We start from the raw sequence: 57,671 nt of genomic DNA on the forward strand, positions 1-57,671 counted from the left end.
GTCATGGTGAACTACCTCTATCGCCTCGACGACATCGAGAAGAACCACGAGGCCTACGCCAATGACGGCGAGGTCGTCGCCTCCAGCGCAGTGAAGAAGCTCTTGCGCGGCGAAGGCCGGCGGCTGTTGGACATGCGGTTGTCGTCGTAGGCGGTACGCGCGACACCGAGCTTGAGGCCGGCCATCGGTCCACACCGATGGCGTCAGGCCGTAAGAGCCTGCAGGCTCGAAGGCAGCAGCAACTTTGATCAGCTACCAGTGAGCTGCGCTTGTGGCCAGCTCTCTCCCCGTCATGGCCGGGCTCCGTCCCGGCCATCCACGTCGGCCAGCATCCCAGGAACGACGTGGATGCCCGGGACAAGCCCGGGCATGACAAGCAACAAATTGCCAGACTGCCCGTGCCAGTTGTAAAGCGACAGGGCCATGACCGTTTCACATCTCAAACAGCTCGGGGATGTGCGACCGCGGCCTCGCGGCGCCTGACGCCCGAGTGCTGCGAAACACGTCACCCTCATCAACTACAGAGGGCGCAGGGAAGACCGGGTGCTGGCCGCAACCCATGGCCCCCGTGCGAGAGAAAGTGCACGGGGCAGGAACCACAGGTACGACCGGTGCATTCCGGCCTTCCCTGCGCGATGGTTTTACGGTGTCCTTCGTGCTCTCCCTGGGGATCGGCGTTCTTGCCCCCATCGCCCGCGTTTGCCGTCAAGCAACGACCGCGGACTTGACCTCAGCGTCGAGAGGCCAGGACCACACGACTTCAGGCGCCGGTCGTCCACCGTCGCCTCCACGTCCACCGCATCCCTGCCCCGACGTTCGTGACGACGCGTACGCCCCTCTGCGATGAGGCAGGATGCGTACATAATTGCTGATTTTCAGAATTTGTCAAGCGGAAAGATTTCGGGCGCCGCTTGCGGTGCCCGACGGGACCTCGCCCCGCGCCCTCACGACGCCTTCTTCGCCTCCACGTGCCGCGCGAAGCTGTCGAGGATGGCCTGCCAGCCGCCCTGCTGCTGCTCGACTGAATGCGTCGATTCGGCGTCGAAGACGACGCGAACGACGACGCCCTTTGGACCGGGCTGGAACGTGACTTCGGCCCTCCGGTCGCCGAACGCATATTCGATCCGCTCGTGCTCGGCGATCTTCGTGTAGGTGCCGGCAAAGTCAAAACCCATGCTGCCGTCCTTGGCCTCCATGCGCGACGAGAAGGCGCCGCCCTCTCTCAGGTCGACCGTCGCCTTGGTCGTATGCCAGTCGTCCGACGCGGCGTTCCACCTCACGATGTCGGCCGGCGTCGTATAGGCACGCCAGACCTGATCGACGGGGGCCGCAACGATGGTCTCGACGGTGATCCGCATGAACATTGCTCCTGGTTCGATTGGACGGCTCCTCAGCGCCCGTGCAGGGACCCGTGTCGGTCCAAGGACGATCCAGCCTGGCCCCTCCCGACCACTGGCGGGAGAAATATCGCACTGGGATGGTCGATGGCGGAGGACTTTCGATGGGGAGCGCCCGCCGCCGCGGATCTGCTTGATGCATCGATGCCGGTCGGCAGATCCATAGGCTGAAGGGATGGTGAGGTCCCGTGGATCAAAAGCGCCCCACGAAGGCGATGACGTCCGGACGAACGCGACGCCTCGGCGACGACGCGCGGGGGACGTTCGAAGGAGAGCTGTGGGAGGAACACTCACCCGTTCAATCGGTGTGATGCGCAGCACGTTGAGCCGTCGCTGCGACGGCTCAACGGAGCGCGCTGCCTTGCAGTCGGCCGGACTGCTACCCGCGCCTGCGGCGCGTTGATCGCTCCGACACGCGCGGTGGCTCGACAACGACGATCAACTCGGCGGGGACCTTGCCTTCGCGGTTGTCGAAACCATGCGGCACGTCTGCAAAGCATGAGCACGTGTCGCCTACCCGGAGATCGGCGCCGTCCTCTCCAAGCGTGATCCGAACAGCGCCCGACGCGACGTAGACGTGCTCGATAGTACCCGGCGCATGCGCAGCGAACGGCCCCGCCGAGGCGTGCGGCGGCACCACGTAACGCAAGAACTCGACCTCGCTGCCGGTGACGGCTGGACCAAAACGATCGCGCTTGGAGCCCGTGCCTGCTTCGACGAGCCACTGACGCTCGGACGCTTTCACAACGCGCATCCGGGCCGGCGCCGGGCTCTCGACCAGGGTCGAGAGCGGCATCTCCAGCGCCTCGGCAAGAGCGGCGAGCGTCGAGATCGTCGGGGATTTCAAGCCGCGCTCAACGTCCGAGATCATCGACGCGGAAACCCCGCTCCTGGTCGCGAGCCCACGCACGGTCAATCCCAGCTCCTCCCGCCGCCTCCGGACCACTTGAGAAATTCGGTCGAGCACCCTGTTCTCTTTAGAGGTCATTCTTTCATTCTGTTCATTATAGTGGACATTTCTGCGTGGCCTTGTAGAGTACATCCATTCGCTTTGGTGGACAAAGCAGGACATGACGGAGCTGATCATGCATGGCAGGGACTGGCGCAACCGCGGAGTGAAAGTGGTGCGCGCCGCCACTCAACAACGGGCAAGTGCGTCAGGCCGGGGCCGCGCCACGGCTTTTGATTTTGAAGGGACTGGCGGCTCGAAAATCTGGATCGGGACGGTGACACTACAGCCGAATGAACGAACCGGCGCCCACCACCACGGCCCGCACGAAGTTGCAATCTATGTGAGCAAAGGCCGGAGCCAGATCCGGTGGGGCGAGCACCTGGAGTATGTGTCGGACGTCGGCCCCGGGGATTTCGTCTACTTCCCGCCCGAAGTCCCTCATCAAGAGCTCAACCCGGATCCCGACGAGGCCGTCGATTTCGTCGTCGTACGCAGCGACAACTCAGGCATTCGGGTCGATCTTGACGTCGAGCCGGTCGGGCATCCGGAGACGATCTGCTGAGTTGCCCCGCATGCAGCGTGCAAGCGCATCAACATCGCGCCCTCGGCGTACGAGGCCCCTCTATTCGAGGCGGGAATAATTTAATGTGCTGGACCGAAATTAGACGGGACCTCGCCCCCGCGCCGTCACGACGCCTTCTTCGGGAGAGGTCTTGTGGATCAAAAGCGCCGCCCGAAGGCGATGAGTCCGGGCGAACGCGACGCCTCGGTGACAACGCGCCCGACGCTCGCATAGTTTCATGCACTGTCACCGAAATGAGTTGCGGCGTCAGCGCCCCGCTGGCGGCCGGATGTAGACGCTGGTGTGGGGCCCGGTGTGATCCTCGCGCCAGCCTCGCCTGCCCACGAGGAACTGTCGCAGTTCGTCATGGCTCTTCATCCACAGCACGGCGTCGATGTGATATTTTTCGAGCACCTCGTCCCAATTGCCGTCGTCGATCTCCCAGTGCACGAGCTTGAAGTAGTCCCGCAGCAGGTCGTCCGGATAGGCGGTCGCGGCGCGTCCGTCGACGAACAGGGGGACCGATCCGTGGGTCCGGAAGATCAGGTACCCTCCGACGTTCCAGTGATTGAGCACGCGCGCATGCGCGAGACGTGTCTGCAGATAGTCGGCGTCCCGTTCCGACAGCATGTCGGGCATACCCAGAGCCGGCTGGATCCGAAAGAACGTCAGCGGCAGGACGCATGCGCCGACGATCGCGGCAGTCAAGAGGGCCCGCTGAATGTCCAGCAGCGGGAGCCGCCTGGGGAGAAGCCGATCGAGATGCACGGCCATCGGGATCGCCGAGAAGATGAAGAAGAATGCGATGTATCGAAACTGGTAGAGCCCGAGCCCGAGAAAGAGCCAGGACAGAAGGCGCGGCTCCAGGCGGATTTTCGTCGAAACGCCATGGCGCAGTTCGAGCGCAATGAACGCGACGATATAGACCAGTCCGGGAATGCTGCCCGGGAGTTCGATGTTCTGCGAGTAAGGCAGCCACTCGCCGATGTTGCGTTGGACGAAGTGCCCCAAGGTCGCCGTCACGCCCTGGTAGATCTGCCACCCCAACGGATTGACGAAGGTTGCAACCAGGCAGCCGACCCCTGCCAGCGCAATGGCCCTGAACCCGGTCCAGTCGCGCCGCAGCAGGGCGCCGCCGCCGAAGACGGCGAGGATCAGGAAGCCGAGCACGAAGCCGCCGTGGAGGTTGACCCAGAGCACCATCAGCACGGGCAACAGCAGTAATTTCGCCGGCCGCAGACATTCCCTGTAGAAGACGACGCTGAACAGCATCGTCGCGACGTTGGGAGACGCGGTCAGATAGCTGTTGGGAGCGGCCTCATAGGCCGGATACAACAGGCACGCCGCGAAGGTCGCGATGCAGGCGGCGAGCGCGGACGCCCCACTCCCGAGGCAGGCGGACGCGAGACATCCGACAATCAATGCGCCGCAGGCCACGACCAGGACGACGAGGCCGCCATAGCCGGCAGACTTGAAGACCATGCTGGCTGCGACGTCCCAGAGCCATGACAGGTTGAACCACTGCTTGGTCCCCAGCGTGAACGACCAAGGGTCCTGGAACGGAACGTGCCCTTCGTTGCGGATCAACTCCCCGGCGGCAAGGTGCCAGCCGAGATCATAATGGCTGAGAAGGAGCGACGCGTTGGAAACGTAGAAGACGCTCAGCAGCGAGATCAGGAAGGCGTAGGTTCCGAACGCCTGGGTTCCGAATGTCTGCGATGCCTGCAGCCCTGCCGCAGGCGACTCGGCAAGCACCTCCCGCACCGACAACGTCCGCTCGCTCATGCTGCACGTCTGCTTCCCGGGCAGCGCGCGCTCGATTGCCGCGCGTCCCCACCGGAGAACTACGGGAACGCATCTAAAGCAGAGTAAAAAACTACCGTGCAACTTGCCCCGGCGACGCAAACATCGAGACTGGTTAACAAGGGGTTTATGAAGTCGACGCGGCGTTTCGATGGCCTCGCGAGCAGCGTCGCATCACGTCGCCACGCTCGACGAGCAACCTCGTGCTCGATCGCCGAATCGCGCGTGGCGGCGGCGCGTCTTCGCCTCACTCCGCAGCGCCGTGCGGCCGCAACCGCATCACCGCCGCCGGCAGGTTTGCCGCGAGCCAGTCCGCAATCACCCGCTGCTTGCGGTGATAGGCCAGCCCGGTCGCGACGACCGCAACTCCGATCAGCGACAGCGCGAACGGGAACAGCAGCGAGTCCTTGAAGACGATTTCGGCGAGATGGCCGAGATACAAGGTGATGCCGATGGCACCGAAGACGGCGTAGGCGCGGCGGACGATGATGACCGCGATCGCGAGCAGGCCGATGTTGAGCAGGCAGTAGATCGCCTTGCCGAGTTCGGTCGCGCCTTCGGTGGCGCTGATGCCGCCCCAGAAGGCCAGCAAGCCGAACAGATGCAGCCAGAAGCCGAAGTCGCGGCTGGCACTGTTGTAGTCGACGATCCAGGCCAGCCCGAGGATGCCGAGGCCGAACCAGATCGAGACCACACGGCGCATCTCCCAGTCGAACTGGCTGACGTTGAAGATCCACGGCGTCAGGTCCATCGACATGAACCACAGCGCGACCGAGATGATCGCGACGATGAAGGGCACGCGATAGAAGCGCAGCGCGATGGCGCCCGCCGCGATCGTGGCGATCTCCATGAACAGCCAGCTGCCCTTGATCCAGACGTAGAAGTTGTGGACCGTACCGGGCTTGCCGAACCTGCCCCACCAGCCGAGTTCGTCCTGAATGCCGTAGACGGCGAGTGGCGCCATCGAGACCGCGATCGCGATCAGCAGGCCGCCGGGCACGCGCAGGTCTCGGCGCCACAGACGGTTGCCGGCGAGGCCGAACGCCGCAGCATAGGCGAGCGCGCAGGCGGTCAGCGCGCGGCCCCCCATCTGCGAGAACGCCACCGTCGAGAACAGGCCCATGGCGCCGATCACGATCAGGGTGCCGGCATACCAGAGCAGATGCGCGGCATCGAATTGGGCGCGCGGTGCAGGACCGGATGGGGCGCGCTGCTGGAGATAGGCCAGCAGGCGTTGCAGGTCGTCTCGACCGATGGCGCCGGCGCTCGCCGCAGCGCGGAGGTCGTGGTCGGAATAGGACATGGTGGTCACCTCTCGTGATCCGCCGGGAGACGGCATGCAGGACCGGTCGCGCGGACGCCTGCGGCGTCGCGCGTCGGGACCGGAGCCGACAGGCGGATAAGGGTGAGTGTAGCGAAACTTGAGCGACGTTCAATAAAAATTTTGAACGTCGCTCAAATATTGAAGCGAACGGCTGGGAAAACGAAGCTGGCGGCTCGCACCGTTCTTGAAGGCCAAGCTCGCACGACATCCTCGGTGTCATTCCCCGCGAAGGCGGGGACTCCAGTACGCCGCGGCCTGTCGGTTGATCACTTCCGTCTCTGGAATACTGGATCGTCCGCTTTCGCGGACGATGACAGTTGGGCGTGACGATGCGGTGCTCGTCGCAGCCGCCGTAATGGTCATCATCACGGCTGTCTCCGCGTCGTCATGGCCGGGCTTGTCCCGGCCATCCACGTCGTGCCCAGACGAAAGACGTGGATGCCCGGGACCAGCCCGGGCATGACGAGTCCTGGGTTGGCGGTTTGCCTCATCGCTGAGGACTGTGGTGCTCTGGCGCGATCGAAGCTAGACCGTGCGCAGAGCCGCCCGCTCAATCCTTGAAATAGGGCTCCACCGGCCCATGCACCTTGATGGTCAGCGGGTTGCCGTGGCGGTCCTTGGCGGTGCCGGCGGCGACGCGGATCCAGCCTTCGCTGATGCAGTATTCCTCGACATTGGTCTTCTCGGCGCCCTTGAAGCGGATGCCGACGTCGCGCGACAGGATCGCTTCGTTGTAATAGGGGCTCTTCGGATCGACCGACAGGCGGTCCGGGAATGCAGGGGTGTCGTTGTCGCTCACAGCAGTGCCTCGATCTCTTTTCGCAACGCCTCGGGCGTGGTGGTCGGCGCATGGCGCGACACCACATGACCGGCTCGATCGACCAGGAATTTGGTGAAATTCCACTTGATCGCCGAGCCCAGGAGGCCCGTCTTCTCGCCCTTCAGGAACCGGTACAGCGGATGCGCGTCGGCGCCGTTGACGTCGATTTTCGCAAACAGCGGGAAGGTTACATCGTACTTGCCCGCGCAGAACGCGCCGATCTCCTCCGCCGTGCCCGGCTCCTGGGCGCCGAACTGGTTACAGGGAAATCCGAGCACGGCAAAGCCCCGGGGCGCGTAGGCGCGATGCAGCGCCTCCAGGCCGCGATATTGCGGCGTGAAGCCGCAGGCGCTGGCGGTGTTGACGATCAACAGCACCTGGCCTTCGAAGCGCTGCAGCGGCACCTCCTCGCCCTTCAGCGAGGTCGCGGTGAAATCGTAGATGCCGGCGGCGCTCACGCCAGCACCGGATCGATCGGCGACGGCGGCGTCCCGCCGGCCTCGATCGCCTCGCCCGCGGCGAGGCAGATGTCCTCGCGAAAGCGCTGGCCGACCAGTTGGACGCCGACGGGAATGCGCCCGACCATGCCGGTCGAGACCACGAGGCCCGGCAGGCCGAAGAAGGGAATCGCGATCTGCGTCAGCTGCGCATGCCAGACCTGCCTGAACGACTCCTCGTCCTTGCGGTCGAGCTGGTCGGCGAACGGCAGCATGCCCGACACTGGCAGCAACAGCAGCGGGTGCTGCTCCATGAACAGCAGCCACTGCCGGGTCAGCGCGGCGCGCCGCGCCAGGGTCTGCGACAGGTCGAACGGGTGCACCTTGTCACTGACACCGCGCAGGCAGGCGAGCGCGCCCGGATCGCCCTCCTGCTCGGCCGCCGCTAGCTGGGCCTCGTAGCCGTCGCCGAGCCACAGCCGGGTCTGCAGCAAGGCGGCCTCCTGCATCGGCGGCGTGTCGGCGATCTCCTCGACGGTCCAGCCGGCCGCTTCGAGCCGCCGGGCGGCGTCGCGTAGCGCGGCGACGACCTCGGGTACCGGGTTCAGGCCATCCGGATTGACGCAGAGCGTGACGCGCTTCGGCAGCTCGGGGCCCTCGAGCGGCACCGGCATCCACCAGACGTCGCGGACGTCGCGCGCCGACATCGCCGCCAGCGCGATCCGGACGTCGTTGACGGTGCGGGCCAGCGGGCCGGAGACGGCGCTGATCTGCGGGCCGATCGGCCGCTCCGGCAGGCAGGTGTTGAAGGCGGGGATGCGGCCGACCGTCGGGCGCAGACCGTGGATGCCGCAGGCATAGGCCGGATAGCGGACGGAGCCGGCGATGTCGGTGCCGTGGCCGATATGGCCGATGCCGGCGGCGGTGGCCGAGCCGGCGCCGCCGGACGAGCCGCCGGGCGTGATGCCGGGGTCGCGCGGGTTCTTGGTGTGGCCGTGGATGAGGTTGCTGGTGAACCAGCGGTAGGACACCGCCGGCGTGTTGGTGCGGCCGAGCAGCACGGCGCCGGCCTTCACGAAATTATTGACGACGGGGTTGTGCGCTGACGCGATGGCGTCCTTCTGCAGGTTGAGGCCGTTGGTGGTGGCGTAGCCTGTCTGATCGACATTCACCTTGATCGTCACGGGTACGCCGGCGAGCGGCCCGGGATCCTCGCCGCGCGACAGCCTGGCATCGATGGCGTCGGCCTGCTTCAGCACGTCCTCGGGGCGATGGTCGATCACGGCGTTGATCTGCGGATTGACCGCATCGAGCCGAGCCAGCGCCGCGGTCGCGGCGTCGCGGGCGGAGACCTGTTTGGACTTGATGAGGGCGGCGAGGTCGGCAGCCGGCAGGCGCCAGAGATCGGTCATGGACAACTCCGTGATGGTCCCGGGTTCTTAGCGCGGGGAACGGCACGGAGAAAGCCGCGCATCGCGAGGTGGGCCATGCATCTGGCAGCGCCGCTGCCGCCTGGCCTCGAGACCTCACCCTCGACATTTCCTTCGGCATCCCGGGCCCCTATATACCGCGCCATGACCACGCCTGCCGCCCAGCCCGACCGCCATCCTCTCGCGGTTCAGAATCCGGAACTCGATGAGGCCTCCATCCGCCGTCTGATTCAGACCTTCTATGAACGTGCGCGGCAGGACGAACTGATCGGTCCCATCTTCAACCGCGCGGTGGACGACTGGGACGAGCATATCGGCAGGATCAGCGATTTCTGGTCGTCGATGTTCCTGAAGACCGGCCGTTACAGCGGCGCGCCGATGCGGCCGCATCTCGTGCTGGCGCTGCAGGGCGCGCATTTCGACCGCTGGCTGCAGCTGTTCGAGGCGACGGCGAAGGAGCTGTTCGCCGAGGGGCTCGCCGAGCTGTTCATCATCCGCGCGCGGCGCATCGCCGACAGCTTCGAGATGGGAATCGCCAGCACGCGCGGCGACCTCGTGCGCCCGCGCCATTCGCTCTGACCCGGCTCGCGTCGGCCACGGCGCCGGTCTGCCCGGTCGGCGGCCACACCACCCGGCGCAGCCTCGCTCCGAGCATCTGCGCCTTCAGTGCCGCGTCATCGACTGCGCGGGCATGGTGAAGATGGCCTCGGAGAACGGAAACTCCAGTACGACCTCGCCGTCCTCATCGGTGACCTCGATGACGGCCGTCATCAGCGCGGCATTGCCGCCCTCGGTGCGCAGCAGTTCCTTGATCATGTCGCGCGCCACTTCCCAGGCGCGGTCGGGATTGCGCAGCACTTCACCGTCGGTGTCGGAGACCAGTTCCTCGCCGATCCGCGTGTTGAAGAAATATCTAGGCATCGTCGGTTTCCAATGGGGTCGCGCGCTTGGGTTTTCTTGGGTTTCTCAGGTCTTCTTGGGTTTTGAAGTCTCTAACGTCTCACGACTGCTTTATCCGCATCGCCCTGCCCTCAAGCTAGCGACTGAAGTGAGCGGCGTTACGAAGCCATCGATCACGAATTCGTTGTTTTCACGGCTCAATCCGACGAAAATGGCAGCAATTCGCGGCTGCGGCATCGCACTGCAATAAACAGGCCTGACAGGCTCAAACAAAAAGATTCCACTGGCGAACTTTTCGTAGCACGGTAGTTTAATTCCGAGGACGATAACCGTCCCATCTTGAAGGAGAGGACAATGGCCTGGAAAGCACCGAAGATCGTTGAAGTGCCGGTCGGCATGGAAATCAACATGTATGCCTGCGCGGCCCGCAAATAATTCGCGGGTGTGACGTCCAGGTCCCGCTTGGCCGGGGCGTCGACGCTCGAGGGTGGGGATCAGTGATCGCGTGCGTGCCAGCCCGTGCGCAGGCCCGGTATCCCACCCTCGTCACCTTCGTGACCTGCAGGTCGTCCTGACTGTTCGTCAGCCAGACCGTTCGTCAGACTCCCTGTTGGTCATCCTCCCTGTTGGTCATCCTGCCGCTGGTAATCGCGTGCGCGACCAAAGCTGAATTCCAGGAGACGGCTCATGCTTCGCATCGTCGTCCTGGGCGCCGCGGCGGGCGGCGGAGTCCCGCAGTGGAATTGCGGCTGCGCCGTCTGCCGTGCCGCCCGCACCTCACATCCCGAGATCAGCAACAGCCAGGCCTCGGTCGCCGTCAGCGCCGACGGCGCCAACTGGTTCCTGATCAACGCTTCGCCCGACCTGCGGCAGCAGGTCACCCGTACGCCGCAACTGCACCCGAAGCCGGGCGCCTTGCGCCACAGCCCGATCGCCGGCGTGATCCTGACCAATGGCGAGATCGACGCGATCACCGGGCTATTGTCGATGCGCGAGAGTTCGCCATTTTCGATTCATGCCCACCCCAAGGTGCTTGCGATCCTGCGGTCGAACAACATCTTCGATGTGCTGAAGGACGAGACCGTCAAGCGCCTGCCGATCGAGATCGATGCGCCGTTCCGGCCGCAACTGCAGGATGGCCGGCCCTCGGGGCTGGAGATCACCGCCTTCGCGGTCTCCGGCACCAGCGCGTGGTATCTGCGCGACAAGCAACATCCGGGCGGCAGCTCGTCGACCGGTGACACGCTGGGGCTGAAGATTACCGACCTCGACAGCGGGCAATATGGCTACGTCATCGCCGCCTGTGCCGGCGTCGACGACGCCTTGAGAACGAGATTGAAAGGCGCGCCGCTGGTGCTGTTCGACGGCACCGTGTGGCGCGACGACGAGATGATCCAGGCTGGACTCGGCAACAAGACCGGGCAGAGCATGGGACATATCGCGATGTCCGGAGAAAGCGGCGCAATCAAGCAGCTGGCGGACCTCGGGATCGGCAGGAAGATCTTCCTGCACATCAACAACTCCAATCCGGCGTGGCTGCACGCCTCACACGAGCGGCAAACGTTGGAACGCGAGGGATGGGAAATCCCCGCTGAAGGGATGGAGATCGTACTGTGAGTGAGGTCAATCTGAGCGGAATGACGGCGCTGTCGATCGGACGCGGCGTCACGCTGAACAATGCGGGCGAATTGGAAGCAGCGCTGCGCCACATCGGCGCGACGCGCTATCACAACCACCATCCGTTCCATAAGCTGCTGCACAGCGGCAAGCTCAACAAGGGCCAGGTGCAGGCCTGGGCGCTGAACCGCTACTATTACCAATCGACGATCCCGCTGAAGGACGCGATGGTGATGACACGCTTTCGCGATCGCGCCACGCGGCTGGAATGGCGGCACCGCATCGAGGATCACGACGGCGACGTCGGCAGCGAGGGCGGCATCGAGCGCTGGCTGAAGCTGACCGAAGGCCTCGGCCTCGACACGGCTTACGTCGAATCCACCGAAGGCATCCTGCCGGCGACGCGCTTCGCTGTCGAAGCCTATGTGCATTTCTGCCGCGACCGCTCGCCGCTGGAGGCGATCGCCTCGTCGTTGACCGAGCTGTTTGCGCCGAGCATTCATGAAGAGCGGATCTCTGGCATGCTGGAGCACTACAATTTCGTCAACAACGACACCATGAGCTACTTCAAGCGCCGCCTCACCCAGGCGCCGCGCGACGCCAACTTCGCCCTGCATTACGTCAAGGAGCACGCTGCCACGCCCGAGCAGCGCGCCGCGGTGTGCAACGCGCTGATCTTCAAGACCAACGTGCTGTGGGTGCAACTTGACGCGCTGTATCACGCCTATGTCGAAGGCCACATCCCGCCCGGCGCGTTCGTGCCGAAGGAGGGGTAGCGTGGTTGTCGCGGCTCTCTCAACAGCATCGGTTCCACCCTCCCCTGGAGGGGGAGGGTCGGCTCGCGCGAAGCGCGAGGCGGGGTGGGGTGAAGCCGCCAGCCGCGGTGCGCGTGGAGAAATCACCCCACCCCGTTGCGCATCGCGCGCGATGCGCAACGACCCTCCCCCTCCAGGGGAGGGTGGGCACTTCCGATGCCGCAGCATCGGATCAAACGCACCTGCTATCGTGTAGAGACCCGCCATGGCCCCGCGTCACATCCAAGTTGCCGAGACCAGCCGCGTGGTGCTGCCGCGGCATACCAAGCTGAAATACGACGAGACGCGTCAGGTGTGGGTGATCCTCGCGCCGGAGCGCGTGCTGGCGCCGGATGAGATCGCAGTTGAAGTACTCAAGCTGTGCGACGGCGCGCGCAGCGTCGCTGCTATCATCGACGAGCTCGCGGCGAAATACGCCGCGCCCCGCGACGTGATCGCGACCGATGTCGTCGCCATGCTGCAGGATCTCGCCGACAAGGGCTTTCTGACCGAGGTCCGGGAGACGACATCATGACCGAGCTGACCGCGACGGCGCCGCAGATTGACGCGAATGACGGCCTCGCCGTGCTGGAGCGGCGCGGCTCCGTGGCCGAGAGCTTCGGCATTCCGCTCGCCGTGCTGCTCGAGCTCACCCATCGTTGCCCGCTGCAATGCCCCTATTGCTCCAACCCGCTGGAGCTCGATCGCTCGGGCCAGGAGCTGACCACCGCGGAGTGGAAGAAGGTGCTCTCGGAGCTCGCCGAGATCGGCGTGCTGCAGGTGCATTTCTCCGGCGGCGAGCCGACCGCGCGCAAGGACATCGTCGAGCTGGTGCAGCACGCCAACGATGTCGGCCTCTACACCAACCTGATCACCTCGGCGGTGCTGCTGACGCGCGAGCGGCTCAAGGAGCTGGCCGATGCCGGGCTCTGCCATGTGCAGATCAGCTTCCAGGGCAATGAGCCCGTGGTCGCCGACCGCGTCGGCGGCTACAAAGGCGGTCATGCCAAGAAGCTCGAGGTCGCCAAGTGGACGCGCGAGCTCGATTTGCCGCTGACCGTCAACGCCGTGATGCACCGGCAGAACCTGCATCAGCTGCCCGACATCATCCAGATGGCGGTCGATCTCGATGCCGACCGGCTCGAGGTCGCCAATGTGCAATATTACGGCTGGGCCTTGAAGAACCGCGCCAGCCTGATGCCGACCTTTGCGCAATTGGAAGAGACCGACCGCCTCGTCGAGGAGGCGCGCGAGCGGCTGAAGGGCACGCTGACGATCGACTACGTCGTGCCGGACTACTACGCGCTGCGGCCGAAGAAATGCATGGGCGGCTGGGGCCGGCAGTTCTTCAACATCTCGCCCTCGGGCAAGGTCCTGCCCTGCCATGCCGCCGAGAGCATCACCGGGCTCGACTTCATGTCGGTGCGCTCGAACAACTCCATCGCCTGGATCTGGCAGAACTCCGAGGCCTTCAACCGCTATCGCGGCACCGGCTGGATGAAGGAGCCGTGCAAGAGCTGCGAGTTTCGCGAGATCGATTTCGGCGGCTGCCGCTGCCAGGCGTTTGCGCTGACCGGCGACGCTGGCAACACCGATCCGGCCTGCACGCTGTCGCCGCTGCACGAGAGCATCTTCAAGCAGGCCGAGCGCGATGCGGCCTCGGGCCAGGACCGCTTCCTCTATCGCAACTTTGCCGGCGGCACGCCGGAGAACGGCAATGATGCCTGACGCCGAAGCCGGCCGCGCCTCAACACACCGCAACGATCCGTTTGCGCCGCTGACGTCGGAATGGCTCGACGTCTCCGGCGGCCATCAGATCTATGTCGAGAGCACCGGCCGCATCGGCGGCATCCCCGCCGTCTATCTGCATGGCGGCCCCGGCTCCGGCTGCCAGCCGGATCATCGCCGGCTGTTCGATCCCGAGCGCTTCCATGCCGTGCTGTTCGACCAGCGCGGCGCCGGCCGCTCGCGCCCGGCGCGCAGCCGCGACAACAACACCCTGCCCGACCTGATCGCCGACATGGAGACGATCCGCGCCAAGTTCGGCTTCGAGCGCTGGATCGTTGCCGGCGGCTCCTGGGGCGCAACACTGGCGCTGGCCTATGCGCAGGCGCATCCGACCCGCGTGACGGGCCTCGTGCTGCGCGCGACCTTCCTCGGCACCCGCGCGGAGGTGGCCGCCGCCTTCGGCGAAACGCTGGCGCGCTTTCACCCGGCCCTGCACCGCGATTTTCTGGACCTGTTGCCGGAAGCCGAGCGCGCCGATCCCTGCGACGCCTATTTCCGCCGCATCCTCGATCCCGACCCGGCCATCCACGGCCCCGCCGCCCGCGCCTGGCACGACACCGAGCGCGCGCTGTCGGAGGTGAAGCCGTCGCGCACCCAGCTCGATCGCCTCGCCATCCGCTCCGGCAGCGCGCTGCCGGCGACGCCGTTCATGGAGGCGCACTACTTCTCCAACGACAGCTTCATGGCGCCGGACCAGCTGCTGCGGGATGCGACCAAGCTGGCCGGCATTCCCGGCATCATCGTGCAGGGCCGCTACGACCTGCTCTGCCCGCCCGCGACCTCGGCACGGCTGGCCGACGCATGGCGCGACGCCGAAATCCGTGTCGTCGAAGCCGCAGGTCACAATCTTTATGACCCCGGCATCCGCGATGCGGTCATGAAAGCCATCTGCGATATGGCGAAGCGCGCGACGGCGCCTTAAACACATCTCTCATTCCCCTCATGCTGAGGAGGCGCGCCAGCGCCGTCTCGAAGCATGGGGCCCGTGACACCTCGGGCCTCATCCTTCGAGATGGCCGCTTTTGGCGGCCTCCTCAGGATGAGGATCAGCACACGCACCAGGAGGCTCGAGATGCCCATCGCCGGGAAAGGCATGCTTTTGACATCGATGAACATCGATGCCGAGCATGAAGCTGATTTCAACCACTGGTACGACGCAGAGCATCTCGAAGAGCGCGTGGCCATTCCCGGCTTCGTCGAGGCGCGGCGCTATGTCGCCGAGCAGGGCAGCCCGAAATATCTGTGCCTGTATTCGACCGAGAGCATCGACGTGCTCGACAGCGCCGCGTATCGCGCTCGCTTGGAGTCGCCGACGGAATGGTCGAAGACGGTGATGGCGCGGTTCAAGAACATGATCCGCAGCGTCGCGCGCATCACGATCTCGAAGGGGGCGGGGCGCGGCGCCGTGCTGGGCATCATCCGGCTGCGGCCGAAGCCGGGACAGGACGGCGCACTGCGCGACGCGCTAGAGGTCGAGCTCGATCCGCGCGAGCTCAGGGGCGTGATCTCGATGCATCTGCTCGAAGGCGATGCGGATCTCTCCGGCCCTGCTGCTGGCGTGCCAGCAACCTCACGCGATGCCGACTGGTTCATCCTGATCGACGGCACCGACAGCCACGCGATTGCCACGCTGATGACCACGCGCTTTGCGGCGATCGACGGACCGCTGGCAACGCAGATCTCGGCCGGCATCTATAGGCTGATGTGGGATTTGAGCCGCGCGGACATCGCGACCAACTAAGTTTGACGCCCATCTCTCTCCACGCGTCATGGCCGGGCTTGTCCCGGCCATCCACGTCGTCCGGCATCTTGAGAAGCGCGTGGATGCCCGGGTCAAGCCCGGGCATGACGACTGAGTGCGTGGTGTCTCGCTTGCCCTACTGGCTCTTCCTACTCGTCCACATCACATCCCGCATCGCAACACATGGCCACATCGCGCCTGCAATGCGGCATTGCATCACTGTGCATGACCACCAGCCCTGCAAATTTGCCTTTGTGTGCGCCTTGGAATGGCTCTAGTCTGATATGACTATTCAATTGAGCCATTCAAAAAACAGAAGGTCGACGAACAGGCCAGCTCCGGAGCGCAATTGATCCGCCGCTGTTCCTGAACAATCGGTCGTCCTCAGGTCAGGAAGGCCGCGCGCTCGTGGTTCGCCGCGCGGACAGGGTAGGAATGAGAGCGACTGATATTTCGGCCCCCGACTACTTTCACAAAGTGGTCGATTGCCAATGGGCTTGTCCCGCACACACCCCGGTTCCCGAATACATCCGCCTGATCGCCGAGGGTCGCTACAGCGACGCCTACATGATCAATTGGAAGTCGAATGTGTTCCCCGGCATTCTCGGACGCACCTGCGACCGCCCCTGCGAGCCTGCCTGCCGCCGCGGGCGCGTCGAGGAGAGTCCGGTGGCGATCTGCCGCCTCAAGCGCGTCGCGGCCGACTTCAAGGATGATGTTCACCACCGTATGCCGCGGCCTGCCCCGAAGAACGGCCGGCGCATCGCGCTGGTCGGCGGCGGCCCGGCCTCGCTGACGGTGGCCCGCGACCTCGCCCCGCTCGGCTATCACTGCATAGTGTTCGACGGCGATGCGAAGCCCGGCGGCATGATGCGGTCGCAGATCCCCAAGTTCCGTCTGCCCGATAGCGTGATCGACGAAGAGACCGGCTACGTACTCGGCCTCGGCGTCGAGTTCAAGGCCGGTCATCGCATCGACAGCCTGAAGAAGCTGCTGGCCGACAATTATGATGCCGTGTTCATCGGCTCGGGCGCGCCGCGTGGCCGCGAGCTGACCCTTCCCGGCCGCACGGAAGCGGCCGCCAACATCCACCTCGGCATCGACTGGCTGTCGAGCGTCTCGTTTGGCCATACCGACAAGATCGGCAGGCGCGTGATCGTGCTCGGCGGCGGCAACACCGCGATGGACTGCTGCCGCACCGCGCGACGGCTCGGCGGCGAGGACGTCAAGGTCGTCGTGCGCTCCGGTTTCGAGGAGATGAAAGCTTCACCGTGGGAGAAGGAAGACGCGCTGCATGAGGACATTCCGATCCTCAACTATCTCGTGCCGGTTGCCTTCAACCACGACAACGGCAAGCTCACTGGCGTCACCTTCCAGAAGGTGAAGGCCGAATATGACGCCAACGGCCGGCGTTCGCTGGTGCCGTCCGGCGAGCCCGATCAGACGTTCGCGTGCGACGACGTGCTGGTGGCCGTCGGCCAGGAGAATGCGTTCCCGTGGATCGAAGCCGATTGCGGTGTCGCATTCGACAAATGGCACATGCCCGAGGTCGATCCGAAAACCTTCGTCTCGACCAATCCAAAAGTGTTCTTTGGCGGCGATGCCGCATTCGGGCCGAAGAACATCATCTGGGCGGTCGCGCAGGGACATGAAGCCGCGTTGTCGATCCACCGCCTGCTGTCAGGCGAGGACATCACCGAGCGGCCGCTGCCCGAGGTGCACGTCTCCTCGCAGAAGATGGGCATCCATGAATGGAGCTACGACAACGACATCTCGGCGGAGAAGCGCTTCAAGGTGCCGCACCGCGACAAGGTCGTGGCGCTGAAGGACATCCGCGCCGAGGTCGAGCTCGGCTACGACGTCAAGCTCGCGCTCGGCGAGGCGCATCGCTGCCTGAACTGCGACGTGCAGACGGTGTTCTCCAACACGCTGTGCATCGAATGCGATGCCTGCGCCGACATCTGCCCGATGGACTGCATCACCTTCACGGAGAATGGCGAGGAGGCTGATCTGCGCTCACGCCTGAAGGCGCCGTCTGTTCATCCCGACCAGGACCTCTACGTGTCATCGGATCTGAAGACCGGACGCGTGATGGTGAAGGACGAGGACGTCTGCCTCCATTGCGGCCTGTGCGCCGAGCGCTGTCCCACCGGTGCGTGGGACATGCAGAAATATTTCATCGAGACGACTCACGCAGGTCACGCATGTCCCAGCAAGCGCCGCTCAGCAGCGTAAACGATTTCGTCGTCCGCTTCGCCAACGTCAACGGCTCCGGCTCGGCCAGCGCCAACGAATTGTTCGCGCGCGCCGTGCTCCGCCACGGCGTCCCGGTGTCCCCACGCAACATCTTCCCGTCGAACATCCAGGGCCTGCCGACCTGGTACGAGGTGCGGGTCACCGAGGCCGGCCATCTCGGCGCGCGCGGCGGCGGCACCGACCTGATGGTCGCGATGAACCCGCAGACCTGGGACAAGGACGTCGCCGGCATCGTGCCGGGCGGCTATCTGTTCTACGATTCGACCAAGCCGATGCCGTCGACCAAGTTTCGCGACGACATCACCGTCATCGGCGTGCCGCTGACCGCCATCACCAACTCGACCTATTCGGATCCGCGCCAGCGCCAGCTGTTCAAGAACATCATCTATCTCGGTGCCCTCTCCGCGCTGCTGGACATGGACCCGAAGCTGATCGAGCAATTGATCGGTGAGCAGTACAAGGGCAAGGAAAAGCTACTCTCCTCCAACGTCCATGCGCTGCATCTTGGCCGCGACTGGGCACTGCAAAACCTGAAATGTCCGATCGGCCTGCGCATCAAGAAAGCCGACAAGGTCGGTGACCGCATCTTCATCGAGGGCAATAACGCCGCCGCGCTCGGCGCGGTCTATGGTGGCGCCACGGTGTGCGCGTGGTATCCGATCACGCCGTCGTCGTCCCTGGCCGAGGCCTTCACCAACCACTGCAAGAAGCTGCGGCACGATCCCGAGACCGGCGAGGCCAAATACGCGATCGTGCAGGCCGAGGACGAGCTCGCCTCGATCGGCATGGTGGTCGGCGCGTCCTGGAACGGCGCCCGCGCCTTCACCACAACATCGGGTCCCGGCGTGTCGCTGATGACCGAGTTCATCGGCCTGTCGTACTTTGCCGAGATCCCGGCCGTCATCATGAACGTGCAGCGTGCCGGGCCGTCGACGGGCATGCCGACGCGGACCCAGCAATGCGACCTGGTCGCCTGCGCCTATGCCTCGCATGGCGACACCAAGCACGTGCTGCTGTTCCCCGAAGACCCCGCCGAGGCGTTCGAGTTTTCGGCAGCCGCCTTCGACCTCGCCGAGCGGCTGCAGACCACGATCTTCCTGATGCTCGATCTCGACATCGGCATGAACCAGCGGCTGTGCCGGCCGCTGAAATGGGACGATTCCAGGCAGTATGACCGCGGCAAGGTGATGACCGCCGAGATGCTGGAGGAGGGGCGCGACTTCGGCCGCTATCTCGACGTCGACGGCGACGGCATCCCGTTCCGCACCCTCCCCGGCGCCCATCCGACCAAGGGCTCGTACTTCACCAGGGGCACCTCGCGGGACCGCTACGCGCGCTATTCGGAAGAAGGCGCCGTCTATGCGGACAACGTGCAGCGCCTGTTGCGCAAGTTCCAGACCGCGCAGGACATGGTGCCGCGGCCGCTGCAGGCCAATGCTGCCAAGCCGACCAAATATGGCGTGATCTATTTCGGCTCGACCGCACCGGCGATGGACGAGGCGATCGAGCTATTGGAGGCGCGCGGCTGTCAGCTCGACCGCCTGCGCATCCGCGCCTTCCCGTTCCATTCGAGCGTGGCGAGCTTCATCGCCGAGCACGATTTCGTCTACGTGGTCGAGCAGAACCGCGACGCCCAGCTGCGCCAGCTGATCGTGACCGAGAACGGCATCGATCCGGTGCGCCTGGTGCCGATCCTGCATTATGACGGCACGCCGATCACGGCACGCTTCATCGCGGACGCGATCGGCGACCACCAGGACCACATCCAGGTCACGCCGCGGCGCAAGGCGGTGTCGTGACGATGTGTCCACTCTCTCCCAACGTCGTGCCCGGGCTTGACCCGCCTGCGCGGCCGAAGCCGCTCCGGCGCGGCGAAGGCCCGGGCATCCATCTTCTTTGTTTTCGCGGCCCGACGTGGATGGCCGGGACAAGCCCGGCCATGACGGCACTGGGCCACAGGGTGCGCTCATGACCTACATCGCAAAGCCGAAATTCCAGCATCCCGGCATCAAGAAGAACGCGCTGGGCTACAGCCATCGCGACTACGAGGGCAAGATCTCGACCCTGTGCGCCGGCTGCGGCCACGATTCGATCACGGCCTCGATCATCGAGGCCTGCTTCGAACTGTCGATCGAGCCGCATCGCGTGGCAAAGATCTCCGGCATCGGCTGCTCGTCGAAGACGCCGGACTACTTCCTCGGCAATTCGCACGGCTTCAACACCGTGCACGGCCGCATGCCCTCGGTGCTGACCGGCGCCAACCTTGCCAATCGCGAGTTGATCTATCTCGGCGTCTCCGGCGACGGCGACTCCGCCTCGATCGGCTTCGGCCAGTTCGCGCATGCGATCCGGCGCGGCGTCAACATGACCTACATCGTCGAGAACAACGGCGTCTACGGCCTGACCAAGGGGCAGTTCTCGGCGACGGCGGACCGCGGCTCGAAGTCCAAGAAGGGCGTCACCAACACCGACAATCCAATCGACCTCGTCGGCATCGCGCTGCAGCTGGGGGCGACCTATGTCGCGCGCTCGTTCTCCGGCGACAAGAAGCAGCTGGTGCCGATCATCGAGGGTGCGATCCGGCACAAGGGCGCGGCGTTCATCGACGTTATCAGCCCCTGCATCGCCTTCAACAATCATGCCGGCTCGACCAAGAGTTTCGACTATGTCCGCGAGCACAACGACGCCGTGAACCGGCTCGACGTGTTGACCGGCCGCGACCCGATCGAGATCGACCAGGATCCCGGCACGGTGCAGATCGTCGAGCAGCACGACGGCTCGCGGCTTGCGCTGCGCAAGATCGACGCCGACTACGATCCGCATGACCGGCTGGGCGCGATGACCTTCCTTCAGAAGCACGCGGCGCAAGGCCAGATCGTGACCGGGCTGCTCTATGTCGATCCGGAGGCCGACGACCTGCACAGCCACCTCAACACGGTGGAGCGGCCGCTCAACCGGCTCGAGGCGGCGGACCTGTGCCCGGGCCAGAGCGTGCTGGACAAGATCAATGCGAGCTTGCGGTAGCAGAGCCAAGCTCAGCGAGCGTCAATCGCGCATGGCTGCTGACCGTTCGTGAGGACGATTCTCATGGGCAAAGTGCAGCGCCGTCCTCGGTGCTAACCCTCGCGGTGAGGAGCGTCGCCCTTGCGACGCATCTCGAACCGCGAGGCCCGAGCGGCGGCCTCGCCCTTCGAGACGCCCGCCTGCGGCGGGCTCCTCTGGGTGAGGGTGGAGAGCTTTCGCTGTGGCAAGAGGGGCAGATCGGCTGGCCGAGAGGCACAGATCCTTTTTCACGAGCAGGCTGCTCATGATGAGTTGGATTGCACCCGCAGCGAATTCGTCCAAACGCGTTCGAGCTGCGCAATGGCCTCCGGCAGCGGCAGTGCCGACAATGCCTCATCAGCCCCGCTCACGAGCCCAAACTCCCGCAGCCTGACCAAGGCCTCGTCAATGTTGAACGCGCGGCCCAATCCGAACATCTGCTGCAGCAGCTCCTCGACGTGGCTACCGAGCGCGGCGCGCGACAGCGGGACGGATGCCAGCAGCAAGCCGCCATAGGCCAGCACCGCCTCCTTCCAGTCCTGGTCCTCGGCCTCGCCGATCAAATAGTTGAAGATGCCGGAATTGTTGTTGACGTTGCGGAAGTAGATGTTGTCGGTGACCTGCTTCTGATGGATCAGCGACTGGCGATGGAAATTGCCCCATTGCCTGAGGATGAAGGCGCCGAGCGCGAACAGGCCCGAGAGCGCAGCCAGCGCCTGCTCGGTGTCGTTGTCGTGCACGGTGCCGCTGAGGCCGAGATAGAAGCCGGCGACGATGAACAGCACGGTCAGGGTCGAGGCCAGCTTGAGCAGGATCGGCACGCCGCCGAGCAGCGCCGGCACGCCGAGCGTCAACTGTTCACGCAGGCCCATGACGACGCGCACGTTCGGCAGCAGCGCCTCGAGATCGAAGCGGGCGATGTGGCGGAAATATTTGAACAGCACGGCGCCGCCGCGGATCTTGTTGCGGCCACGCCAGGCGGCGGTCTTGCGCTTCTTCTTCGTCGGCTCGTCGGGCCTGGTCGCGACCATCAGGATGATGTCGTCATAGACCTCCACCTCCTGCGACCGGCGCCGCAGGCCATACAGCATCGGGACCTCGATCGTCTCCTGATGCTGGCCACGCCGGAACATGCGCACGCTGCGATAGTCCGAGATCGGCGCCTTCAGCTTGACGCGCACCAGCGCATGCTCGGCAAAGGCGCGCTCGATCTCGTCATGGGAAATCTCGATGAAATTGGCCTCGCCCAGCACGCGGACGAATTCGTCCGTGAGGTTGCCATAGGCGGTGTCGAGCTCGCCGGACGAGCGATGGCGGCCGATGGGCACCTCGGGGTCGAAGTCGAAATAGGCGTCGCGCAGGCGATCGAGCTCGTCGAAATACTCATGGTGAAGAATGGCGCCGAGCATGCGCGCAAGCTCACGCAGATCGCTCGACTGGACCTCGTCCAGGCCGCCATGCGAAATCACGGCGTCGAGAATGTCAGACTTGCGCAGTGGAATGAACCGGTCCCGCCGGTTGGCCGCCACCGTCTCCCCTGCTCCAACCACGCGCCTTACGTCCGAGCTTCGATCTTTGTCCGCAATGGCAAGAGCGTCAGGCGCCCGCCGATACCGCACACCATAGCTGGCTCACCGGACTTGCGCCACCGGCCGCGATCCCCGTTTTCAGATGCGAACCTCGATATTTGCCGCAGCACAGGTGCTCTCCCCTCCCCCTCTTGCGGGGAGGGGAGACCACCGTCTCCGCGGGAACGAGGCCGATCGAAGAAATCTCAGGGCTTGGCGGCCGCGCTAAGCGGCCGCCGGTTGTATCCGGGGATTGAGCACGTACTCCTTCAGCACCTTGTCGGTGGCGGCATCGACCTCGACCAGCGACACGTCGTAGCTCCAGAGGTCGGCGAGATGCTGAAGCACCCGCTTCGTGTCGGTTTCGTTGAGCTGGGCCCCCTTCACCACCGTATGCCGCAGCATCAGGCGGCGGTCGCCGGCGAGATCGACATCGACCACCTCGATGTTCGGGTCGATGTAGCCGACGTCATACTGCCGCGACAATTCGCGGCGGATGCGGCGATAGCCGCGCTCGTCGTGGATGGCGTCGACCAGGATGCCGGTGCGATCCGCCGGATCGTCGTGCAGGTGGAACAGCCGGAGCTGGCGGATCAGCGCCGGGCTCAGGAACTGGCTGATGAAGCTCTCGTCGCGATAATTGGCCCAGACGTCGCGCAGCACCGCCATCTCGTCACCGGTGCCGGCAATGTCCGGGAACCACTCGCGGTCCTCCTCGGTCGGATCCTTCACGATGCGCGCGATGTCCTGCATCATCGCAAAGCCGAGAGCGTAGGGGTTGAAGCCGGAGAAACGCGGATCGTCGAATTCCGGCTGGAACACGACGTTGGTGTGCGACTGCAGGAACTCGAGGAAATTGCCGTCGGTCAGACGGCCGTCCTGGTGCAGGCGGTTCATGATGCGATAATGCACGTAGGTCGCCGTGCCCTCGTTCATCACCTTGGTCTGGCCCTGCGGATAGAAATACTGCGCGATGTGGCGGACGATGCGCAGCAATTCGCGCTGCCAGGGGGCGAGCCGCGGCGCGCTCTTCTCCAGGAAATAGAGCAGATTCTCCTGCGGCAGGCCGAGCAGCGCCTTGCGGCGTTCGACGTTCAGCACCGCGCTGGTCTTGGCAGGTCCCGTCGGCACGGTGCGCCAGAGATCGTTGAACTGCTCCTCCTCATAGAGCCTTCGCTTGCCGGCGCGCTTCTCCTCCTCACGGAAGTCGAGCTTCTTCTTGCCCGGATAGCGGTCGACACCGTGCGACATCAGCGCATGCGCGGCGTCGAGCGTATGCTCGACCGCTAGCCGGCCATAGCGCTCCTCGCATTGGCCGATGTAGCCGCGGGCGAAATCGAGATAATCCAGAATGCCGTCGGCGTCGGTCCACTGCTTGAACAGATAATTGTTCTTGAAGAAATGGTTGTGGCCGAACGCGGCATGCGCGATCACCAAGGTCTGCATCGTCGCCGTGTTCTCCTCCATCAGATAGGAGATGCAGGGCGAGGAGTTGATCACGATCTCATAGGCGAGCCCCATGAGGCCCTTGCGGTACGATGCCTCGTGATAGGCGAAGTGCTTGCCGAACGACCAGTGCTTGTAGAACAGGGGCATGCCGACCGAGGAGTAGGCGTCGAGCATCTGCTCGGCGGTGATCACCTCGATCTGATTGGGATAGGTGTCGAGCCCGAGTTCGTTCTGCGCCACCTTCTCGCAGGTATCGTGGATACGCTGCAGGGTGAGGAAATTCCAGTCCGCCCCCTCGAACAGAAGCCCGCTCATGACGCCGCCCTCTCCTGCGTCGTGCCGCGACGCTGAAACAGGTCGTGGAAGACGGGAAAGATCTCGCTGCGGTCGCGCACCTTGCGCATCGACAACGGCTGGCCGTTGGCGCGCAGACGCTCATACAGCGACCACAGCGCCGAGTCCGGCATCTCGAACGAATAGGTGCCGGATTCGCCGACCTCAAGATAGGCGAAGAATTGCGACACTGGCAGGATGTTGTCGGTCAGGAGGCGCGCGACGTTCTCGGAATCCGAGGTCGCGTTGTCGCCATCGGAGGCCTGCGCCGCATAGATGTTCCAGTCCGAGGGGCGGAAGCGCGAGCGGACGATGTCGTGCATGCATTGCAGCGCGCTCGACACCAAGGTGCCGCCGGACGCCGGTCCGTAGAAGAAGGTCTGCTCGTCGACCTCCTCGGCGCGGTCGGTGTGGCGGATGAAGACGATCTCGACGTGGCGGTAGCGCCGGGTCAGGAACACGTAGAGCAGCATGTAGAACCGCTTGGCGAGATCCTTCATGTGCTCGGACATCGAGCCGGAAACGTCCATCAGGCAGAACATCACGGCCTGCGCGATCGGCTTCGGCACCGCCTCGAAGCGGCGATAACGGATGTCGATCGGGTCGATGAAGGGGATGCGCTTGGCCTTGGCTTTCAAGGCTTCGAGCTCGGCCACCAACGCGGCCTTCTTGTCCTCGTCGGTCTCCTGCTCGATTTTTTCTTCAAGCTCGGCGATCGCTTCCGGCCTGGGACGGCGCAGCGCAACGCGACGGGCCAGGGCCCTTGTCACCGTACGGCTGATCGAGATGTTGGCCGGCGAGCCCGAGGTGGAGTAGCCGGCGCGCACCAGCCCTTCGCTCTCGGCTTCGGCGAATTTGCGCTTGGCGAGATCGGGCAGTTCGAGATCGTCGAGGAAGAGGTTGACGAACTCCTCCTTGCTCAGCACGAAGCGGAAGGCGTCCTCGCTGTCGCCCTGCCCCGGGCCGGACTTGCGGCCGCTGCCGTCGCCGGAGCGCGGCAGGATGTCGCCTTCGATGAACTTCTTGTTGCCCGGCAGCACCATGTCGCGGGTGCCGCCCTCACGGCGGAAGCGCGGCTCGTCCATGCCGTCGAGCGGGATCGAGACCTCGCCGCCTTCCAGCACGTCCTTGATGTCGCGGTCCTGCGACGTCTTCTTGACCGCTCCCTGAACCAAGGCCTTGGCTCTGCGCAAAAATCGCTGGCGATTTTCCAGACTTTTGCCGCCCGGGTTCAGGCGCCGATCAATGATGTGCATGACCACGTTCCATACGCCTCCTGCTGCAGCGGTCTCAGCTCCTGCTCTCCCCCGCCGCGATGCCGCGGTTCAGTATCAGACCGGACACTGGACCCGGATCCTTCGCCTGTCCGACGCTTCCCATCGAAGCTCAGCGTCGAACGCTTTGCATCATTCGTCGTCCCGGTTCACATCCCCGTTCCGTAGCCCCTGCGCCGAAACCGGCGCCGGACCACGATCAACCGGCCTGCTTCACCCGCATGTACCACTCCACCAGCCGGCGGACCTGCCGCTCGGTGTAGCCGCGCTCGACCATGCGCGCCACGAAGTCGTCGTGCTTCTTCTCGGTCTCGCCATCCTTCTTGCTGCCGAACGAGATGACCGGAAGGAGATCCTCGACCTGCGAGAATATCCTCTTTTCGATCACTTCGCGGATCTTTTCGTACGAGGTCCAGGACGGATTTTTTCCGCCATTCTGGGCCCGGGAACGCAGAGAGAACTTGACAACCTCGTTGCGGAAGTCCTTCGGGTTGGCGATCCCGGCCGGCTTCTCGATCTTGGTCAGTTCCTGGTTCAACAACTCGCGATTGAGCAGCTGTCCCGTATCGGGATCCTTGAAGTCCTGGTCCTCGATCCAGGCGTCGGCATAGTCGACATAGCGATCGAACAGGTTCTGGCCGTAGTCGGAGTAGGATTCGAGATAGGCCTTCTGGATCTCGTGGCCGATGAACTCGGCATAGCGCGGCGCGAGATCAGCCTTGATGAATTCGAGATAGCGCTTCTCGACTTCCTCGGGCAGTTGCTCGCGCCGGATCGACTGCTCCAGCACATACATCAGATGAACCGCGTCGGCGGACACTTCCGACGTGTCGTGGTTGTAGGTCGCGGCCAGCACCTTGAAGGCGAAACGGGTGGAGATGCCGTCCATGCCCTCGTCGACGCCGGCGGCGTCGCGATATTCCTGCACGCTGCGCGCCTTCGGATCGGACTCCTTCAGGCTCTCGCCGTCATAGATCCGCATCTTGGCATAGAGCGTCGAGTTTTCGTGCTTGCGCAGCCTGGACATCACCGAGAAGCGGGCCAGCGTCTCCAAGGTGGCCGGCGCGCACGGCGCAGAGGACAGTTCGGAGCCCTGGATCAGCTTCTCGTAGATCTTGCGCTCTTCGGTGACGCGCAGGCAGTACGGAACCTTGATGACGCAGATGCGGTCGATGAAGGCCTCGTTGTTCTTGTTGGTCTTGAAGCTCTGCCACTCCGCCTCGTTGGAGTGGGCGAGGATCACGCCGTTGTAGGGAATCGCGCCGATGTTCTCGGTGCCGATGTAGTTGCCTTCCTGCGTCGCTGTCAGCAGCGGATGCAGCATCTTGATCGGCGCCTTGAACATCTCGACGAATTCGAGGATGCCCTGGTTGGCGCGGTTGAGGCCGCCCGAATAGCTGTAGGCATCGGGATCGTTCTGCGCGTAGGTCTCGAGCTTGCGGATGTCGACCTTGCCGACCAGCGAGGAGATGTCCTGGTTGTTCTCGTCGCCGGGCTCGGTCTTGGCGATGGCGATCTGGCGCAGCCGCGACGGCTGGATCTTGGCGACGCGGAACTGCGAGATGTCGCCGCCGAAGGCTTCGAGCCGCTTGTAGCACCACGGGCTCATCAGGCCGGACAGGCGGCGGCGCGGAATGCCGTATTTCTCCTCGAGCATCGGGCCCAGCGTGTCGGGATCGAACAGACCGAGCGGCGACTCGAAGACGGGGCTCAGCTCATCCCCGGCCTTGAGCACGTAGATCGGATGCGTTTCCATCAGCTGCTTCAGCCGCTCGGCGAGCGACGACTTGCCGCCGCCGACCGGTCCGAGCAGATAGAGGATCTGCTTGCGCTCTTCCAAGCCCTGCGCAGCATGACGGAAGAACCCGACGATGCGCTCGATCGTGTCCTCCATGCCGTAGAAGCCGGCGAAGGCGGGATACAGCCGAACCGTCCGGTTCAAAAAAATACGGCCAAGGCGTGGGTCCTTGGCCGTGTCGATCATCTGAGGCTCGCCGATGGCAGCTAGTAGTCGCTCAGCAGCGTTCGCGTATCGCATCGGGTCGGCTCGACACGATTCCAGATATTCCTGCATCGACATGTCGGTCTGGCTGCGTGCCTCGAACGACCTCGCGAACGCGTTGAACAACGAATCGTTGTACATGATCCCTCTCCACGTAGGTTCCGCCGCACTTGCTGCAACGGATCGAGATCCTAGTACGTTCCAGCTGATCTCGAACCGACTCAGAGTGAAGCGCGCTAGCCCCTATTGGGCACCGTCTTGGTCCTTTTCCGCAACGCAAAGTGCATGCAGCATATGCCCTATCAACATGCACTTCGCTCAATAGTTCGGCAAAACCACGCCAATCGCCTCTATTTGTATCCTATTGTCTCTGCTTCGCAACATCCGCAATACCCCGGCACCGTAGTCTCCCTGCGCCGCACAAGCTGTTGTGAGGCCACGTGAAGTGGTCGCGACACGCGCGAATCCAGTGTCGGTCCTACAGGTGAACCGCGAATGAACGAAAGTCTTCTGCGCTTCCGCCGATGGCCGGAAGGATTCGTTCGTGATGTCACGTGACAGGCCGGCATCGCGTGCGGCCGACGAGAGTCGTGACGCGCGTCTCGTGAACGTTGCTCGCGTCGTCCAACGTTTGTCGCGCCGGCGATAGTAGACGGCGGGCCCGAACGATCGACCCGCGCGTGCCGGCCCAACCGTTTGGTCAGACCGATCGTCCTGCGCGTCACTGTATCCGACATCGCCTCGGCGACCTCGCGAGGAGAGGCACCAACCGCAAGGTAAGCACAGCTATCAGGCACGGACGATGTCATGTCCCCAACACATGTGATGTTCCTTTCGCTTTGCAAGGAGACGGACCTTGCATCGCCCATCACGTCAACGTCGCCGGCTCCGTGCGGATCGCGATTCGCGTGGGCGTCCGTTCAAGGGCGGGACCGGGCGCCGCGGATGACGTCTCCTCGCATTTGAACGAATTCGATCGGATGGGCATCGCTCTCGGCAACATTCATATCATGGCGACGGTGGACCGATGGCCGCCCGGCGCGCACGAGACCTTGGAAATCCGCACGAAGCACTTGGGATTCAACGAGGATCAATCCATTATGAATGGCGTTATCCGGACGGGTGACGCATAGTTTCGTCTCGGGCCGGGCCGGTTCTGCCTGGAACCCAAAAATGCAAGCCAGCGCACATAGATAGGCATCATGAACCCGGTCAAAGCACTCGAACAACACGGCCAGGCGGTCTGGCTCGACTTCCTCGCCCGCGGCTTCGTCGCCAAGGGCGACCTGAAGCGGCTGATCGACGAGGATGGCGTCAAGGGCGTGACCTCGAATCCCGCCATCTTCGAGAAGGCGATCGGCAGCTCCGATGAATATGACGCCCCCATCGCCAAGGCGCTGAAGAGCGGCGATCGCTCGCCGACGCAGCTGTTCGAGACCGTCGCGGTCGAGGACATCCAGAATGCCGCCGACGTGCTGCGCCCGGTCTATGACGGTTTCGACGGCAATGACGGCTTCGTCAGCCTCGAAGTCTCGCCCTACCTCGCGCTGGACGCCAAGGGCACGATCGCCGAGGCCGAGCAGCTCTGGAAGGCGGTCGACCGCACGAATCTGATGATCAAGGTGCCGGCGACCGACGCCTGCCTCCCGGCCATCCAGGACCTGATCTCGAAGGGCATCAGCGTCAACATCACGCTGCTGTTCTCGCAAGAGGTCTACCGGCAGGTCGCCGAAGCCTATCTCGCCGGCTTGGAGGCCTATGTCGCCGATGGCGGCGATCCGTCGCATGTGGCGAGCGTGGCGTCGTTCTTCGTCAGCCGCATCGACAGCGTCGTCGACAAGCAGCTCGACGAAAAGATCGCCCAGGCCAACGATCCCTCGGAGAAGGAGCGTCTGACCGCGCTCAAGGGCAAGATCGCGATCGCCAACGCCAAGATGGCGTATCAGGACTACAAGCGCCTGTTCGCGGGCGAGCGCTGGGAGCGGCTGGCCGCCAAGGGCGCCAAGCCGCAGCGGCTGCTGTGGGCCTCCACCGGGACCAAGAACAAGGACTACCGCGACGTCCTCTACGTCGAGGAGCTGATCGGGCCGAACACGGTCAACACCGTGCCGCCCGCGACGCTGGATGCGTTCCGCAATCACGGCAAGGTGCGCGACAGCCTGGAAGAGGACGTCGAGGCAGCCGAGGCCGCCCTGGACGATCTGGCGAAGACCGGCATCTCGCTCGACGACATCACCGCCGACCTCGTGATCGACGGCGTCAAGCAGTTTGCCGACGCCGCAGACAAGCTGTACGGCGCGGTCGCGCACAAACGCGCGGTGGTGCTCGGGACGGGACTTGGGCAGCAGACGATCGCCGTGGCTGCCGATCTCGAGAAGAAGGTTCAGGCCGCGACCGAGGACTGGCGCAAGGCCGCCAAGATCCGCCGGCTCTGGCACAAGGATGCGAGCGTGTGGACCGGCCGCGACGAGCAGAAATGGCTGGGCTGGCTGACGAGCGCCCAGAAAACCGATTTCGGGGACTATGAGGATTACGCCCAGCGCGTGAAGGGCCAGAAATTCTCCGATGCCGTCGTGCTCGGCATGGGCGGCTCGAGCCTCGGACCGGAGGTGCTTGCCAAGACCTTCCCGCGCAAGGCTGGCTTCCCCAAGCTCCACGTCCTCGACTCCACCGATCCGGCGCAGGTGCGCGCCATGGAAAAGGCGATCGACATTGCCAGGACGGTGTTCATCGTGTCCTCGAAATCGGGCGGCACCACCGAACCCAACGCGATGAAGGACTATTTCTTCGCACGCGTCGGCGAGGCCATTGGCGCCAAGAAGGCCGGCCATCGCTTCATCGCCGTCACCGATCCCGGTTCGTCGCTGGAAAAATCCGCCAAGGCCCAAGGCTTCGCCCGCATCTTCCATGGCGAGCCGACGATCGGCGGCCGCTACTCGGTGCTGTCGCCGTTCGGGCTGGTGCCCGCGGCGACCGCAGGGATCGACGTGCGTAAGCTGATCGGCCACGCGCTGTCGATGGTGCGCTCCTGCGGCCCCGACGTGCCGCCGCCGCAGAACCCGGGCGTGCAGCTCGGTCTGGCGATGGGCCTCGCCGGGCTCGATGGCCGCGACAAGGTGACGATCTTCGCCTCGCCTGAGATCGCCGATTTCGGCGCCTGGGCCGAGCAGTTGATCGCAGAATCCACCGGCAAGGAAGGCAAGGGCCTGATCCCGATCGAGGGCGAGCCGCTCGGCGAGCCCTCCGCCTATGGCAGCGACCGCTTCTTCATCGACATCAGGGTCGAGGGTGACGATGTGCCCGGCCACGACGCCAAGCTGGCGGCGCTGGAAGACGCGGGGCATCCCGTGGTGCGCATCGTCATGACGTCGACCGATCAGCTCGGGCAGGAATTCTTCCGCTTCGAGATGGCGACCGCGGTGGCCGGTGCTGTCCTCGGCATCAACCCGTTCGACCAGCCCGACGTCGAATCCGCCAAGATCAAGACCCGCGAGCTGACGGCATCGTTCGAGCAGACCGGCGCGCTTCCCCCGGAGGAGCCGGTCGTCTCGGTGAAGGGCTGCGAGCTCTTCACCGACGCGCACAATGCCGAGAGCCTGCGCGAGCATGGCGCGAACGGCACCCTCGCTTCCTGGCTGAAGGCGCATCTCGGCCGTGCCGGCGAGGGCGATTACATCGCTCTGCTCGGCTATATCGAGCACAATGGCGCGAACACCGACGCCTTGCAGCGCATGCGCCTGAGGCTGCGGGACACCAAGCACCTCGCCACTTGCGCCGAGTTCGGCCCGCGCTTCCTGCACTCTACCGGCCAGGCCTACAAGGGCGGACCCGACAGCGGCGTGTTTCTGCAGATCACCGCCGACGATGCGGAGGATCTTGCGATCCCCGGCCAGAAGGCGAGCTTCGGCGTGATCAAGGCAGCGCAGGCGCGCGGTGATTTCGACGTGCTCACCGAGCGCGGCCGCCGCGCCTTGCGGGTGCATCTCAAGGGCAATCTGAAGTCGGGCCTGAAGCTGCTCGACAGCGCCATCAGCGAAGCGCTGAGCTAGGAAAGGCCCCGTCAATGCAATTGGGAATGATCGGTCTCGGGCGGATGGGCGGCAACATCGTGCGCCGCCTGATGCGCGCGGGCCACTCGTGCGTGGTCTATGATCGCGACGCCAAGGCCGTCGCGGCCCTGGTCTCCGAAGGTGCGACCGGCGCCGCCAGCCTGGACGAGTTCGTCGGCAAGCTCGCATCCCCACGGCACGCCTGGGTGATGCTGCCGGCCGGCAAGATCACCGAGGCCACGGTCGAGCAACTGACCAAGCTGATGAGTGCCGACGATGTCATCATCGACGGCGGCAACAGTTTCTGGCAGGACGACGTCCGCCGCGGCAAGGCGTTGCAAGAGCGCGGGCTGCACTATGTCGATGTCGGCACCTCCGGCGGAGTCTGGGGCCTCGATCGCGGCTATTGCATGATGATCGGCGGCGACAAGCCGGTCGTCGACCGGCTCGATCCGATCTTTGCGGCACTCGCCCCGGGCATCGGCGACATCCCGCGCACGCCGGGCCGTGACGGCCGTGACCCGCGCGTCGAGCAGGGCTACATCCACGCCGGCCCGACCGGCGCTGGCCACTTCGTCAAGATGATCCACAACGGCATCGAATATGGCCTGATGCAGGCCTATGCGGAGGGCTTCGACATCCTGCGACATGCCAACAGCGAGGCGTTGCCCGAGGCGCATCGCTTCGACCTCGACCTCGCCGACATCGCCGAGGTCTGGCGCCGCGGCAGCGTCATCCCCTCCTGGCTGCTCGACCTCACCGCGAGCGCATTGGCGCGCCAGCCGGGGCTGGAAAGATATTCCGGCTATGTCGAGGATTCCGGCGAGGGCCGCTGGACCGTCAATGCCGCGATCGATGAAGCCGTGCCAGCCGAGGTGCTGACTGCCGCGCTGTTCGCCCGTTTCCGCTCGCGCCAGGAGCACACCTTCGCCGAGAAGATCCTCTCGGCCATGCGCGAGGGCTTTGGCGGCCACAAGGAGCCCGAACAGCATCCTGATCCGGCACGCCAGAGCGCGCCCGAGATCGTCAAGCCGCGGGACGATCGCACGTGACCGGACAGCATCAGCCGCAACATCAGAAGCCCGACGCCTGCGCCTTCGTGATCTTCGGCGTCACCGGCGATCTCACGCATCGCCTCGTGCTGCCGTCGCTGTACAATCTCGCCGCCAACCATCTGCTGCCCGACCGCTTCTGCATCGTCGGCATCGCCCGCAAGGGGATGTCGAGCGAGCAGTTGCGCAGCAATCTGATGGAGGGCCTGCGCAAACATGCGACCCGTCCGATCGAGGACGAGATCGCCCAGCGCCTGCTGCAATGCGTGACCGCGATCGAAGCCGACCCGAAGGAGCCGGACAGCTTCGATCAGCTGAAGGAACGCCTGGAGAAGCTGGAGGCCGCGCGGGAGACCCACGGCAACCGGCTGTTCTACCTGGCGACGCCGCCCGGCGCCTTCGCCCCGATCGCCCAGCAGCTCGGCCGCGTCGGGCTGTTGAAGGAGCACGGCAAGGCCTGGCGGCGGCTGGTGGTGGAAAAACCGTTCGGCACTGATCTCGCGTCGGCCAAGAAGCTGAACGACCAATTGCTGGAGCTCGTCACCGAGCATCAGATCTACCGGATCGATCACTATCTCGGCAAGGAGACGGTGCAGAACATCCTGGTGCTGCGCTTCGCCAACGGCATGTTCGAGCCGATCTGGAACAGGCATCACATCGATCACGTGCAGATCACGGTGGAAGAGAAGCTCGGCGTCGGCACGCGCGGCAGCTTCTACGACGCCACCGGCGCGCTGCGCGACATGGTGCCGAACCATTTGTTCCAGCTGCTCTCGTTGGTGGCGATGGAGCCGCCGGCGCGGTTCGATGCGCACACCGTCCGCTCCGAGAAGGCCGAGGTGCTCTCGGCGATCCAGCCGCTGACCGAAGAGGAAGCGCTGCTGAATTCCGTTCGCGGTCAATACAAGGCCGGCACGGTGGGTGACACCGAGCTGCCGGACTATCGCAAGACCAAGGACGTGAGTGCCGACAGCGCGACCGAGACCTACGCCGCGCTCAAATTGACCATCGACAATTGGCGCTGGGCCGGCGTGCCGTTCTATCTGCGCACTGGCAAGGCGCTGGGCACGAAGCGAACCGAGGTCGCGATCAAGTTCCGCCAGGCGCCGTTCGCGATGTTCAGCTGCACCCCGATCGACACGTTGGCGGAGAACTATCTGGTCATCGGCATCGAGCCGACCCAGAGCATCACCCTGCAGTTCAATACCAAGGTGCCGGGCCCGACCATCCGCACCGACGGCGTGCAGATGAAGTTCAACTACAAGGACTATTTCCAGGCCGAGCCGGCCACCGGCTACGAGACGCTGATCTATGACTGCATGATCGGCGACAACATCCTGTTCCAGCGCGCCGACAGCGTCGAGGCCGGCTGGAAGGCGGTCGAGCCGTTCATCGAAGCCTGGAAGAAGGCCGGCCGCGACGGCCTGCACACTTACGAAGCGGGAAGCGACGGTCCCAAGGCGACGGCCGATCTGCTGGCGCGGGATGGTCGCAGCTGGCGAAAGCTGACCTGACCGATGGGCAGATCGTCTCCCGAACTGGTGCGCGTCGCCGACAAGGCGGCGATGGCACGAACTGCGGCCGACCTCCTGCTCACCCGGATCGCGGCCAATTCCGGCCGGATCGCCGTGTGCCTCACCGGCGGCTCGAGTCCAAAACAGCTCTACGAACTGCTGGCCACGGACCCCTGGCGTGACCGCATTCCGTGGTCGCGCGTGCACTGGTTCATCGGCGACGAGCGGTTCGTGCCGGCAGGCGATGCCCTGCACAACATGACCATGGCGCGCCATGCGGTCCTCGATGCGTGCGCGCCGGCGGCCAACATTCATCCGATCCCGACGGATACGACCAGCCCCGACAGCAGCGCGAGGGCCTATGAGCACGAGCTGAAGGCGTTCTATGGCGCTGACCGGCTCGATCCGGCACGGCCGCTGTTCGACGTCGTGCTGCTCGGGATCGGGCCCGATGGTCACGTCGCCTCGCTGTTTCCGGAATTTCCGGCCGTCGACGTTACCGATCGCTGGGTCGTGGGCGTCGACAAGGCCAACGTCGCGCCGTTCGTGCCGCGGGTCAGCCTGACCCTGCCTGTGCTGGCGTCCTGCCGGACCATGCTGTTCGCGGTGGCGGGCGGCGACAAGCGGCCGATCTTGACGCGCGTGCTGGCGGGCGAGACCCTGCCGGCCAATCGTGCCCGTTCGAACCATGAGACGCTGATGCTGGTCGATGCGGCGGCGTGGCTGGAGACGTCGTCGGATCGATCGACGTCTGAGCTGCCGCATGCCCTGATCATCATGGGCGTCTCGAGCTCGGGCAAGAGCACGATCGGCGAGGCGCTGGGCCAACGCCTCGGATGGCGGTTCGAGGACGGCGACAGCTTTCACCCGCCGGCCAACGTCGCCAAGATGAGCGCGGGCCATCCGCTCACCGACGAGGACCGCTGGCCCTGGCTGCAGGCGATCGCCGACGAAATCGCGCGCTGCCGCGCCAAGGGCGAGCCCATCATCATCGCCTGCTCGGCGCTCAAGAAAGTCTATCGGGACATCCTGGTCGGCGGCCATGACGACGTCCGCCTCGTCTTTCTCGAGGGCAGCCGGGAGCTGATCGGCGACCGGATGGGTCACCGCCGCGGACATTTCATGCCGACGGGCCTGCTCGACAGTCAGTTCGCCACCCTGGAACCACCCGGAGCCGACGAGCATCCCGTGACGGTCTCGATCGACGCACCGGTCGCGACCATCGTCGACGACATCCTGCAACAGCTTCAGATCGGTCGGGCCCATGCCTGACTGCGAATGGAAGGGCTCATGACCCGCATCGCACTCGTCGTGTCCGACGTCGACGGCACGCTCCTGACCAAGGACAAGGTTCTGACCGAGCGCGCCGCCAAGGCCGCACGCCAGCTGCACGAGGCAGGCATCGCCTTCACCATCACGTCCAGCCGCCCGGCAATCGGCATGGGCTTTCTGATCGCGCCGCTGCAGATCGCCCTGCCGGTCGGCCCGTTCAACGGCAGCTCGATCGTCGGTCCCGACATGCGCCCGCTCGAACAGAGCCTGATTCCCGGCGCCGCCGCCGTACGCTGCGTCGATCTCCTGCATCAGCGCGGCGTCGACATCTGGGTCTTCACCAGCGACGCCTGGCTGACGCGCAACCCCGACGGCGACTACGTGCCGAACGAGCAGCGCGCGATCCGCGCCGATCCGACCATCGTCGGCGACTTCGCGCCCTATCTGTCCAGTGCCTGCAAGATCGTCGGCGCCAGCCGCGACTTCGAGCTGCTGGCCCGCTGTGAGGCCGAGATGCGCGAGCTGCTGGGGACCGAGGCGACCGCGGTCCGCTCGCAGAGCTACTACCTCGACATCACCCCGCCCGGCCGCAACAAGGGCACCTTCGTCACCGCGATGGCCCAGCGCCTCGGCATTCCGCTCGATCAGGTCGCAACCATCGGCGACATGCACAATGACGTCGCTATGTTCGATGTCAGCGGATTGTCGATCGCGATGGGCAACGCCAGCGACGATGTGAAGAGCCACGCCAGGCGCGTCACCACCTCCAACCAGGACGAAGGCTTTGCCAACGCCATGGAGATGATCCTGGCCGAAAACGCACAAGGCTAGACGGCGAGAGCGGGAACGCGAAGCTAGGAGTCCGAGCGCTGCTTGGCCGGCTTGTCGGCGGCCATCCTGGCACTGCTGAGATTCTGCGCGGTATTGATCAGCGCGATATGCGTCAGCGCCTGCGGGAAATTGCCGGTCTGCCGGCGCGCTTGGCTGTCGTATTCTTCCGCCAGCAGGCCGACATCGTTGGCGATGTCGACGACGCGCTGGAACAGCGTCTCGGCCTTGGCGATGTCGCCCGCGAGGACATGCGCGTCGGCGAGCCACAGCGTGCAGGCCAGGAAGGCGCCCTCGATCGGCTGTTGCTCGTCGGGAGACAGCTCGCGCGGATCGTGCCGCAGCACGAAACCGTCGCGCAGCAGATGCTGCTCGATCGCTGCGATGGTGCCGCGGATGCGCGGGTCCGAGCTCGGCAGGAAGCCGACCGCGGGCAGCAGCAGCAGGCTGGCGTCGAGCAGCTTCGAGCCATAGGAGTCGACAAAGCTGCCGAGGGCGGCGTCGTAGCCCTGCTCGCAGACGTCGCGATGGATGGTCTGGCGCAGCCGGCACCAGCGGTCGAGCGGCGCCGACAAATTGAACCGCTCGGCGCTCTTGATGGCGCGGTCGAACGCCACCCAGGTCATGACCTTGGAGAACACGTAGTGACGGCCGTCGCCACGGCGCTCCCAGATGCCGTGATCGGGCTGATCCCAGACATCGGTCAGATGATCGAGCACCGCGCATTCGAGAGCCCAGGTGCCGTCATCGAGCTTGAGCCTGCTCATGCGCGCCTGATGGAAGGCGTCGATCAGCTCGCCATAGACGTCGAGCTGCAGCTGCGCATGCGCGGCGTTGCCGATCCGCACCGGCTGCGCGCCTTCGTAGCCGGCCAACCATTCGGCCTCCCATTCCGTCAGCCGGCGCTGCCCCATGATGCCGTACATGATCTGCATGTAGGCCGGTGCGCCGGCGGCTGCGCGCAGCAGCCAATTGTGCCACGCCAGCGCTTCCTCGGTGTAGCCCGAGTTCATCAGCGCCAGCAGCGTGAAGGTCGCATCGCGCAGCCAGCAGAACCGATAGTCCCAGTTGCGCCGTCCCCCCAGCTTCTCCGGCAACGACGTCGTGGGAGCCGCGACGATGCCCCCCGTCGGACCATAGGTGAGCGCCTTCAGGGTAATCAGGGAGCGCATCACGAGGTCTCGATGGGCTCCGGTATAGGTGCAGCGGCGCGACCAGTCCGACCAGAAGGCTTCGGTATCGCGCAGCGCATGATCGGGATCGATCGCCTTGGGCACCGGCAGATGTGATGGACCATAGGTCAGGACGAACGGCACGGTCTCGCCGGCCGCGACATCGAACTCGGCCACCGTCGTCATGTTCTCGCCGTAGGTCGGGGCCGGCGTATGCAGCACGGCCATGTCCTGACCGCAGATGGCCAATAGCGCCGAGCGGTCGTCGGACTGCCGCACCCAGGGGATCTCGATGCCGAAGCCGAAGCGGATGATCAGATCCATGCGCATCGCCACCCGGCCGGAGACGCCGCGCACCAGTCTGACCACGTCGGAGGCGCTGCCCCGAGGCGGCATGAAGTCGATCAGTTCGACCGTGCCCGTTGCCGTCTCGAACCGGGTTTCGAGGATCAGCGTATCGCCGCGATAGCGGCGTGAGACAGCCCTCACCTCGTCCTGCGGCGTGATCAGCCAGCGGCCGTTGCCTTGGTCACCAAGCAGCGCTGCGAAACAGGCGTCCGAATCGAACGCCGGCCAGCACAGCCAGTCGATCGATCCGTTGCGGCTCACGAGCGCGGCCGTCTCGCAGTCGCCGATCAGGGCATAGTCTTCGATTTTGCAGGGCATTGCACATCCGATTGTCTTGCCCCCGCAAAACCATCGATGATCACGCGCTGGCCGGACTGATCCGATCGGCGGTGACGGCCTTCAGGGCCTCGACGCTGGTCATGGCCGCGATGTCCTCGAGGTCGAGCGGCATCTTGCGACGCCAGTTCGGATGCTCGTCGATCGTGCCGGGAATGTTCGGCTGATCGACCACTTCGAGCAGATCCTCCAGCGAGACCGCCAGCAGCCGCGACCGCGTCCGCGACAGGAAGCTCACGGCGGACAGCACATCGTGATCCTGGATGCCGTTGTGGCGCAGCACCTCGTCCCAGAGCCCGAGCGCGCGCCAACGCTCTTCGTCGGTCTCGCCCGGGTCGATGTCCAGGCCGCGCTTGGTCTTGAGATCGCCGAACGTGCGCCAGCCGGCGTACGTCGACAGATCGTGCGTATTGAGCGTGACCAGGGCGTTCGGCGGATAGGCGTCGACATCACGGAAGCGTCCGTTGTCGTCACGCTCGAAGATCATCACCTTGTAGGACCACAGACCCCAGTCGGCCATCTGCTCGCGAAAACCTTCCGGCACGGTGCCGAGATCCTCGCCGATGACGATGCAATCGTTGGCGTCGCTCTCGATGGCGGTGGCGGCCAGCAGCGCATCGAACGGCATCTGGACATAGGCGCCCTGCTTGGCTGGAAAGCCATGCGGCACGAGATAGAGCCGCTTCAGGCCGAGCACGTGGTCGAGCCGGATGGCGCCGGCGTGGCGCATCGACGCCCGGATCATCTCCCGGAACGGCTCGAAGTTCTTCAATTCGAGCCCGGGCGCGTTGAAGCCGGCCAGTCCCCAGTTCTGCCCGACCGTATTCAACGGATCGGGCGGCGCACCGACCGACAGCGTCCGCGAAATGGCGCCCTGCTCGTTCCAGGCATCGAAGCCGTCGGACTGAACGCCGACCGCGACGTCGAGATAGAGGCCGACCTTCATGCCCAGCCGATGGGCAAGGTCCTTGCAGTGTCGCAACTGGCGCTCGGCGAGCCACTGCACATAGGCGACGAAATCAGCCTCGCGCCGATCCGGACCATTGAGCAGCGCCGCGCAGCGTGCCGCGTCGGGCTGCCGCCACTCCTCCGGCCAGTTCCACCAGGGCTGCTGGAAGCGATGGCGCAGCACCTCGAAACAGGTGAAGCGCGCGAGCAGTTCGCCGCGCTCGGCGCGATAGGTCTTGAATTCGGCCGCCTCGGCACTGTCGGGCGTCGTCATGAAGGCGTCGAAGGCAGCTCGCAGGGCCGGCCATTTCAATGCCGCGACCCCCTGATAGTCGACGAGCTCGGCCTGCCGCAGCGGCTCAAGCAGCTTGCGATCGGGCCCGTTGCGGAAACCCGGCGCCTGCTCGACATCGACATAGAGTGCATTGAGAAACAGCCGGCTGTTCGGCGCATAGGGGCTGAAATCACCCGGCCGGTCGTCGAACAGCGCGTGCAGCGGATTGAGGCCGACGCCATCGGCGCCCAATCCGGCACAGAGCTCGATGAGGGTGGCGAGATCGGTGAAATCGCCCATGCCCCAGTTGCGCCGCGAGCGGATGCCGTAGAGCTGCACCGCCAGCAGCCAGACCCGATCGAAGTCGCCGCCGAACGCCTTCTCAGGCGTGACCAGCAGCGGCAGTTCCTCCCGGTAGGACGACGAATCTGACAGCTCCAGGCGATAGCTGCCCACCGGCAGGTCGGCGGGCCAGTCGACGAGCGCCTCGCTGGCCTCGCCCTTGGCGATCTCGGCGTCGCCCTGCTTGATGACCCATCCGACCGGCAGCTTGGCGTCGTCGCTGAGGCGACTGCGGGCCGGCTGCCCGGACCGAATCACGATCGCGCCGCTCAGGAGGCGGTGCGGCGTCGGCCTCGGGAACGCCTCCACGATGATTTTGAGCGCCGCTTCGTCGGTGGCGCGGCGCTGTCCCTGACCATCGTAGAATTCTGTCAGGATTCCGAGACTATGAGCTTCGCTAAAGAGATCCATTCGGCACGCGATCTGGACGTGGCAGGGAGCACGTCGTGAAATTGTTGTGGGACACCAAGAAGATAGACCTTTAACGCGCCGCACTCGCCCGCGTTCCCCCGGGAACAAAAGCGCGCTCGGCGGCTTGGTGTGGGGTCGTTTCGGGTCCTAGCGAACCGGGACACCGTTTTCTTGTCAATGGCATCACAGTGAACAAATTTCAGCACACGTTCGAGAGCGTCGCCCTTCGGGACGCTTTCTCCCCTATTCTGCCCTCTTTTGAGGAGAGCCGCATCTGTCGGGTCCGAGACGCCTTTCGATTCGCCTCCGGTCACAGCCGATCCACTCTCTTCTCTCCTAGGTGAGGGCCTCATGAACCTGATGTCATCCCTGGACGCTCCCGACCTGCAGACCGAAACCGATGGCGACGGCCTGTGGTACAAGGACGCGATCATCTATCAGCTGCACGTCAAGGCGTTCGCCGACAGCAACAATGACGGGATCGGCGACTTCGCCGGGCTGACCGAGAAGCTGGATTATCTGCAGGATCTCGGCGTCACCGCGCTGTGGCTGCTGCCATTCTACCCCTCGCCCGGCCGCGACGACGGCTACGACATCGCCGACTACGGCAGCATCAACCCCGATTTCGGGACGATGAAGGATTTCAAGCGCTTCATTCAGGAAGCGCAGCGCCGCGGCTTGCGCGTCATCACCGAGCTCGTCGTCAACCACACCTCCGACCAGCACCATTGGTTCAAGCGCGCCCGGCGCAGCGCCCCCGGATCTAGCGCGCGCAACTGGTATGTCTGGAGCGACACCGACCAGAAATATCAGGGCACCCGGATCATCTTCACGGACACCGAGAAGTCGAACTGGACCTGGGACCCGGAAGCCGGCCAGTTCTACTGGCACCGCTTCTTCTCGCACCAGCCGGACCTGAACTTCGACAATCCGCGGGTGGTGAACGCCATCATCCAGGTGATGAAGCGCTGGCTCGACGCCGGCGTCGACGGCTTCCGGCTCGACGCCATTCCCTATCTGTGCGAACGCGACGGCACCAACAACGAGAACCTTCCCGAGACGCATGCGGTCATCAAGCGCCTGCGGGTCGAGCTCGACAATTATGCCAAGGACAAGCTGCTGCTGGCCGAGGCCAATCAATGGCCGGAGGACGTGCAGGAATATTTCGGCCAGGGCGACGAATGCCACATGGCCTATCACTTCCCGTTGATGCCGCGCTTCTACATGGCGATCGCCCAGGAGGATCGCTTCCCGATCACCGACATCCTGCGCCAGACGCCTGACATCCCTGCCACCTGCCAATGGGCGCTGTTCCTGCGCAACCATGACGAGCTGACCCTGGAGATGGTGACGGACGTCGAGCGCGACTATTTGTGGTCGACCTATGCCAACGATCCGCGCGCCCGCATCAATGTCGGCATCCGCCGGCGCCTGGCGCCGCTGATGGACAACGACCGGCGCAAGATCGAGCTGATGAACTCGCTCTTGATGTCGTTCCCGGGCACGCCGATCATCTATTACGGCGACGAGATCGGGATGGGCGACAACATCTATCTCGGCGACCGCAACGGCGTGCGCACGCCGATGCAGTGGACGCCGGACCGCAACGGCGGCTTCTCGCGCGCCGACCCGGCCCGGCTCTACGCGCCGATGATCATGGACCCGGTCTATGGCTACGAGGCCGTGAACGTCGAGGCGCAGTCGCGCAGCCTGTCGTCGCTGCTCAACGCGAGCAAGAAGCTGATCTCGGTGCGCAAGTCGACGCTCGCCTTCGGCCGGGGAACGATGAGCTTCATCCGGCCCGCCAACCGGTCCGTGCTGGCCTATGTCCGCCAATACAAGGACGAGGTCATTCTGTGCGTCGCCAATCTGTCGCGCTCGGCGCAGGCGACCGAGCTCGATCTGTCCGCGTTCAAGGACCGCGTGCCGATCGAAATGCTGGGACGCTCGCGCTTTCCCGCGATCGGCGAACTGCCCTACATGATCACGCTCGCGCCTTACGGCTTCTACTGGTTCCAGCTCAAGGAGCGCGAAAAGTCGGAGCCGGTAATCCAGCGTGCGGTGCCGGAATTCGAAACGCTGGTGGTGCCGCTCGGATCGACCTGGGTGTCGCTGGCCCGCACCCGCAGCCTGTTCGAGCGCGACGTGCTGCCAGGCTACCTCGCGCGCACGCGCTGGTATCCGGAGCGCGTTGCGGAGGCTATCCATCCGACGCTGACATCCGCGGTTCCGTTCTGCGACATCGGCGACAACCGGCCGTGGCTGATCTTCTTCAAGGCAGTCGAGCGCAACGAGACGCTGCGCTATCTGCTGCCGATGCAGATCGAATGGGTGCGTTTCGATCGCGATCGCTACAATCCCCAGGCCTTTGCCGCCGTGCGCCAGGGCGCCCGCGAGGGAACGCTGCTCGACGCCGCCACGAGCCCCATCTTCCTCGCGCTGCTGCTGCACAACCTGCAGCAGTCGCTCACCGTCGAAGAGAACGGCATACGGCTCGAATTCCGTCCGACATCGCGGTTTCCCGACAAGCCGATCCGCGAATCCGAGCAGGTTCGCGTGATCGAAACCGACCGCTGCAGCAGCAAGGCCGTGGTCAACAACGAGTTCTTCGTCAAGATCCGCCGTGAACTCGAGGCCGGACCGCATCCGGAGATCGAGATCGGGCGCTTCCTGACCGAGACCGCAGGCTTTGCCAATGTCCCGCCGCTGCTCGGCAGCGTCGAGGTGATCCAGGAGGGCGAGCGCCAGACCATCGGCTGCGTCCATGGCTTCGTCGAGAACCAGGGCGACGGCTGGACCGTCACGGCGTCCTATCTCGACCGCTACGTCGATGACCAGCGCGTCTTCACCGCGAACGGCGACGAGCGCCAGAACGAGGAGCTGTCGCCCTATCTGCGCTACATGTCGCAGGCCGGCCGGCGCTGTGGCGAATTGCATGCGGCACTCGCCTCGCGCAGCGACCTCCCGGATTTCGCGCCCGAGCCCACGACCGCCGATTGTCTCGATCATTGGATCGATCGGCTCCGCGCCCAGGCCGGACGGATTTTCACCAGCCTGAGCGAGCGCCGCGACCACCTCAAGGATCCAGAACGCGGACTGATCGATCAGGTGCTCACCAGACGCGGCGAGCTGTCCGAACGCCTGAGCAATTTGATCCCGCGCCATGTCGGCGGCAGCGACCTCCGTGTGCATGGCGACTTCCATCTCGGCCAGATCCTGATCGTCAAGGACGACATCGTCATCATCGACTTCGACGGCGATGAGGAGCAGCCGCTCGCCGATCGCCGGCGCAAGGCGCCGCCCGCCCGGGATATCGCCGGCTTCCTGCGCTCGATCGACTGCTCGGTTCGCATCGCGCTCGAGCGCGGCCTGCGCACCCATCCGGACGATCACGGCCGGATCGCCGCCGCGCTGTCGGACTGGCGTGACCGCGCCAGCGCGGCTTTTTTGGCCGGCTATCGCGACATCGAGGCGACGCAGCGCCTCTGGCCGGACGATCCTCACAGCGCGGACGCGCTCCTTAACTTTTTCATGCTGGAAAAAGCCCTCGGAGCGCTCGAATATGATCTCGCTCACCGGCCGGACTGGCTACGCGTCGCGCTGGGCCACCTGCTTCGCGTCCTGTCCGTGCCAGCACCTGCCAGCGAGTCCTCATGACCCATCTTTCTCCCGAGGCGTTTGCGATCATCGAAGGTCGGCATGCCGACCCGTTTCGCTATCTCGGTCAGCACACCGTCGACGGCCGGACCGTCGTGCGCGCCTTCCTGCCCGAGGCGTCTCAGGTCGAGGCGGTCGGCGAGCACGGCGAAGTCGCGCCGCTCGCACGCATCCATGATTCCGGCCTGTTCACCGGGACGATGTCGTCGCCGCAGCGCTATCGCCTCAGGGCCACGTTCGGCGACGCCGTCACCGACCTCGAGGACCCCTATCGCTTCCTGCCGATCCTGAGCGATTTCGATCTGCACCTGCTCGGCGAGGGCAACCACGCGCGGCTGTACGACAAGCTCGGTGCCCATCCGATGGCGCTCGACGGCGTCGACGGTGTCGGCTTCGTCGTGCTGGCGCCCAATGCGCGGCGCGTCAGCGTCGTCGGCGACTTCAATTTCTGGAACGCACGGCGCCACCCGATGCGCGTGCGCGGCAACGGCTATTGGGAGCTGTTCATTCCCCGCGCCAGGGCCGGCGACCACTACAAGTTCGACATCATCGGTCCGCAGGGCGAGCATCTGCCGCTGAAATCCGACCCGATGGCGTTCGCGGCCGAGTTGCGCCCCAAGACCGCGTCCATCGTGATCGATGAGACGACGCTGCCGCGCCCGCGGCCGGCGCCTCATGACGTCAACAAGCTGAACCGGCCGGTCTCGATCTACGAGGTGCATCTCGGCTCCTGGCGCCGCAGGGACAACAACCAGTGGCTCACCTATCGCGAGCTGGCCGAGCAACTGCCGGCCTATGTGCGCGACATGGGCTTCACCCATATCGAATTCCTCCCCGTCAGCGAGCATCCATTCGACGGCTCCTGGGGCTATCAGCCGACCGGCCTGTTCGCGCCGACCAGCCGCTTCGGCAGCCCGGAGGATTTCTGCGCGCTGGTCGATGCCTGCCACCGCGAGGGTCTCGCGGTGTGGCTCGACTGGGTGCCCGGGCATTTTCCCGATGACCCGCACGGCCTCGGCCGTTTCGACGGCACGGCGCTGTATGAGCATGCCAATCCGATGCAGGGCCGGCATCTCGACTGGGGCACGCTGATCTACAATTTCGGCCGCACCGAAGTCGCCAACTTTCTGCGCTCGAACGCGCTGTTCTGGCTGGAGCGCTATGGCATCGACGGGCTGCGCGTCGACGCCGTCGCCTCGATGCTCTATCTCGACTACAGCCGTCCCTCGGGTGGATGGATTCCGAACAAATATGGCGGCCGCGAGAACCTCGAAGCCATCGAGTTTCTGCGCCGGGTCAACATCGAGCTGTTTGGCCACCATCCGCAGGCGACGACAGCTGCCGAGGAGTCCACCTCCTGGCCGCAGGTGTCGCGCCCGGTCGATACCGGCGGCCTCGGCTTCGGCTACAAGTGGAACATGGGCTGGATGCACGACACCCTGCGCTACATCAGCAAGGACCCCATCCACCGCAAATATCACCACGGCGAGATCCTGTTCGGCCTGCACTACGCCTTTTCCGAGAACTTCATCCTGCCGCTGTCCCACGACGAAGTCGTGCACGGCAAGCGCTCGATCCTCGGGCGGATGCCGGGCGACGACTGGCAGCGCTTTGCGAATTTGCGCGCTTATTACAGCTTCATGTTCGGGCATCCCGGCAAGAAGCTCCTGTTCATGGGCTGCGAGTTCGCTCAGGAGCGCGAATGGAATCACGATACGTCTCTCGACTGGCACCTGCTCGGCGACGCCAGATATGCCGGCATCCAGGCCCTGATCCGCGACCTCAACCATCTCTACCGCAACGTGCCGGCGCTGCACGAGCGGGACTGCGAGCCGGACGGCTTCGAATGGCTCATCACCGACGATTCCGACCGCAACGTCTTCGCCTGGGTGCGGAAGGGCTTCGATCAGCATGCGCGTTGCGTCGTGGTCGTGAACTTTTCGCCCAACGTGTATTACAATTACCGGGTCCGCGTGCCGTTCGGCGGCAAATGGAGGGAAGCTTTCAATTCCGACTCCCTGCATTATGGCGGCAGCAATGTCGGCAATGTCGGCCAGGTCCATGCCTCTGAAGATCACCAACTCGACCTCATCCTCCCGCCCATGGCAGCGGTATTTCTCGTCCCGGAAGCCTGACGCGATGCGCCTGGCCGCAGGAAGCCACGCCCGCCTGGGAGCCACCTGGGACGGGCGGGGGACCAATTTTGCCCTGTTTTCCGCCAATGCGGAGAAGGTCGAGCTCTGCCTGTTCGACAACCAGGGCCGCCGCGAGATCGAGCGGATCGAGCTGCCCGAGCGGACGGAGGACGTCTGGCACGGCTACCTCAACGACGTCTCGCCGGGGCAGCTCTACGGTTACCGCGTCTACGGACCCTATGAGCCGGAGCGCGGGCACCGCTTCAATGCCAACAAGCTGGTGCTCGACCCCTACGCCAAGCGGCTCGCCGGCCGCCTGGTCTGGAGCGACGCCCATTTCGCCTATCGCGCTGGCTCGCCGCGCGAGGATCTTTCCTTCGACCGCCGCGACAATGCCCGCGGCATGCCCAAGGCCGTCGTGATCGACGAGACCTTCAACTGGGGCCGGCGCGAGATGCGCCCGCAGATCCCGTGGGAGGACACGATCATCTACGAGGCCCACGTCAAGGGCCTGACCAACAGGCGCGACGACGTCCCGCCCAATCTGCGCGGCACCTATGGCGGCTTGTCGTCGCCGGCGATGATCAAGCATCTGAAGCGGCTCGGCGTCACCACGATCGAGCTGCTGCCGATCCACGCCTTCATCGACGACCGCATGCTGGTCGAGAAGAAGCTCGTCAATTACTGGGGCTACAACACGATCTCGTTCTTCGCGCCGGAGCAGCGCTACGCGCAGGACAATCCGCTCGACGCGTTCAGGACGACGGTGGCAAGGCTGCATGATGCCGGCATCGAGGTCATGCTCGACGTGGTCTACAACCACACCGCCGAGGGCAATCATCTCGGGCCGACGCTGTGCTATCGCGGCATCGACAACGCCTCCTACTACTGGCTGCAGCCGGACAATCCGCGATTCTATGACGACTTCACCGGCTGCGGCTCGTCGGTGAACCTGACCCATCCGCGCGTGCTGCAGATGGTGATGGACTCGCTTCGCTATTGGGTCGAGGTCTGCCATGTCGACGGCTTCCGCTTCGATCTGGCCACCACGCTCGCCCGCGAGAAGCACGGCTTCGACCGGCGCAGCGGCTTCCTGACCGCCATCCGGCAGGACCCGGTGCTTGCAGGCGTCAAGCTGGTCGCCGAGCCCTGGGACGTCGGCCTCGGCGGCTATCAGGTCGGCGCGTTCCCATCGCAATGGTCGGAATGGAACGACCGCTATCGCAGCGCCATGCGCCGCTACTGGAGCGGCGAAGGCAGCCTGATCGGCGAGGTCTCGAGCCGCATGACGGGCTCGTCCGACATCTTCAACCACGACGGCCGCACCCAGCGCGCCAGCGTCAACCACGTCACCGTCCATGACGGTTTCACGCTGGCGGATCTGTTCAGCTACAACAGCAAGCACAACGAGGCGAACGGCGAGGACAATCGCGACGGCTCCAACGACAACCACAGCAACAATTTCGGCCACGAGGGTCCGACCGACGATGCGGCCATCACCGCGCTGCGCCGGCAGTCGCGCAAGAACCAGCTCGCCTGTCTGTTCCTCGCGCAGGGCCTGCCGCTGCTGCTGGCCGGCGACGAGGTCGGCAACTCGCAGAACGGCAACAACAATGCCTACTGCCAGGACAACGAGGTTGGCTGGGTCGACTGGAGCGGCATGGGCCGCGACGGCGACGACTTGATCGACTTCATCGCGCACATGACGGAGCTGCGCCGTCGCTTCGGCCAGATCCGCGCGCGCCGCTGGCTCGACGGCCGCCGTCCCGACGGCAGTTTCGGCGTGCTGTGGCTGACGCCTTCGGCGGAGGAGATGACGCAAACGGACTGGACCTTTCCCGATGGTCGATTTCTCGCCTATGTGCTCGCCCCGGTGGAACAGGAGCAGGCTCCGATCTTTATCGTCCTGAACGCGGCCCCTGAAGAAATCGGATTCAAATTGCCCAGGCTCGACGAATACAAGACGTGGCAGCAGATTTTGAACACCACTGAAGCGCAGCAGACGCCGATCGACCTCGCATCCGGCGCGGACCTCAAGGCCCCGCCCCGCTCCGTCCTTGCATATGCGGGCCAGCCATGACCGTGCGCCAGTTCGGACCTGAAATCACCAAGGACGGCGTCACCTTCCGGCTGTGGGCGCCCGCCGCCAAGCACGTCGATCTGGTGCTCGACCGCAACCATGCGATGCAGCGCCGCGGTGACGGCTGGTATTCGCTCGATGTCGCCGGGATCGGCGCCGGCACGCGCTACATGTTCCGCATCGACGACGAGCTCGACGTGCCCGATCCCGGCTCGGACTTCCAGCCTGAGGACGTGTTCGGGCCGAGCGAAGTGATCGATCACGGCGCCTACGCCTGGCGTTCCAAGGATTGGCGCGGACGCCCCTGGCAGGACGCGGTGTTCCTCGAGAGTCATGTCGGCACCTTCACCAGGAAAGGCACCTATCGGGCGATGATCGACAAGCTCGATCACCTCGTCGAGACCGGAATTACGGCGCTCGAACTGATGCCGCTCGCGGACTTCGCCGGCCGCCGCAACTGGGGCTATGACGGCGTGCTGCTCTATGCGCCCGACAGCGTCTATGGCAGGCCCGACGATCTGCGCGCCCTGATCGACGAGGCGCATCTGCGCGGGCTGATGGTGTTCCTCGACGTCGTCTACAACCATTTCGGCCCGGAAGGAAACTACATCGGCCGGTATGCGCCGACGTTCTTCACCGACGCGCATACGCCGTGGGGCAGTGCGATCGATTACCGGCTTCCGGAGGTGCGGAACTTCGCGATCGAGAACGCGCTGCATTGGCTCACCGACTACCGCTTCGACGGGCTGCGTTTCGACGCGGTCAATCACATTCTCGCCGCCGAAGGCCAGGTGCCGATGCTGCACGATCTCAGCACCGCGGTCGGCAAGCTCGTGGAGGCGACGGGGCGGCACATTCACCTCGTGCTGGAAAACGGCGACAACCGCGCCAGCATGCTGGACGCCGCGGAAGAGCCGCCGCGCGGCAAATTCCGCGCGCAGTGGAACGACGACTATCATCACGCCTGGCATGTGATGCTGACCGGCGAGAGCGGCGGCTATTATGGCGACTACCAGCAGTCGCCGCGTCGCGACCTCGCCCGTGCGCTCGCGTCCGGCTTCGTCTATCAGGGTGAACCGGCCGCGTTCTGGGGCGGCGATCCGCGGGGCGAGCCGAGTGGTCATCTGGCGCCCAGTGCCTTCGTGAATTTCCTGCAGAACCACGACCAGATCGGCAACCGCGTGTTCGGCGACCGGCTGGAAGCGATCGCGCCGCCCGACGGCATTGCGGCGGCGCTGGCGGTCACCCTGCTGGCGCCGACCGTGCCGATGCTGTTCATGGGCGAGGAATGGGGCTCGAAACAGCCGTTCCCGTTCTTCTGCGACTTCCAGGGCGATCTTGCACACGCCGTGCGCAAGGGACGCCGCAGGGAATACGAATGGGCATACGCCCGGTATGGCGACGACGTCCCCGATCCGCTGGATGTCGAGACGTTCGAATCGGCGATCATCGATTGGGACGCCCGCCATGAGCAGCCGGGCCGCGAACGGCTGGCACTGGTGCGCAGGCTGCTCGCCGTGCGGCACAGCGAAGTCGCCCCACGACTGCCCGGCGCGACATTCGGCGAAGCGAATGTAACCGATGACGGACACCTGACCGCCCATTGGGTGATGGGCGACGGCAGCAGGCTGCGGCTGCTCGCCAACGCCTCGGACAAGGCGCTGGCAAACCGATCGACCGAATTCCCCGGCACGTCGATCTGGGGCGGAACGCCCGGCGATCGTCTGCCGCCGTGGTCGGTGTTCTGGAGCATCGGAGGATAGCATGCCTCCGGCCATTCCGCTCGCGACCTATCGCCTGCAACTCACGGCCGACTTCGACTTCGAAGCCGCGGCGCGTGTCGTGCCCTATCTCAAGGCGCTCGGCATCAGTCACGTCTACGCCTCGCCGTTCATGAAGGCGCGCAAGGGGTCGACCCATGGCTACGACATCACCGATCATTCCAAGCTCAATCCCGAGCTCGGGGGCGAGGATGGATTTGCCAGACTCATCGAAGCACTGAAGGCGCACGATCTCGGGCTCATCCTCGATTTCGTGCCCAACCACGTCGGCGTCCATTTCGACGACAATCCGTGGTGGCTCGACGTGCTCGAATGGGGCCCGGCGTCGCCGCACGCGGCTTCCTTCGACATCGACTGGGACCAGCTGCCCTACCGTGCGCGCGGCGGCGTGCTGCTGCCCATCCTAGGCACCTCCTACGGCGAAGCGCTGGAGCACGGCGATATCGTCCTGCGCTACGATCCGGACGAAGGCAGCTTTTCCTGCTGGTACTTCGAACATCGCCTTCCGATTGCACCCGAGCGCTACGGCGAGATGCTGCGCATCATGGTGAGGGAAGCCGTCGAGGAGCAGAGCGAGGGCGGCCGGCAGATTCTCGACCTTGCCTCGCGCCATAGAGGTCTGCGCCAGCCCAATCGCAAGGAAGCGCCAGGCTTCAAGGCCGCTCTCAAGGCCATTCCAGGCGCCGCCGACATCATCGCCCGCGGACTTCAGGCCTATCAGGCCGGCCCCGATCGCCCCGCGCCGACGTTGGCGCTGCATCACCTGCTGGATCGGCAGCACTACAAGCTCGGCCACTGGCGACTGGCGTCGAGCGACATCAACTATCGCCGCTTCTTCGACGTGAACACGCTTGCAGGCCTGCGAATCGAGGATGCCGGCACGTTCGAGGCCATCCACCGTCTGGTGAAGAAGCTGATCGCGGACGGACAGTTGCAGGGATTGCGGCTCGACCACATCGACGGCTTGCGCGACCCCGCGCAATATTTTCAACGTCTGCGCCGCCTGGTCCGCGATGCCCGCGGCGCCGCCGCGGGGCCATTCTATGTCGTGATCGAAAAGATCCTCTGCGAGCACGAGAAGCTGCCGAGCTTCGCCGGCGTGCACGGCACCACCGGCTATGAGTGGATGAACGTCATCACCCAGCTCCTGATCGACCGCAGCGGCCTGGAGCCACTCGACGAGGTCTGGCGCCAGATCAGCAACACCCCGCCGAAGCTGGCGCCGGTGGTCAAGGAGGCCAAGCGGCGCGTGCTCGAGACGCTGCTGACCAGCGAGTTCACCGTGCTGACGCGGCTGCTGGCGCGCATCGCCAATGGGCACTACTCGACGCGCGACTATTCGGAAGACAGCCTGCGTCAGGCGCTCGAGCTGTACATCCTGAACTTCCCGGTCTACCGCACCTATCTCACCACGGCCGGACCGACCGAGGCCGACCGCAAGCTGATCGATCATGCGATCACGCAGGCGCGCGCCGAATGGTTCGCCTCCGACGGCTCCATCTTCGACTTCCTGCGCGATGCCCTGACGATGGATCTCGTCAAGCGCGATCGTCGGACCAACCATAGCGTTCCGCGCGTCCGCCGCTTCGCGCTCAAGGTCCAGCAGCTCACCGGACCGATGATGGCGAAGTCGCTGGAGGACACCGCCTTCTATCGCTTCCACCGGCTGCTCGCGCTCAACGAGGTCGGCGGTGACCCGGCGGCCCGTGGCCTGACCATTCCTGATTTTCACGAGCTCATGCGACAGCGCGCCAGGCATTGGCCGCACGGCATGACCGCGACCGCGACCCACGACACCAAGCGCGGCGAAGATGCGCGCACTCGCCTTGCCGCGATCACCGAGCTTCCCAACGACTGGACCTCCGCGGTCGCACGCTGGAAGACCTTGAATGCGCCTAACGTCGTGACCGAGGGCAACATGCGGGCGCCGTCGGCGGCGTTCGAATACATGCTGTACCAGACCCTCGTCGGCATCTGGCCGGCGAGCGGTGATGACGACAGCCTTCCCGAACGCTTGCAGGCCTATGCGCTCAAGGCCGCCCGCGAGGGCAAGGAGGAGACCAGCTGGCTCAATCCCAACGAGGCCTATGAGAACGGCCTGCGCGCGTTCATCGCGCGCATTCTCGACCGCGGGCGCTCGGCGGAATTCGTGCAATCGCTGGAGACATTGGCCAAGCGGTTTGCGTTGCTCGGCGCGCTGAATTCGCTCACGCAGCTGGCACTGAAGGCGACCATGCCGGGGGTGCCCGATTTCTACCAGGGCACCGAGTTCTGGGAGCTGTCGATGGTTGACCCCGACAATCGCCGCGCGGTCGACTTTGCCGCGCGCGCGCGGGTGCTGCAGGACTGCGAGAACCCGGACTGGGCGCAGCTTGCGGAGCGCTGGCCCGATGGCCGCATCAAGCTGGCCTGGACGCGGCATCTGCTCGTGCTCCGCAGCCAACTGGCCGCCGTCTTCACCGACGGCTCCTACGAGCCCCTCGACGTGACCGGGCGTCATGCCGAGCACATCATCGCCTTCGCACGCCGCCGCGGCCGGGAAGCCGCGATCGTGGTGGCCGCCCGCAACTTTGCGCCGTTCACAGACGGCGGCCGGGTCTGGCCGCGCGCAGATTCCTTCGATGTGACGGTGCATGTTCCCGGCTATACGGCCCCTCACATTCAGGACGGTGCCCTTCCTGTCTCGTCCATCTTCACGCATCTCCCCGCCACCGTGATCGCCGCGCGTGTCGAGGCGACCTTCGATCGCGGGGCCAAACGGACGCCCACGCTGGCACCGCCCGCCTGATCAGCTCTTCTTGGTCAGCAATAGCTGGCCGCGGCTGCGGATGGCGGACTGCGCCACTTCGGCAAAGCGCTGCAACAACCACGGCAGCGTGACCTCCACCCGCACATGATCCTCCGCCACGTCGACGTGGCCCGACGCCGCCTGTCCGAGCGCGCGCACGCGAAAGAACATCTTGTCACCGTCCCACCGTTCCTCGTCGACGGAGAGGACGGGAAGACTGCTCGCAGCCCGGCCCAGGCCGGCCTGCAGCCGGCGCACGGCCTCGTCCTTGCCGAGGCGATGCGGAATGGAAACGACAAGCGGTCTTGACATCATGATCTCCCGACTAACGACGGCTTGATGTAGTCATCGGCCGAGACGACCGCAAAGACACACGCCTCATTTTACCTCAGCCCGAACCGGAACTTTCGAAGTTCCGACCAGTTTCCTCGACGAAGGCAGAGTGTCGCACGCCCCGCTGCCGGGCACTGGAGGGAACTACATGTCCATCGGAACCATCATCCTGATCATCCTGATCATCGCGTTGCTCGGCGGCTTTTCCGGCATCGGCGGCGGTCCGTTCTACGGCACCGGTTACTATGGCGGCGGCGGTCTCGGCCTGATCATCGTCATCGTGCTGATCCTCGTTCTGCTGGGACGCATCTGATTCGATTGATCTGTCGATCGCACTCATCAGTTCGGGCTGACATGGCTTTGCCATGTCGGCTCGCGCGTGTTTGCCGTGTCTCGCTCGCCTCTCACATCTCGCTCGCGAGCTTCTTCATCGCCGCCTTGATTGACCCGGCCGCGTCGTCATATCCGTCCCACGCCTTGGTCCTGGCCAGCAGCGCCGGCACGGTGCGAACCGTGTAACGCTTGGGATCGAGTCCGGTCTTGACCTGCGCCCAGGTCACCGGCATCGACACCGTTGCGCCGGCGCGCGCCCGCGGGGACAGCACAGCGACCGCCGTCGCCATCCGGTCGTTGCGGAGATAGTCGAGGAAGATCTTTCCCTTGCGCAGTTTCTTCGACATGTTGAGCAGATAGTCGTCCGGGCTGTCATTGGCCATCCATTGGCACACGCCCTGCGCAAACGCCTTCGCCTCCGGCCACGCCACCTGGTCGCGCGCGCCATGCAGCAGCGGCGTCACCACGTGCAGGCCTTTGCCGCCCGTGGTCTTGCAGAAGCTTTCGAGACCCAGAGCCGTCAAGCGTTGCCGCATGTCCTTGGCCGCGGCAATCACCTCCGCGAAGGCGACGTTCGGCGCCGGATCGAGATCGAATACGAGGCGGCCCGGCACGTCGTAGGCATCAGGCGCGCAGTTCCAGGGATGCAGCTCGACGCCGGCGACCTGCGCCACCGCGATCAATCCCTCGACGCGGTCGATCTGCAGATACGGCTTGCGATCGCCGGAGACTTTGACCAGCTCCAGCATGTCCGACGTGCCCTGCATGCCGTGGCGCTGAAAGAACGTCTCGCCATCGATACCGTCGGGCGCACGGACGATCGAGCATGGCCGCCCCTTCAGATGATCGATCATCCAATCGCCGACGGCTTCCAGATAGGTCGCGAGATCGAGCTTGCTCACGGGCTCGCCGTCGCCGGCATCGGGCCACAGCGCCTTGTCGGGCTTGGAGATCGCAACACCCATCACCGTGGCCGAGGTCTTGGTGCGCGACGGCGTCTTGTGCACGGTGGTGCCGCCGGTCGCGACCGTCGCCGCGGCTCGCGCCATCGGCTTCGCCACGTTCGTCGTGACGACCGGCTCCTCGGCCACGACCTCGCGCGCCGGCTTGTCAGCGCGCAAGCCCTTGAACGAGGCCTGCCGGACATTGCCGTCATCGGTCCAGCCCGCGAACTCGATCTCGGCCACCAGTTCGGGCTTCAGCCAATGCACGTCGCGCGTCTTGCGCGGCGCGTTCTTGCCGCTGAACGGGCTCTTGTTCGCCTCCGCCGCCTTCAGCGCCGGCATGATCGCCTTTACCGTGTCCTGGCCGAAGCCGGTGCCGACGATGCCGACATAGGCGAGATGATCGTCCTTGTTGACGCCGACCATCAGCGAACGGAATTTGCCGTTGGTGGTCTTCCAGCCGCCGATGACGACCTCGTGGCCCGGCCGGGTCTTGGCTTTGGTCCAGCTGTCGGTGCGGCCCGAATGATAGGCCGAGTCCAGTTTCTTCGAGACGATGCCTTCGAGCGACAGCTTGCGCGCCGATTCCAGCACGGCCTCGCCGTCGCTCTCGAAATGTTCGACATAACGGATGCGCGGCGCCTTGCCCTTGATGTTCGCCTTCAGCAGCTTGGCCAGCCGCGCCTTGCGGTCGCGCAGCGGCTGGCGGCGCAGGTCGAACTCTTCGGCAAACATCAGGTCGAAGGCAAAGAAGATCAGCTCGTCGGTCTGCCCGGCCGAGATCGCAGCCTGCAGCGCCGAGAAATTGGGATTGCCGTCCTTGTCGAGCGCGACGATCTCGCCATCGATGATCGCATCGGGCAACTTGGCAGCTTCTTCGGCGATCGCCTTGAACTTGGCGGTCCAGTCCAGGCCCTTGCGGGTCTTCAGCGTCGCCTTGCCGTCTTCGACCCTGATCTGCACGCGATAGCCGTCGAACTTGATCTCGTGCGCCCAGCCCTCGCCACCCGGCGGCTGGGCCACGGAGGTGCAGAGCTCGGGCGGCACGAAGTCCGGCAGCGATGACACCGTTCGCGGCGCGGCCGCCTTCGGCGCCTTCGATTGGGTCGCCTTAGTTTTGGTCGCCTTGGTTTTTGTCGCCTTGGTTTTTGTCGCCTTCGATTTGGTCGACGACGTCGCCGTCGAAGACGCTTTGCCGTCGCTGCGGTTCGAGTGCCAGACGGCGTCGGCATTCATGCGCTGCGCCTCGGCGAGCATGAACGGCTTCGGCGCCTTGCCCTTGCCGGCCGCGATCTGCGCCATCGTCCGTCCCGAGGCCACCGACGTGTCGGCATCCAGAATGTCGTTGGCCTCGCCTTCTCTAGCGAATTCGTCGCGATGCTTGATCAGCAGCCAGTTGGTACGCTTACCGCCGGTGCGATCGTTGCGCATCCGCACCAGGACCCAGCTGCCGTGCAGCTTGTCGCCGTCGAGCGTGAATTTCAGGTCGCCCTTCGCGAAGCCGCGCTCCGGATCCTCGCTCTCCCAATAGCCGCGGTCCCACAGCATGACCGTGCCGCCGCCATACTCGCCTTCCGGGATCGTGCCTTCGAAATCGCCGTAATCGAGCGGGTGGTCCTCGACCTCGACCGCGAGCCGCTTGTCGTGCGGGTCGAGCGACGGGCCCTTGGTCACGGCCCACGACTTGAAGACGCCGTCGAATTCGAGCCGCAGGTCGTAATGCAGCCGCGTCGCGTCGTGCTTCTGGATGACGAAGCGCGGGCGCGCCGCGCGCGCCACCTTGGCTTGGCCCGACGGCTCCGCCGTTTTGTCGAAATCACGCTTCTTGCGATAGGTGGAGAGCTTCTTGAGCGCCACGGTGATCCCTCGCGTTGAGCGGTAGCGTAGCAAAGCGGGACGCATCCTGGAACCGGAGCGGGCACGGCCTGCGATTGGCGTTGACCAGATCAGGACGATAACACCGGGCAAAGTTCCGCGTTCCCGCCGCTCGATGAGCCCGGGTGGTGCTGCCGTTCGCCCTCCCGAGAGGGCGCAGGGAAGGCCGGGAGCTCGCCGCCCCATGGCCCGCCTGCGAAAAAAATGCAGGCGGCAGGTACCACAGGTGCAGCCGAGACATCCCGGCCCTCCCTGCGCGACGGTTTTCACGGCTGCTTCGCGTTCTCCCCGGTGCGCCGGCTTGTTGGCCACCGTGTCGCGACAATGCGCTTGCGCGCATTGCGCTGGATACCAGCTTCGGGGTATCAGGACCACGCGACTTGACCGTGCGTGCCGGATCGTTCGTCGGCGCAACAATCACGCTGCAACCCGACACGCCCATCGCATTCCGCTGCCGACGTCCATGACGACCGCGATACGTCCCCTCCGACGCAACGGAACGAGCGGGACAATAATGCTGATTTTACGAAGCTGTCAAGCGGTTTATTTTTATCAGAAATATGAGAGAGGGTTCGCGGGCCCGCCGCGATTTGCCCGGCGCCGCAATGCCGGCTTTCCCGAGGGAACGCCTTCGCCATGGATCAGGCCGGGAACCCGGACCGACATCAGTCCGTTGCATCTCACCCTGATTGCCTACGGAGAACATGATGGCCCCCCGTGCCTATTGGAAAGGCTCGCTCAAACTGTCTCTCGTCAGTTGTCCTGTCGTGCTCTACCCGGCGTCGACCTCGGTGGAGAAGACGCGGTTTCACATGATCAACCGCGAGACCGGCAACCGGCTGAAGCAGCAGATGGTCGATGCCGAGACCGGCGATGTCGTCGAGGCCGAGCAGAAGGGCCGCGGCTACGAGTTGGCCAAGGGTCAGTATGTCGAGATCGAGCCCGAGGAACTGGAAGCGGTCCAGATCGAGAGCAACCACACCATCGACATCGACAGCTTCGTGCCGCGCGAAGAGATCGACCAGCGCTATCTCAACCATCCCTATTACATCGCCCCGGACGGCAAGGCTGCAGTCGACGCCTTCGCCGTCATCCGCGACGCGATGAAGGACCAGGGCCGCGTCGCGCTGGCGCGGATCGTGCTGACCAATCGCGAGCACGTCATCGCCATCGAGCCGATGGGCAAGGGCATGCTCGGCACCACCTTGCGGTTTCCCTATGAGCTGCGCGACGAAGCCGAATTCTTCGGCGACATCAAGACGCCGAAGATCACCAAGGACATGGTCGAGCTGGCCGGCCATATCCTGCAGACCAAGGCGGCGCATTTCGACCCGTCGGAGTTCAAGGATCAGTATGAGACCGCGCTGAAAGCGCTGGTCAAGCGCAAGGCGTCGGGCAAGCCGATCAAGCTGCCGGAGCCGGAAGAGCGGTCCGACAACGTCGTCAGCCTGATGGATGCGCTGAAGCAGAGCCTGAAAGGCAAGGGAGCTGCGAAGACATCCCGCCCAGCGGCTAAGCGCGCCGCCGCGCCGCGCCGTTCGGCCAAGAAGGCCCATCGCTCGGCGGCCCGGCAGCGGAAAGCGGGGTAAAAGCTTTAGCCGAGAAAGGCGAAGTGCCCCGCCCTTGGCGGCCCCAGCCTGCCGATCATGGCCTCATGGTTCGAGACGCGCCGCCTTGGATACCATTCACTTGGTTCACAGACAGGTTCGG

The 57,671-nt window shown here is 64.9% G+C and carries 41 protein-coding genes (1 of these 41 only partly in view); 25 read left to right on the plus strand and 16 right to left on the minus strand.

All coding sequences use genetic code 11. From position 1 onward, the window contains the following. Positions 1-150: the end of a malonyl-CoA decarboxylase gene (locus ACQR1B_RS17330; protein WP_434834519.1), read on the plus strand. 1,200 nt of this gene lie to the left of the window's left edge; the window shows 150 of its 1,350 coding nt (coding positions 1,201-1,350); its start codon lies beyond the left edge, outside the window; the stop codon is at positions 148-150. 794 nt (positions 151-944) lie between these two features. Here the strand turns inward: ACQR1B_RS17330 and ACQR1B_RS17335 are convergent. Both ACQR1B_RS17335 and ACQR1B_RS17340 read right to left on the minus strand, forming a co-directional pair. Beyond that, positions 945-1,358 carry an SRPBCC family protein gene (locus ACQR1B_RS17335; RefSeq protein WP_434834518.1) on the minus strand — a complete coding sequence of 138 codons (414 nt, stop codon included), beginning with the start codon at positions 1,356-1,358 and terminating at the stop codon, positions 945-947. A gap of 418 nt (positions 1,359-1,776) precedes the next feature. After that, positions 1,777-2,385 (minus strand): helix-turn-helix domain-containing protein, encoded by a 609-nt coding sequence (locus ACQR1B_RS17340; RefSeq protein ID WP_434834517.1) that lies wholly within the window; start codon positions 2,383-2,385, stop codon positions 1,777-1,779. 82 nt (positions 2,386-2,467) lie between these two features. Between ACQR1B_RS17340 and ACQR1B_RS17345 the strand changes: the two genes are divergently transcribed. Further along, positions 2,468-2,911 (plus strand): cupin domain-containing protein, encoded by a 444-nt coding sequence (locus ACQR1B_RS17345; protein ID WP_434834516.1) that lies wholly within the window; start codon positions 2,468-2,470, stop codon positions 2,909-2,911. Between the two features lie 267 nt (positions 2,912-3,178). Here the strand turns inward: ACQR1B_RS17345 and ACQR1B_RS17350 are convergent, their stop codons facing one another. From ACQR1B_RS17350 to ACQR1B_RS17370, 5 genes are all read right to left on the minus strand, one after another. Beyond that, a complete protein-coding gene (locus ACQR1B_RS17350; protein ID WP_434834515.1) occupies positions 3,179-4,696 on the minus strand; it encodes a hypothetical protein in 1,518 nt (505 codons plus the stop codon). 265 nt (positions 4,697-4,961) lie between these two features. Beyond that, on the minus strand, positions 4,962-6,017 hold the full coding sequence (locus ACQR1B_RS17355) for a hypothetical protein (RefSeq protein ID WP_434834514.1): 1,056 nt from the start codon (positions 6,015-6,017) through the stop codon (positions 4,962-4,964). A 571-nt stretch (positions 6,018-6,588) separates the two neighbouring features. After that, complete coding sequence (locus ACQR1B_RS17360) at positions 6,589-6,837, minus strand: DUF3297 family protein (protein WP_434834513.1); 249 nt, start codon at positions 6,835-6,837, stop codon at positions 6,589-6,591. Continuing rightward, positions 6,834-7,316, minus strand: a complete 483-nt coding sequence (locus ACQR1B_RS17365) for a glutathione peroxidase (RefSeq protein WP_434834512.1) — start codon at positions 7,314-7,316, stop codon at positions 6,834-6,836. Before ACQR1B_RS17365 ends, ACQR1B_RS17360 begins: the two co-directional genes overlap by 4 nt. Then, a complete protein-coding gene (locus tag ACQR1B_RS17370) occupies positions 7,313-8,707 on the minus strand; it encodes an amidase family protein (protein ID WP_434834511.1) in 1,395 nt (464 codons plus the stop codon). The genes ACQR1B_RS17365 and ACQR1B_RS17370 overlap by 4 nt, the downstream gene beginning before the upstream one ends. Positions 8,708-8,869: 162 nt before the next feature. On the opposite strand from ACQR1B_RS17370, the gene ACQR1B_RS17375 reads away from it, so the two are divergent. Continuing rightward, positions 8,870-9,304 (plus strand): group III truncated hemoglobin, encoded by a 435-nt coding sequence (locus ACQR1B_RS17375; protein WP_434834510.1) that lies wholly within the window; start codon positions 8,870-8,872, stop codon positions 9,302-9,304. A gap of 84 nt (positions 9,305-9,388) precedes the next feature. Here ACQR1B_RS17375 and ACQR1B_RS17380 read toward each other — a convergent pair whose 3' ends face one another. Continuing rightward, on the minus strand, positions 9,389-9,646 hold the full coding sequence (locus ACQR1B_RS17380) for a DUF6894 family protein (RefSeq protein WP_434834509.1): 258 nt from the start codon (positions 9,644-9,646) through the stop codon (positions 9,389-9,391). Between the two features lie 333 nt (positions 9,647-9,979). On the opposite strand from ACQR1B_RS17380, the gene pqqA reads away from it, so the two are divergent. The 10 genes from pqqA (at position 9,980) to ACQR1B_RS17430 (ending at position 20,845) form a co-directional block, all read left to right on the plus strand. Next, a complete protein-coding gene (gene pqqA / locus ACQR1B_RS17385) occupies positions 9,980-10,060 on the plus strand; it encodes a pyrroloquinoline quinone precursor peptide PqqA (RefSeq protein ID WP_012029362.1) in 81 nt (26 codons plus the stop codon). A gap of 252 nt (positions 10,061-10,312) precedes the next feature. Continuing rightward, positions 10,313-11,242: a pyrroloquinoline quinone biosynthesis protein PqqB gene (gene pqqB / locus ACQR1B_RS17390; protein ID WP_434834508.1), complete on the plus strand. Its 930-nt coding sequence runs from the start codon at positions 10,313-10,315 to the stop codon at positions 11,240-11,242. A 20-nt stretch (positions 11,243-11,262) separates the two neighbouring features. Next, positions 11,263-12,018, plus strand: coding sequence for a pyrroloquinoline-quinone synthase PqqC (pqqC, locus tag ACQR1B_RS17395; RefSeq protein ID WP_434834626.1), 756 nt, complete (start codon positions 11,263-11,265; stop codon positions 12,016-12,018). A gap of 244 nt (positions 12,019-12,262) precedes the next feature. Further along, positions 12,263-12,571: a pyrroloquinoline quinone biosynthesis peptide chaperone PqqD gene (pqqD, locus tag ACQR1B_RS17400; RefSeq protein WP_434834507.1), complete on the plus strand. Its 309-nt coding sequence runs from the start codon at positions 12,263-12,265 to the stop codon at positions 12,569-12,571. Next, complete coding sequence (gene pqqE, locus ACQR1B_RS17405; RefSeq protein ID WP_434834506.1) at positions 12,568-13,764, plus strand: pyrroloquinoline quinone biosynthesis protein PqqE; 1,197 nt, start codon at positions 12,568-12,570, stop codon at positions 13,762-13,764. The genes pqqD and pqqE overlap by 4 nt, the downstream gene beginning before the upstream one ends. Further along, entirely contained in the window at positions 13,757-14,746 is a 990-nt protein-coding gene (gene pip, locus ACQR1B_RS17410; RefSeq protein ID WP_434834625.1) for a prolyl aminopeptidase, read from the plus strand. Before pqqE ends, pip begins: the two co-directional genes overlap by 8 nt. A gap of 150 nt (positions 14,747-14,896) precedes the next feature. After that, on the plus strand, positions 14,897-15,565 hold the full coding sequence (locus tag ACQR1B_RS17415; protein WP_434834505.1) for a hypothetical protein: 669 nt from the start codon (positions 14,897-14,899) through the stop codon (positions 15,563-15,565). 435 nt (positions 15,566-16,000) lie between these two features. Then, entirely contained in the window at positions 16,001-17,800 is a 1,800-nt protein-coding gene (locus ACQR1B_RS17420; protein ID WP_434834504.1) for an FAD-dependent oxidoreductase, read from the plus strand. Next, positions 17,770-19,620 carry a 2-oxoacid:acceptor oxidoreductase subunit alpha gene (locus ACQR1B_RS17425; protein WP_434834503.1) on the plus strand — a complete coding sequence of 617 codons (1,851 nt, stop codon included), beginning with the start codon at positions 17,770-17,772 and terminating at the stop codon, positions 19,618-19,620. Before ACQR1B_RS17420 ends, ACQR1B_RS17425 begins: the two co-directional genes overlap by 31 nt. Positions 19,621-19,789: 169 nt before the next feature. Further along, the gene (locus ACQR1B_RS17430) at positions 19,790-20,845 is read left to right on the plus strand and encodes a 2-oxoacid:ferredoxin oxidoreductase subunit beta (protein WP_250174142.1); all 1,056 of its coding nucleotides are present in this window, start codon (positions 19,790-19,792) and stop codon (positions 20,843-20,845) included. A gap of 281 nt (positions 20,846-21,126) precedes the next feature. On the opposite strand, the gene ACQR1B_RS17435 is transcribed toward ACQR1B_RS17430, so the two are convergent. The 4 genes from ACQR1B_RS17435 to ACQR1B_RS17450 form a co-directional block, all read right to left on the minus strand. Then, a complete protein-coding gene (locus ACQR1B_RS17435) occupies positions 21,127-22,413 on the minus strand; it encodes a TMEM143 family protein (protein WP_434834502.1) in 1,287 nt (428 codons plus the stop codon). Between the two features lie 243 nt (positions 22,414-22,656). Continuing rightward, a complete protein-coding gene (locus ACQR1B_RS17440) occupies positions 22,657-24,195 on the minus strand; it encodes a SpoVR family protein (protein ID WP_434834501.1) in 1,539 nt (512 codons plus the stop codon). Further along, entirely contained in the window at positions 24,192-25,469 is a 1,278-nt protein-coding gene (locus ACQR1B_RS17445; protein WP_434834500.1) for a YeaH/YhbH family protein, read from the minus strand. Before ACQR1B_RS17445 ends, ACQR1B_RS17440 begins: the two co-directional genes overlap by 4 nt. Before the next feature lie 217 nt (positions 25,470-25,686). Then, a complete protein-coding gene (locus ACQR1B_RS17450) occupies positions 25,687-27,630 on the minus strand; it encodes a PrkA family serine protein kinase (protein WP_434834499.1) in 1,944 nt (647 codons plus the stop codon). A gap of 1,061 nt (positions 27,631-28,691) precedes the next feature. On the opposite strand from ACQR1B_RS17450, the gene ACQR1B_RS17455 reads away from it, so the two are divergent. From ACQR1B_RS17455 to ACQR1B_RS17475, 5 genes are read left to right on the plus strand one after another with little or no spacing between them, the layout of a single operon-like run. Next, a complete protein-coding gene (locus ACQR1B_RS17455; protein ID WP_434834498.1) occupies positions 28,692-31,538 on the plus strand; it encodes a bifunctional transaldolase/phosoglucose isomerase in 2,847 nt (948 codons plus the stop codon). 14 nt (positions 31,539-31,552) lie between these two features. Beyond that, positions 31,553-32,590 carry a phosphogluconate dehydrogenase (NAD(+)-dependent, decarboxylating) gene (gnd, locus tag ACQR1B_RS17460; protein ID WP_434834497.1) on the plus strand — a complete coding sequence of 346 codons (1,038 nt, stop codon included), beginning with the start codon at positions 31,553-31,555 and terminating at the stop codon, positions 32,588-32,590. Then, positions 32,587-34,104 carry a glucose-6-phosphate dehydrogenase gene (gene zwf, locus ACQR1B_RS17465; RefSeq protein WP_434834496.1) on the plus strand — a complete coding sequence of 506 codons (1,518 nt, stop codon included), beginning with the start codon at positions 32,587-32,589 and terminating at the stop codon, positions 34,102-34,104. Before gnd ends, zwf begins: the two co-directional genes overlap by 4 nt. A gap of 3 nt (positions 34,105-34,107) precedes the next feature. Beyond that, positions 34,108-35,376: a 6-phosphogluconolactonase gene (gene pgl / locus ACQR1B_RS17470; RefSeq protein ID WP_434834495.1), complete on the plus strand. Its 1,269-nt coding sequence runs from the start codon at positions 34,108-34,110 to the stop codon at positions 35,374-35,376. An 18-nt stretch (positions 35,377-35,394) separates the two neighbouring features. Further along, a complete protein-coding gene (locus ACQR1B_RS17475) occupies positions 35,395-36,207 on the plus strand; it encodes a Cof-type HAD-IIB family hydrolase (RefSeq protein ID WP_434834494.1) in 813 nt (270 codons plus the stop codon). Between the two features lie 23 nt (positions 36,208-36,230). Here ACQR1B_RS17475 and ACQR1B_RS17480 read toward each other — a convergent pair whose 3' ends face one another. Then, positions 36,231-38,042 (minus strand): glycoside hydrolase family 15 protein, encoded by a 1,812-nt coding sequence (locus tag ACQR1B_RS17480; protein WP_434834493.1) that lies wholly within the window; start codon positions 38,040-38,042, stop codon positions 36,231-36,233. Between the two features lie 40 nt (positions 38,043-38,082). Continuing rightward, a complete protein-coding gene (gene malQ / locus ACQR1B_RS17485) occupies positions 38,083-40,035 on the minus strand; it encodes a 4-alpha-glucanotransferase (protein WP_434834492.1) in 1,953 nt (650 codons plus the stop codon). A gap of 351 nt (positions 40,036-40,386) precedes the next feature. Between malQ and treS the strand changes: the two genes are divergently transcribed. From treS to treY, 5 genes are read left to right on the plus strand one after another with little or no spacing between them, the layout of a single operon-like run. Then, on the plus strand, positions 40,387-43,692 hold the full coding sequence (gene treS / locus ACQR1B_RS17490) for a maltose alpha-D-glucosyltransferase (protein WP_434834491.1): 3,306 nt from the start codon (positions 40,387-40,389) through the stop codon (positions 43,690-43,692). Further along, positions 43,689-45,827, plus strand: a complete 2,139-nt coding sequence (gene glgB, locus ACQR1B_RS17495; protein WP_434834490.1) for a 1,4-alpha-glucan branching protein GlgB — start codon at positions 43,689-43,691, stop codon at positions 45,825-45,827. The genes treS and glgB overlap by 4 nt, the downstream gene beginning before the upstream one ends. Before the next feature lie 4 nt (positions 45,828-45,831). After that, positions 45,832-47,907, plus strand: a complete 2,076-nt coding sequence (glgX, locus tag ACQR1B_RS17500) for a glycogen debranching protein GlgX (protein ID WP_434834489.1) — start codon at positions 45,832-45,834, stop codon at positions 47,905-47,907. Then, a complete protein-coding gene (gene treZ / locus ACQR1B_RS17505; RefSeq protein WP_434834488.1) occupies positions 47,904-49,670 on the plus strand; it encodes a malto-oligosyltrehalose trehalohydrolase in 1,767 nt (588 codons plus the stop codon). The genes glgX and treZ overlap by 4 nt, the downstream gene beginning before the upstream one ends. Before the next feature lies 1 nt (position 49,671). Continuing rightward, on the plus strand, positions 49,672-52,476 hold the full coding sequence (gene treY, locus ACQR1B_RS17510) for a malto-oligosyltrehalose synthase (RefSeq protein WP_434834487.1): 2,805 nt from the start codon (positions 49,672-49,674) through the stop codon (positions 52,474-52,476). On the opposite strand, the gene ACQR1B_RS17515 is transcribed toward treY, so the two are convergent. After that, positions 52,477-52,788, minus strand: a complete 312-nt coding sequence (locus tag ACQR1B_RS17515) for a polyhydroxyalkanoic acid system family protein (protein WP_434834486.1) — start codon at positions 52,786-52,788, stop codon at positions 52,477-52,479. Between the two features lie 169 nt (positions 52,789-52,957). On the opposite strand from ACQR1B_RS17515, the gene ACQR1B_RS17520 reads away from it, so the two are divergent. Beyond that, the gene (locus tag ACQR1B_RS17520; protein ID WP_006614022.1) at positions 52,958-53,122 is read left to right on the plus strand and encodes a DUF3309 family protein; all 165 of its coding nucleotides are present in this window, start codon (positions 52,958-52,960) and stop codon (positions 53,120-53,122) included. A 91-nt stretch (positions 53,123-53,213) separates the two neighbouring features. On the opposite strand, the gene ligD is transcribed toward ACQR1B_RS17520, so the two are convergent. Next, complete coding sequence (gene ligD / locus ACQR1B_RS17525; protein WP_434834485.1) at positions 53,214-55,943, minus strand: DNA ligase D; 2,730 nt, start codon at positions 55,941-55,943, stop codon at positions 53,214-53,216. 725 nt (positions 55,944-56,668) lie between these two features. Between ligD and ACQR1B_RS17530 the strand changes: the two genes are divergently transcribed. Next, entirely contained in the window at positions 56,669-57,550 is an 882-nt protein-coding gene (locus ACQR1B_RS17530) for a Ku protein (protein WP_434834484.1), read from the plus strand. Positions 57,551-57,671 lie beyond the last annotated feature (121 nt).

The sequence above is a fragment of the Bradyrhizobium oligotrophicum genome, assembly GCF_051168495.1.
Classification (GTDB): domain Bacteria; phylum Pseudomonadota; class Alphaproteobacteria; order Rhizobiales; family Xanthobacteraceae; genus Bradyrhizobium; species Bradyrhizobium oligotrophicum_A.

Bases quoted from the DNA above. Each gene is read 5' to 3' on its own strand.
- ACQR1B_RS17335 (WP_434834518.1), bottom strand. From the start codon at position 1,358: ATGCGGATCACCGTCGAGACCATCGTTGCGGCCCCCGTCGATCAGGTC.
- ACQR1B_RS17340 (WP_434834517.1), bottom strand. From the start codon at position 2,385: ATGACCTCTAAAGAGAACAGGGTGCTCGACCGAATTTCTCAAGTGGTC.
- ACQR1B_RS17345 (WP_434834516.1), top strand. From the start codon at position 2,468: ATGACGGAGCTGATCATGCATGGCAGGGACTGGCGCAACCGCGGAGTG.
- ACQR1B_RS17350 (WP_434834515.1), bottom strand. From the start codon at position 4,696: ATGAGCGAGCGGACGTTGTCGGTGCGGGAGGTGCTTGCCGAGTCGCCT.
- ACQR1B_RS17355 (WP_434834514.1), bottom strand. From the start codon at position 6,017: ATGTCCTATTCCGACCACGACCTCCGCGCTGCGGCGAGCGCCGGCGCC.
- ACQR1B_RS17370 (WP_434834511.1), bottom strand. From the start codon at position 8,707: ATGACCGATCTCTGGCGCCTGCCGGCTGCCGACCTCGCCGCCCTCATC.
- ACQR1B_RS17375 (WP_434834510.1), top strand. From the start codon at position 8,870: ATGACCACGCCTGCCGCCCAGCCCGACCGCCATCCTCTCGCGGTTCAG.
- ACQR1B_RS17380 (WP_434834509.1), bottom strand. From the start codon at position 9,646: ATGCCTAGATATTTCTTCAACACGCGGATCGGCGAGGAACTGGTCTCC.
- pqqA (WP_012029362.1), top strand. From the start codon at position 9,980: ATGGCCTGGAAAGCACCGAAGATCGTTGAAGTGCCGGTCGGCATGGAA.
- pqqB (WP_434834508.1), top strand. From the start codon at position 10,313: ATGCTTCGCATCGTCGTCCTGGGCGCCGCGGCGGGCGGCGGAGTCCCG.
- pqqC (WP_434834626.1), top strand. From the start codon at position 11,263: ATGACGGCGCTGTCGATCGGACGCGGCGTCACGCTGAACAATGCGGGC.
- pqqD (WP_434834507.1), top strand. From the start codon at position 12,263: ATGGCCCCGCGTCACATCCAAGTTGCCGAGACCAGCCGCGTGGTGCTG.
- pqqE (WP_434834506.1), top strand. From the start codon at position 12,568: ATGACCGAGCTGACCGCGACGGCGCCGCAGATTGACGCGAATGACGGC.
- pip (WP_434834625.1), top strand. From the start codon at position 13,757: ATGCCTGACGCCGAAGCCGGCCGCGCCTCAACACACCGCAACGATCCG.
- ACQR1B_RS17415 (WP_434834505.1), top strand. From the start codon at position 14,897: ATGCCCATCGCCGGGAAAGGCATGCTTTTGACATCGATGAACATCGAT.
- ACQR1B_RS17420 (WP_434834504.1), top strand. From the start codon at position 16,001: ATGAGAGCGACTGATATTTCGGCCCCCGACTACTTTCACAAAGTGGTC.
- ACQR1B_RS17425 (WP_434834503.1), top strand. From the start codon at position 17,770: ATGTCCCAGCAAGCGCCGCTCAGCAGCGTAAACGATTTCGTCGTCCGC.
- ACQR1B_RS17430 (WP_250174142.1), top strand. From the start codon at position 19,790: ATGACCTACATCGCAAAGCCGAAATTCCAGCATCCCGGCATCAAGAAG.
- ACQR1B_RS17440 (WP_434834501.1), bottom strand. From the start codon at position 24,195: ATGAGCGGGCTTCTGTTCGAGGGGGCGGACTGGAATTTCCTCACCCTG.
- ACQR1B_RS17445 (WP_434834500.1), bottom strand. From the start codon at position 25,469: ATGCACATCATTGATCGGCGCCTGAACCCGGGCGGCAAAAGTCTGGAA.
- ACQR1B_RS17450 (WP_434834499.1), bottom strand. From the start codon at position 27,630: ATGTACAACGATTCGTTGTTCAACGCGTTCGCGAGGTCGTTCGAGGCA.
- ACQR1B_RS17455 (WP_434834498.1), top strand. From the start codon at position 28,692: ATGAACCCGGTCAAAGCACTCGAACAACACGGCCAGGCGGTCTGGCTC.
- gnd (WP_434834497.1), top strand. From the start codon at position 31,553: ATGCAATTGGGAATGATCGGTCTCGGGCGGATGGGCGGCAACATCGTG.
- pgl (WP_434834495.1), top strand. From the start codon at position 34,108: ATGGGCAGATCGTCTCCCGAACTGGTGCGCGTCGCCGACAAGGCGGCG.
- ACQR1B_RS17475 (WP_434834494.1), top strand. From the start codon at position 35,395: ATGACCCGCATCGCACTCGTCGTGTCCGACGTCGACGGCACGCTCCTG.
- ACQR1B_RS17480 (WP_434834493.1), bottom strand. From the start codon at position 38,042: ATGCCCTGCAAAATCGAAGACTATGCCCTGATCGGCGACTGCGAGACG.
- malQ (WP_434834492.1), bottom strand. From the start codon at position 40,035: ATGGATCTCTTTAGCGAAGCTCATAGTCTCGGAATCCTGACAGAATTC.
- treS (WP_434834491.1), top strand. From the start codon at position 40,387: ATGAACCTGATGTCATCCCTGGACGCTCCCGACCTGCAGACCGAAACC.
- glgB (WP_434834490.1), top strand. From the start codon at position 43,689: ATGACCCATCTTTCTCCCGAGGCGTTTGCGATCATCGAAGGTCGGCAT.
- glgX (WP_434834489.1), top strand. From the start codon at position 45,832: ATGCGCCTGGCCGCAGGAAGCCACGCCCGCCTGGGAGCCACCTGGGAC.
- treZ (WP_434834488.1), top strand. From the start codon at position 47,904: ATGACCGTGCGCCAGTTCGGACCTGAAATCACCAAGGACGGCGTCACC.
- treY (WP_434834487.1), top strand. From the start codon at position 49,672: ATGCCTCCGGCCATTCCGCTCGCGACCTATCGCCTGCAACTCACGGCC.
- ACQR1B_RS17515 (WP_434834486.1), bottom strand. From the start codon at position 52,788: ATGTCAAGACCGCTTGTCGTTTCCATTCCGCATCGCCTCGGCAAGGAC.
- ACQR1B_RS17520 (WP_006614022.1), top strand. From the start codon at position 52,958: ATGTCCATCGGAACCATCATCCTGATCATCCTGATCATCGCGTTGCTC.
- ACQR1B_RS17530 (WP_434834484.1), top strand. From the start codon at position 56,669: ATGGCCCCCCGTGCCTATTGGAAAGGCTCGCTCAAACTGTCTCTCGTC.